Origin of the sequence: Niastella populi, assembly GCF_002078015.1 — a bacterium.
Lineage (GTDB): Bacteria > Bacteroidota > Bacteroidia > Chitinophagales > Chitinophagaceae > Niastella > Niastella populi.
In genome coordinates this window covers 57,672-115,342 of record NZ_LWBP01000167.1, presented here as the reverse complement: position 1 = coordinate 115,342, position 57,671 = coordinate 57,672, and the positions used below count along the sequence as shown (strand labels likewise).

Below are 57,671 nucleotides of genomic sequence, written 5' to 3'. Positions count from 1 at the left end.
GATCTGGAAGACAAAGACGTCAGGCAGATCCGTGACTATTTCAATCTGTAGCAAAACAAAATAATGCTTTCCCTTATTACAAAGTTACCCGCCGGCATACGTCTGACAGTGCTTTTAATATATCCGTTGGTCTTCCAGTTTTGTACCGGTGGAGGCGGGGCCACGTCCGCTGAAAGCCCCCCGTTCACTGACAGTGCCTTTGCCGGCAAGTTGAACGATACTATCCGTGTCACAACCAGATATTGTGTTCCGGAAGATTTTATCTATGTGGTTGAGGCATATGGAAAACTGCGGAGATCGGGTGGCCAATTGCAGGCATTTACGGGCATTCTGGAATCAGACTTCAGGTATATTAAGTCAGGCCAGAAGGTGACAGTGAAGATATTGGGTTCGGCTGACGAAGTGCAGGGACAGGTAGCGGATATTGGTAAGTACGTGGACGATAACGGGATAATTAATGTGAGGATAACGCTAAGCAGTCAGCGTGATCTATTGGCCGGAATGAACATCGTGGCCTCGATCAGGAATTCGATACCCGGCCGGCTTATAGTTCCAAGGGAAGCTGTTATTGTTCATGGCGACAGCACGGTAGTCTTTACGATCAGAGAGGGAAAAAGTGTTTGGAATTATGTTGCCCTGGGAAAAGACAATGGCCGCGAGGTTGAAGTACTCAGGGGACTAAAGCCGGGCGACAAGGTAATCATCAGCAATAATATTGAATTGACACAGGATTCACCGGTAAAAGAATGATAAGATACCTCATCCATCGCCCTATAGCTGTGCTGTTAAGCTTCTTTTCGCTGATCCTGGCTGGTCTGTTTCTTGCCGGAAGGGTCCCTGTGTCTTTGTTGCCGGAAATGGAGGTGCCAAAGATCATCGTAAAGGTACATTATCCGGGCAACTCAGCAGGCTTCATAGAGCAGCGTGCGGGCAGCATCATAAGAGAAGGCCTTGTGAGCGTAAAAGGGCTAAGCAACCTGGAATCTTGTAGCAGTGACGGATATGCGGTAATTGAACTTTCTTTTGAATTCGGCACAAAGATGGCGGAGGCTTATATGGAAGTTAATGAAAAGATCGACCGCCTTCTGCCCAACCTGCCGTCCGGTATGCCTCGCCCTGACGTTATCAGGGTAAACCCTACTGACATCCCCGTCGTCCGCATCCAGGTTACCCCCGTCAGGGAAGCAGATTTCAAAGAAGTTTCCGATCTGTCTGAAAAGGTAATAAAGGGCCGCCTGGCCAGGCTGCCCGGGGTTGCCACAGTAGACATAAATGGTTCGATCTCAGGTTTCGTAGCAGTAGAGGTGCATGAACAGGCACTTAACGCGTTGAAACTACAAAGGAAGGACATAGAGCAGGCGATCAAAGATGCCGTGCCTGCAATAGGGGAGTTGCGCGTTACCGAAGGTCAATATTCCTACTTCGTGCGGCTTGGCCAGCCTTCCACTGGAAGTGAAGACATTTCCCGGTTGCCCGTGAAGGTTGGAAATGGCGGTGTCATCCGGCTGGAGGATGTTGCTACCATCAAAACTGAACTTGCAACGGACGAAGGTTACCATCTTTATAATGGAAACAGATCAGTTGTCCTTACCGTTCAAAAACAACCGGATGCCAAAATGAACGAGCTTATACGCTCGATAAAGGGATTGATGGAAGATTGCACTAAGGAATATCCAAAAGCCCGTTTCGCATTAAGCCGCGACCAGTCGTACCTGATAGAAGCAGGTATCAGCAATCTTTATCAGGATGTGATCATCGGCGGCATGTTCACGATCGCCATCCTGTTCCTTTTCCTGGGAAATTTTATACCCCCGTTTTTGATGGCCATAAACATTCCTATCTCTCTTGCCATAACATTCATCTTTTTCCATCTGTTCGATATTTCGTTCAATATCATTTCTTTGTCGGGCCTGGCGCTTGGAGTGGGAATGCTGATTGATAACAGCATCGTCGTAATTGACAGCATTTCAAGAAAAAGGAGCGCAGCAATTAATATAATGGATGCCGCGGTAGAAGGCACAAATACAGTAGTGGTGCCGGTAACGAGCCAGGTGCTCACCACTGTTGCCGTGTATGCCCCGCTGATATTGATGGATGGGATGGCCTCAAAACTGATCTTCGATCAAAGTCTTGCATTAACCATTTCCCTTGGGGTATCGCTTGCTGTTGCTTTTATTTTAACGCCTTTGTTATACCGGTTGCTCTCTGTTGTAGAAAAAAAGCAACGGAAAAATGATACGTTCGTGTTTAGCTGGATAGCTCAGGGGTACCACCGGATGATCGACCGGGTGCTGAAGAAGAAAAGATTGTACATGATCGTTACCATGGCCTTTATGCCAATAGGATTTATACTGGTAAGGTTTATCCCTGTCAGAACATTGCCTCGCATCGAAGAAACGAAGGGCCTGGCAACATTCGACTGGAATGGCCCTGTCGGTGTAAACGAAAACCTGAAACGGATCAAAACTATTCTGCAGTTGATAAAGCAGCAAACAATGCTCACGGAATCAGACATAGGTATTAGTAAATATGGGTCTCAACCGGAAAATGGAAACGTCCAATATGCCAGTATATATTTTGAGTGCAGGTCGGAAAATGAAAAGATGGCCGTCAATGAAATGATTGCCCAATGGATGAAAGCCAATCACCCCAAATCCTTTTTCGCTACTGAAGACGCGCCTAATGGCTTTACGCAGGTGTTTGCCAGCTCCGTTCCTTACTTTGAGGTCAGAATCCGCTCTGGAGACCATAACATCGGGGAAGGAAATGTGGCGGGCTTTGTAAGGCGTCTTAAAGCGTTGGGTTTCATTCCTGGCAAAGGCTTGCTGGAGGAAAAAAAGCTGGTGGCTGCCCTCGACTACGAAAAAATGGCCGTATATGGCGTTGATGTTGAAACCGTGGAACATGCGCTTTCGACCCTCTATGGCCATTATGCAATTCCGGGAACTACAGCAGGCCCGATGGCCGAAGCGATTCATTTGACAGGCGATCAAAAAGTTTTGTCGTCTACAGTTCGTGGGAACTCCGGCACGATCTATCCTATCAGGGAATTTTTTAATTTTCGGTATGAGGTCGATTCAAAATTCATTACGGCCGACAGGAACGGGCGATACGTGTCGCTTCAATACGACCGCGTTACTGATGCCGCCTCTATGAAACATAAATTGGAATCATTGGCTTCCCGTAGTAAGATACAAATCGACTTTAATGGGCAGTTCGTTGAAAGCTCTTCGCGCATATGGAGTATGGTGAAAATATTCTGCATTGTTCTGTTCCTCCTTTATATTATTTTGGCTTATGAATATGAAGACCTGCTGCAGCCATTGATCGTAATGATGACCATACCCCTGGGTGTTTCCGGAGCGTTGTTATTGCTGTATGTGTCCGGTGCCTCACTGGATGTTATGGCCCTTATCGGGCTCATCGTGGTCCTTGGTCTCATTGTAGACGATCCAATACTGAAAGTTGAAACTTTAAACAGTTTGAGGAGCAAGTATATGGCGCAGGGGGCCCGTTTTGACGAGCAGCTCCTGAAAAAGATCATATACGAAGCGGGCGATATCTGCCTGAAGCCTTTGTTAATGGTTTCGCTTACCACGTCCGTCGCCCTAATCCCTGTGTTTTTTGTCAGGGGTATCGGCAACGACCTTCAGAAGCCGTTGGCCCTTGTTATCATCGGCGGCCTCACTATCGGTACCTTTTTTACGACGTGGTTCGTACCACTGTCTTATTGGTATCTCATTAAAATACGTAAGTTTAAGAAATGACTATGATAAAACACTATATCCTTATCGCCCGCCGACATTTAGTAAAGAACAGGCTTCTTAGTTTTATCAATATTTCCGGGCTTTCATTGGGCATCACCGCATGCCTGTTGATGGTATCCTATGTGACGCATGAAATGACCTTCGACAAATTTATTACGCATGCCGATCGGGTCTTTCTTATGTGCGTGCGGGCTAAAGTGGGGGTCGACTCGCTTGATATTCCTTATATGAATTATTCTTCCGGGCCTGTTATAACGCAGGCTGACCCAAGAGTGGAATCATTTCAGCGCACTTTTACTCCGTATTCGGCAGTTACGATAGCAGATCCGCTAAGGGTAGAAATGAAATTCAGGGAAAAGAACGTTTTATTCGCCGACAGCAGCTTCTTTCGTTTTTTCCCCTTTAAATTAAGATCAGGCAATGTAAGCACCGCATTATCAGAGCCGCTTACTATGGTCATCTCTCGCAAGGCTGCTTATAAATATTTTGGCGACGCAGATCCCATAGGAAAGACGCTGCAATATGACAATAAATATTTGTTTCAGATCACGGGCGTCGCGGAAGAGCCTCCCTCCAATTCAAGTATCCGGTTCGATTTCGTAGCATCTATGGAATCCCTGAGAACAATGAAGGCTACGCATAGCATGAACGCTCCTTCCCGGCAGATCGGGTACGGGGAATTTGCGACTTGGCTGCTTTTAAGGAACGGGCAGGATAAGCAGGCTGTGCAGACAGTCATCCAGCAGGTTTATGAACAGGACAGGGAGCCTTCTTCACCGGTGGATCGATATTATCTTACCGGGTTGAAAGACTATCACTTTAACAACAAGTTTCACGACACCTCGAATTCTCAGTACCTCATGGTTTTTTCGCTGGTGGCTATTTTAGTATTGCTGCTGGCGCTGGTGAATTACATGAGCCTGGCTACAGCCGATTCCTCGATCCGCAGCAAGGAAATAGGTGTCAGGAAAATAGCGGGGGCCAGCGCTCCGGCGATCAGGGTTCAATTTTATGTGGAGTCTGCCTTGTATTCGCTCATCGCTTTTTCAACGGCCCTTTTGATCGTGCTGATATTCGGCGGGAAGATCTTCAGCATGATGGGTTTGACTATCGACTTTGAATTTTTATTGAGCCCATTTCTCCTTTCCCTTTTCGTGCTGTTATTCATCTTTACTACTTTGATAGCGGGCTTTTATCCTTCTCTGGTGTTATCGAAACTTAATCCGCAGGCCATTCTTGGCGGCAGCGGAGTGTTCAGGAACAACAGTGCACTGGTACGGGAGTTCTTTACGGTTTTCCAGTTCAGCCTGGCGGTGGCCCTGATCATCTTTTGCTTAACGGTGAATTCGCAGGTCCACTTTTTCCGGCACATGTCTACGGGCGTCGCCAGGCAGAATGTTATTATGATACCGATGGACGACTCGAGTGTCAACCATTTTGGGGCGTTCAGCCGCGAAATATCAGCCATTCCGGGTGTAAAACATACGGCTATAGCCAGATATCCGCTGTACGGGGGGATAGACCGTTTTCCTGCATCGGCTATCAATTCCGAACCAATTCAGTTGTCTGTTATTTTAGTAGATCAGCATTTTATCCCATTGCTCGAACTTCAGTGGAAACAACGGCCTGCCGATCCGTTTTATTACAGACAGGCGAAAAGGATCCTTCTAAACGAGGCGGCCGCAAAAAGATTCAAATTCCAACAAGATGCCATTGGCCAGAATTTACAGGTATTCGGTGACACCTATTTGAAAGTTTCAGGGGTACTTAACGATTTTGTTTTTACCAACCTGAAATCGGCCATTGAACCCCTTGGATTGATCGTAAAGGGTGATTCTTCGTTTTCCTGGGCTAAAGGCGGCGATGCGTGTCTCTTTATAAAAGCCGAGAAGGGTACCAATTTGCCTAAATTATTGTCGGCTGTTAAAACAACTTATGCAAAATACAACAATACCACTCCTTTTAGTTTTGAGTTTCTTGACGATGTGTTCGATTCACAATACAAAGCCGAACAGCGACTGGAGAAAGTGCTGAATATTTGTACCATCCTAATTATTTTTATTGCCTCCATGGGCCTTTTCGGGTTAATGTATTTCAATGTAAATCGAAAACTTAAAGAGATCAGCGTTCGGAAAGTGCTGGGAGCGAACCGGGTAACCATAGTGGTGCTTATGTGCAGGAAATTGTTTGCTATAATAGGCTTGTCCATTTTAATAGGAAGTCCCATAGCATGGTATATTGCAGATAGCTGGCTGCAGGATTTCCCATACCACGTTCAGGTAGGGTGGGAAATTTTTATGGTCACTATCCTCGGCACGCTGCTCATTTCATTCATTACAATTCTAATGCAGGTAATGCGGGCTGTGAATGCCAGTCCTGTCAAAAACCTTAAGAATTGAACGATCTGACTGTGCAGGGTTGTAAGTATTCACCCGTGTACTTAAATGATATTAAAGTCTAATCTATATTTCAAGCTAATGAAGCGTCTTATCCTGTTTGTTTTTTATAGCAGCATGCTGCTGATTTCCTGTAAATCCAAAGATTACAGATCCGTAATAGCGCAATACAATGGAAATGCTTCGGATAGCCTCAAACTACAGGCGGCCAGGTTCCTTGTTGAAAATGCAAGCGGGCAGGAATCGCTCGATACTGCTTCGATGGTTAAAAACGATAAGGTTTTTTACTTTCTTGATTCCATTGTTCAAAAAAACGCAACGGAGGAGCGGGATGAAAAGGGCGAGCTGAGAAATGGAAAGATCAAAATACCCGATGATTACAGAGGTATATTAGATGGGTTTGTCAATAGTCATCCAGATCTGCTACTACCCGTAACGCCAAAATACATTTCCGACACGGCTACCCTCACGCGCAGCTTCTTAAATAATAACATCGATGAGGCATTTTGGGCCTGGCAAAATTTACCGTGGTCAAAAGAAGTTCCTTTTGATATTTTTAAAGAATATATACTGCCCTACAAAGTTATAAATACATATTGGGAAGGCACCAGGCAATACTTTATGGAAAAGTATAAGCACATAATAGATTCTTCGGAAAAGAAGAGTTTATATGAAGTAAGCGAAATAATAAGAAAGGATATTCATTTGTGGTTTAAGGAAGATGGCGAAGCGTCGAGGATCTGGCCTTTTCTTATGCCTATGTCTTTCAGGAATATAGTAAGGGGTAAACTTGGTAACTGTTTTGAGGCTACGGCTATACGCACATCTGCTATGCGGGCCATGGGTATTCCGGTAGCATTTGAATCAGTGCCGCAATGGGGAAATGTTAGCAGCGGTACCCATTATTTCTATACCGTTCTTGATCCTAAAAGCGACACGATTACAAAATTGATCGATAATGCCAATATTTACCGGGATACACGGTATATCGTGGAAGGGTCGAGCTATGTGGCAAAACTGGAATGGGTGCCAAAAGATATGCCTGTACTTTATAATAAAACAATTCCCAAAATTTATAGAAAATGTTTTAGCAGGCAGGCCAATAGTTTGGCCGCAATAAAAGCGCCTGACGATCAGGTGCCCGAGTTTTTTAATGACAACCATCTGATGGACGTTACCAGGAAATACGTTGAAGCCGCAGATGTGAAACTTACTTTACTGAATGCCCAAAAACACAAGTATGCCTACCTGTGTATTTTCAATCCTAAAGGGTGGGAACCCGTACAATGGACAAAAGTGGAAGGAGACAGTGTGATCTTTAAAGATATGGGTAAAAATATCGTTTATCTGCCTGCATACTTTAAAAATGATCTGCTTATACCCGCTGGTCCTGCATTTTTATTGCAAATGAATGGCTTACCTAAATTTTTGGTTCCAACAATAAATAAAAGTGATCTCAAACTTACCAGGAAATTCAGATTCTCTTCTCATAATGCAATGAATGCCATGGAGTGTTTTGCCGGACGATTTCAGGGCTGCAATGATCTCGGGCTGATGGACACCGTGAATTTGTATACCAATAATACTTTCAAACATAAAATGACTGAAGTATTGCTAAATAACACCGGGAAATTTAGATACCTGTTATTCCAGTTTTCCGGCATTGGAAATGCCTCAATTGCTGAAATAGAGTTTTGGGGTATTGTTGATGGAAAGGAACAAAAGTTAACAGGAACGATCTTCGGTAATAAAGGAAAGTACAGTAAAGAAACAGAAAAAGCCTTTGATGGCAATAGAGACTCCTATTTTTTTAAAGATGCAGGCGGACCGACATATATCGGAATCGATTTAGGACAAAATAAAAGGGCGCAGATCACAAGAATACGGTACTGTCCGCGTAACGATACAAATGATGTTTTACCTGGTGATACCTATGAATTATTTATCTGGAACAATGAATGGGTCTCTTTAGGAACAAAGACAGGTGTAGATTTTCAACCATTAACGTTCAATGCTCCTCAGGGAGGAATATACTGGTTGAGAGACAGGACAAAAGGTAAAGAAGAAAGAATCTTTACTTATGAAAATGGTAAACAGTTTTTTTGGTAAAAACGACTCCTTATCAATATGGAAATAAAGAAATTGTCAATTGCTGCAGTATTGCTACTATTTTCAATCACCTTATCTGCCCAAACCGGCCTTATCGGATGGGCCACCTACAACGACCTTGATCAAAACGGAACAACAGGTGGGGGCAAAGGGGCAATCGTACGAATAAGTACAAAAGAAGAACTTGAAAAATATACAAAGGCTACAGAACCTTATACCATTCTGGTAGACGGATCGCTTTCCGGTTCCGGTTTTGTAGTTGTTGCAAGTGATAAATCTATTATTGGCACCGATAGCGGAGCTGTATTTGACGGATTCGGAATCGATATCAGGAACAGCAGGAATATCGTTATCCGTAACCTGACAATAAAAAATGCAAAGCCCGATGCAATTGCTATGAGAAATACGCACCACGTTTGGGTAGATCACTGCGATCTGTCGAAGTCGTCGGATGGCCTGCTCGATTTTACGCATGGGTCAGATTACCTTACCGTTTCCTGGACTATATTTCATGACCACGATAAAGTTGCTCTGGCGAATGGAGGGTCACAGGAGTTTAGCGATGTGGGCAAAAACAAAGTTACGTACCACCATAACTGGTTTTATAATACGGTTCAGCGTAACCCGCGTATAGGCTACGGGCTGGGGCATGTATTTAACAATTATTATGAAAATCTATCTTCCTATTGTATAGGATACCATACCGGTGCCAGTGTGCTCGTGGAGAATAACTACTTTTATCGAACGGGCAAGCCTTTGCAACAAATGTACACCTCGGTGCCTACAGCAGCCAATTATGCCGACGCAAAAGAAGTTGGAAATATTTTTGACAGTACCTCAGGAAATACGAAGGGTACAGGAATATCATTCAATCCTGAACTATATTACAATTATAGATTTGCGTTGGAAAATGCCAGGGCCGTTCCCCTGGTTGTAAAGAAATATGCCGGGCCAAAACCCGGTATTGAAAACGAGCTTATGCCCTTGCCGTCAAATGGATCAATAAATATTTGTAGTACAACTTATAAAATGTGTTGGTCGAACCTGGATAGCGTAACATCATGGGAAGTATATTTCGGCAAGAGTGCGGCATCGCTTACAAAAACAGTCACCCATGAACGGTTTTTCATGCCGGGTAAATTAAAACCCAATACGGAATATTTCTGGAAGGTAGTTGCCATCAGGCCTCACGGAAAGTTGGAAGGTCAACTGTGGAAATTCAAAACTGCTATGACGAAGGTTTCAAATCCTTTTCCTGCGAATGGTGAGTTACATGTTAAATTACGTCAGGTAAAAACCGAGTCGACCTGTATTCCGTTGGAATTAAAGTGGGTTCCCGGCATAGCGGTAAAAAAATACAAAGTTTATTTGGGAAAAACGCCACGGCTTACAGAGACAGATTACAAAGGTGAGGCAACAGCCCCTGTTTTTGCTCCAGGCCCGCTTCAATATGGGGTAAAATATTATTGGCGTGTTAACACTGTTTTAGAAAATGGTGCGGTGATAAAGGGCGATATATGGAATTTCAGTTCTGATATTGCATATGCAAAGGAGGGTGTTACGGAAGCTGAAAATATGATTTTAAATGGTAGAGCTTTTGTTGAAACACAGGATGGCGCCTGGTTTACCGCTTCCAATAAAAAGGTTGTATCGGGAGAAGCCGGGCCGGGTACGATGAGCAGCATTTGGGCCGGGCCGGATGCTGTATGTACTATTTCAATTTCTTACTATGATGAAAGCGATGGTAAGGGGTGGTATGGCTTTTTTGTAAATGAAAAAAAGATAGATGAATGGTTTGCTGCTGATAACACCAATGCGATAATTGAACATACTATCAAAAATGTTCAACTGCACAAAGGGGATGAGCTAAGAATAGAATTTTATACAAATAAGGGGGAGCTTAATCGTACCGACCTGATAAAAATAATTCCGGTAAAATAGATATTTTGAAAATGTCTTTATGACAATTTTCTTTAATTATTGCACACCTTTTGAAGCGAAATTCCGTCTGATAGCTGGTATTTTGGTCCATGAGTTATAATTGCTTCAGGGATCATCGACCTGCCGGAAGGTAGGTAGGGAAACGGTAACTATTTCCCGTATATCCCGAAAACTATACCTTTATCATTATATTTATGCACGTGAATAATCGCTTTCAATTCATATTGTTGGTAACGGTTGTGAGCCTGTTTTCATCATTGTATGCACAGGCACAGCCATTTTCCCTATGGTATAAACATCCTGCAGATGCCTGGACCGACGCCCTGCCGCTCGGCAATGGCCGCCTTGGCGCCATGGTATTCGGCGGTGTGAAAGATGAGCATTTGCAATTGAATGAGACTACCCTATGGAGCGGCGGTCCCAGGGAATATGCCCGCACCGGTGCTGTGAAATACCTGCAACCTATTCGCCAGTTGCTGGCCGAAGGCAAACAAAAAGAAGCGGAGGAAATGGGTGAGAAGTATTTCATGGGACTGAAAGACCCCGACGACAGTTCCTACAATATTCAAAAACAGCACTGGTTTACATCGGTAAGGGCCAACGAAAAACCGGCGGCTGCCGATTTCGATGACAACAACTGGCCCACCTTGCTACTGCCTACACCGGAAGGGTGGGAACGTGCCGGACTAATGGGTATCGATGGCGCCTTATGGTTCCGCACCAGTTTTAACGTGCCGGCAAAATGGCTGGGGAAGAACCTTGTACTTGATATAGGCAAGATCCGAGATATCGATTTCACTTACGTGAACGGTAGGCTCGTCGGTTCCGATGATGATATAAATAAAAGAAGAAAATACATTATTCCAGCTTCGCTTTTAAAAGAGGGAAAGAATTCAGTGGCAATACAAGTCATAAATTTTTATGATAAAGGCGGGTTGGTAGGGGTAAAAAGTGGCGCCCGTATTTTCACAGTATACCCGGAAGGAGGTGACGTAGATTCCGTAGCGCTTGATAAAATCTGGAAATATTATATCCAGGACGACAACCCGCCGGCTATGCCCCGTTACCAGGCCGATTACCAGCCCTTCGCTGACCTGTATTTTCGTTTCGGGCATGGGAATGATGTTACCAATTATCATCGTTCATTGAACCTCGATAGCGCCCTGGCAAAAGTTTCCTATACAGCAGAAGGCATTAACTATAACCGCGAATACTTTATCAGCGCGCCCCATCAAAGCGTTGTGGCGCATTTTACTGCCGGTAAACGCGGCGCTTTGTCGTTACAGGCTGTTCTGGGTACTGCGCATAAAAAATATGTCGTAAAGAAGATCGATGACAGAACGCTTTCCATTTCATTACAGGTAGGAAATGGCGTATTGAAAGGGGTGGGTTACCTGTATGCAATGGCAACAGATGGCAAACTAGCGGTCAATGACACATCTATTACCCTGAAAAATGCCACAGCGGCCAGTTTTGTTTTTGTAGCTGCTACCAGTTTTAAAAGTTATAAAGATGTGTCCGCCGATCCTGTAGCGGCATGTAAAGCGGCGTTGGCGCGCAATAAGAATATTTCATACAACACGCTGAAAGCGGCGCATGTGAAAGATTACCGCCGGTTGTTCAGTACATTTAGTTTTACCGTTCCTGCCGGAAAAAATACGGAGCTGCCGACGAATGAACGCATCCGCCATTTCAATATGCAGGACGATCCTGCGCTGGTATCCCTGTTTGTAATGTACAGCCGGTACCTGCTGATCGCTTCTTCCCGACCGGGCGGTCAACCTGCCAACCTGCAGGGCATCTGGAACGACCTGCTTACGCCGCCATGGGGCAGTAAGTATACGACCAATATCAATCTCGAAATGAATTACTGGCCGGCGGAAGTACTGAACCTGTCTTCGTGTACGCAGCCTTTGTTTCAAATGATAAATGAACTGGCTGTTGCCGGAAAGAAAACCGCGCAACAGCATTATGGCGCACCGGGCTGGGTATTGCACCACAATACCGATCTGTGGCGGGGCACCGCGCCCATCAATGCCAGTAACCATGGCATTTGGGTTACCGGCGGCGCCTGGTTGTGCCTGCATATTTGGGAGCATTTCCTGTTTACGCAGGATACGGCTTTCCTGCGCTCGCAATATCCTAACATGCTGGCCGCAGCGCAGTTCTTCGAAAAGTTCCTGGTAAAAGACCCCCAAACCGGTTATCTTATCAGCACGCCTTCCAATTCACCCGAGCAGGGCGGGTTAGTGGCCGGCCCTACCATGGACCACCAGATCATTCGTGAGCTGTTCAGGAATACGATCGCAGCGGCTGTGGTGTTGAAAAAAGATGCGGCCTTTATGCAAAAGCTGCATACGCTTATTCCGCAAATTGCGCCAAACAAAATTGGCAAACACAACCAGTTGCAGGAGTGGATGGAAGACGTTGATGATGTAAGGAACCAGCACCGGCACATTTCTCATTTGTGGGGTGTGTTCCCCGGTGCCGATATTACCTGGAAAGATTCGGCCCTGATGAAAGCGGCGCGTCAGTCGCTCATCTATCGCGGCGATGGCGGTACCGGCTGGAGCCTCGCCTGGAAAGTGAACGTATGGGCCCGGTTTAAAGATGGCGATCATTCGCTGCTGATGATAAAGAACCTGTTCACCCCGGCCATCGATGACCGCGGGCGTGAACATGGCGGTGTTTATAATAACCTGTTCGATGCGCATCCGCCTTTCCAGATCGATGGCAATTTTGGCGGCGCCTCAGGTATTGCCGAATGGCTGGTGCAAAGCCATGACGGGGTTATTGAACTGTTGCCTGCATTGCCTTCCGAATTACCCGATGGGGAAGTAAAAGGCATTTGCGCCCGCGGCGGTTTTGTGCTCGATCTGAAATGGCAGCAGGGAAAATTACAAACTGTTAAAATATTTTCTAAATCAGGCAACACCTGTAAGCTGAAATACGGATCGAACGTATCTACGTTGCCAACTGCGAAGAATGCCACCTACTCATGTGAGGTGCGTGATGGAAAATTGAACAGTTGGACTGCTTCTTTTCCGGCGCAGATGCTGAAAGGCCGTGGTAAGAAGTAAGTGAGTATTACCCGTAGTAATTAAAATAAAAATAATGGTTCGAAACGCTATAAAAAATATTCTTTTTTTCTCTACCGTATTGTGTACCCTGCATGCATCCGCGCAGCGGTCTTCACTCCCCCCTTCAGGGGGGCAGGAGGGGCGTGGTGGCGCCGTGGTGCCGGCTGTTCGGGTGAACCTTTCTCTCAACGATAATTGGCATAGCATCGCCAACGATACCAATCAACAGGCATACGAAGGGTTCGAGAACCCTTCATTCAACACAACCGGCTGGCAGGCCGTAAACGTTCCCCACAACTGGGATGCGTATGAAGGCTACCGGCGCCTGCATCATGGCAACCGCCATGGCTATGCCTGGTACCGCAGAACATTTACGGTAGCAAAAAAAGAAAAAGACAAACGCTATTTCCTGTGGTTTGAAGGCGTGGGTTCTTTTGCCACCGTTTGGGTAAATGGTAAAAAAGCAGGTGCGCATGCCGGTGGCAGAACCACGTTTACGCTCGATGTTACCGATCTCATCGTCGATAATAATAAGCCCAACCTGTTGGCCGTTCGCGCCGATCATCCCGCCAATATCAACACCCTGCCCTGGGTTTGCGGCGGCTGTTCCGATGAACGCGGTTTTAGCGAAGGTTCCCAACCAATGGGTATCTTCCGCCCGGTGCATTTGATCACTACCAATGCCATCCGGGTAGAACCGTTTGGCGTACATATCTGGAATGACCCGGCGGTGTCGGAAAAAGCTGCGTTGCTGCACCTGGCAACAACGGTGAAAAACTATAGCGACAAACCCGTCAATATTACCATCAGGCAACGGCTGCTGAATAAGGCGAAGAAACCGGTTGTACAGGCCATTGCTAACAATACCCTGCAACCGGGTATTGCCGTTGAAACAAAACAACAGTTGCCGGAAATAAAAACACCGCATTTGTGGTCGTTGGAAGATCCCTATTGTTACACCCTGGTAACCGAGGTAGTGCAGAACGGAAAAGTGGTTGATGTTACGGAGACGCCTTATGGCATTCGCTGGATAAGCTGGCCGGTAGGCAAACCGGGTGGACGGTTTTACCTGAACGGAAAACCGGTCTTCATCAATGGTGTTGCCGAGTATGAACACCTGATGGGCGCCAGTCACGCATTCAGCGATGAGGCCGTTCGCGCCCGGGTACAACAAATAAAAGCGGTTGGTTTCAATGCCTTCCGCGATGCGCACCAGCCGCATAACCTGCGCTATCAATACCTGCTCGATAGTTTGGGCCTGCTTTGGTGGACCCAGCTCTCCGCCCACGTATGGTACAATACGCCGGAGTTTAAAAGCAACTTTAAAACATTACTGAAAGAATGGGTGATAGAACGCCGGAACAGTCCCTCCCTCGTATTATGGGGTTTGCAGAATGAAAGCAAGATCCCCGAAGATTTTGCAAGGGAATGCACTGAGCTTATCCGTGAGCTCGATCCCACCACTTCGGCTCAGCGCAAAGTAACCACCTGTAATGGCGGCGAAGGTACCGACTGGGACGTTCCGCAAAACTGGACCGGCACCTATGGCGGCAACCCTGCCACCTATGCCAGCGATGTTATTCGTCAGCAATTGATTGGTGAATACGGCGCCTGGCGTACGCTCGATCTGCATACCGAAGGCGGTTTTGTGCAGAACGGCATATTGAGCGAAGACCGCATGACGCAACTGATGGAAATGAAAGTGCGGCTGGCCGAATCGGTGCGTGACAGCACGTGCGGGCATTTCTTCTGGTTATATACTTCGCACGATAACCCCGGCCGCGTGCAGAGTGGGGAAGGATACCGCGAGCTCGACCGCATAGGGCCCGTTAACTATAAAGGATTATTGACGCCCTGGGAGGAACCGCTCGATGTGTTTTACATGTTCCGCGCCAACTATGCGCCAAAGGAAACGGAACCCATGGTGTATATTGTTTCGCACACCTGGCCCAACCGCTGGACTTCCCCCGGTAAAAAAGACGGCATTGTCGTTTACTCCAATTGCGATGAAGTGGAATTGTTCAATGACCTGAACGGCGCCTCTCTCGGAAGACGCAAACGCAGCGGCGTGGGCACCCATTTTCAATGGGATGGGGTAGATATTAAATACAACGTACTATACGCAACCGGATATGTAAAAGGAAAAAGAGTGGCTTCGGATATTATCGTGTTGAACCACTTGCCAAAGTCCCCGAACTTCTCCAGAATACCGGTTACACTTCCTTCCGCCGAAGGCATGCTGCCTGTATTGGTAGCACCGGCTAAAGACTACAAATACCTGTACCGCGTAAACTGCGGCGGTGCCGGTTATACCGACAGCAAAGGCAATACCTGGCTGGCCGACCGGGAGAAGAAAACACAGGACACCTGGGGCTCCGTTTCCTGGACAAAACAATTTCCCGGTATGCCGGCTTTTTTTGCCAGTCAGCGCTACCGCAACGAACCGGTGCTGCACACCAGCGACTGGCCGTTGTTTCAGCATTTCCGTTATGGACTGCAACAATTACGGTATGAATTTCCCGTGCCTGACGGCGATTACCGGGTGGAGTTATATTTCAGGGAACCCTGGTGGGGTATAGGTGGTTTGAATGCGAAAGGCTGGCGGTTGTTCGATGTGGCCATCAATAATAAAACGGTAATAAAAGATCTCGATATCTGGTCAAAAGCCGGTAACCGGGCATTGAAACAGGTGGTTGATGTGCATGTTACGGGCGGACAACTTACCATTTCCTTCCCGAACACCAAAGTAGGGCAGGCGGTAATTGCGGCCATTGCCATAGCAACAAAAGATAATAAGGTAACCGCTGCGGCGCCTTCACCGGCATTGATCGGGAACCTTTTTTCGTTAGCGGCCAATATGAATGGTAATATAAGAACCTGGCTGAACACGGGTGACCAACCCTATACCACAGATAGTAATAGTGCTTTCACCGCATTGCCACCAACATTATATGGCGCAGAATGGATACAGATGCCCGAAGTTAATAAGGATAACAAAGTAAATGATCATGATTGGGCCTCTATTGTTGTTACTGCAGATGCTGATGTTTTTTTTGCGGTGGATAGCAGTGAACAACTTCCTGTATGGCTGAAAGAGTATGAGGATACAAAGATGACGCTGCAGGTATTGAAAAATGGAAATACCGGTACGTTTAAACTGTATCGTAAACGTTATACGGCAAATTCAAAAATTAAATTAAGCCAGGACGGCGGCAACGGAATGATGTATTCTGTGATTGCGATGCCCGTAACCACCTTACAACCCCCATTCGATCAAAAGCCCACGACCTCAATTAAAATGCCACAGGCCACAACGAATGGCGAAGGAAGCGAACGCCGTTCGTTAAACAAACGCGAAGCGGTCGTATTCACCCAACCCGCCGGTGCGCAGATCGATTTCACCATTACGCCTGGCGTGGCCGATGTATATTCAATTACTTTCCGGTATTCGTATTCGGGCACAGATACCCGTAAAGGAAGCTGGCAGCTGATCGCCGCCGATGGTACGGTAATGAAAACCGAAGCCATGGAATTTACCAATACCCGCGAAGGGAAATGGAATTATTTCACCACCACCACCGGCTCCATGATCAATGCCGGTAAATATACCGTACGCATAACTGCTGTAGATGCGGAAGGTGTTGCGGTGGGCGGGTTGGATGTACAGTAGTCAGCAAATGTTACATAAAAGTCATCCGCTAAGTTTGTGGGGCTGACCATTAAGGGCTCCTGTTCGGTAAGTGTTGGCGCCAGAAGGTCGTTAAACGATTTTCAGCGCTTACGAACCTTTTGGTACGCATATATTTGCATATTGGAAATATTTAGTACACGGCTAGCAGATTATATTCTCCGGTAAAAATTATTTTTATATTAAAGTCCTTTTTAATTGAATAAAAGGTATATTCTTCATTTCGATGATCAATATCTGTAGAAAAATTCTCGTCGATTTTTAAATCATAGATAATTTTTTCAATAGAGTCTTTAAAACTGCTGTTTTTACTCTTTATTACGATATAATCTTGTTTAAGTTCGGTTATGCTTTTGGGTAGAAGATGGTTGTCTGTTGTAGCTGAAAGATATATCGATGATTTGGTAGCATCATTAAAAAAATAGCTTTTTTCGGTGTTCCCATTTTTTTCGTAACCTTGCCTTTTCAGGTAATCTTCTATTGAAAAGTAATGACCTTTTATATAATCAACCATTTCGATCAATGGTATTCCATCCAGATCTAGTGAATCTGTAATTTTTGAAACGGTCTGCGCCTTATTTGAATGGGGATAAGCAAGAAAAAAAAGTAACAGAATGAAGTAAATACCCTGGACAGGTTTCATAATGATAAAGTTTAGTGGTGTGATGCGAAAAATATTCCTCTGGAAATAGAAGCAATTGATTTGATAATCTTTTTCAAAAATCTGTATTTGAAATCAATCTGACAAGTAAAATCTGATAACTGTGAAGAATTAGCTGAAAAGCGTGTCGTTTCGGCAAATAAGTGTGCATTAAGAGGCCGGTAAAATAGAGGCTAACGGCGGTGTATGTACTATAGTGTTAAATAGAAATTACTCATATTAGCTATTTCTATTATAGTTTCCAGGGTGTGCCACACTTTTTCCGGTGACGTAAAATAATTGTGGCACAACGGTGGCGGGCAACCCGGTGCCTGTGTATCCCCGGCAACGGGTAACGGTAACCTGCAACCTGCCGGCAATTAATCGGCCGTCCCGGAACTGTGAACTATGAACTATGAACTATGAACTGTAAACAGCTACTTTTTATTCACAGTCAAACTATTCAGATAGATCTCCAAATTAGTATACCCGCTAGCTGTTACCCCATTCCTGTCCCCCGCAATGGTAGGGCTTAACCTGTTGTTCTTTTCATATTCATCGGGCATGCCGTCTTCATCTGTATCGGCGGGTACGGTACCCTGTTTGTATTCGGCCCAGCCATCTACAGCGGCCGGACTGTCAATAATACCCGCCTTGCCGTAAACGCCTTTGCCGCTGGCAATTTTATGTTGCACCTCGTATATGATCCGCGCATCGGTAGCATCGCGTTTAGGCAGCGTTGCGCCGGCCCCGGCCAGTACCGATTTATAGGCTTCTTTTGCTATCTGGTTGTTACGGATCCGCATCACCGCAAATACCGTATCGGACTTCGCCTCACTGCGGCTTGCTTCCGGTAGTCTGGAAAGATCTACGCCCAGCCAGTTGTCTTTTGTAAGATCCCTGTTGCCCGCCATGTAGTTGCCGGCAATAAACCATTGTCCAACCCGGTTGTCGGGGTTCTTCGCAAACCAGGCCTGAAGAAATTTAAGCGTATCGGCAGTAGCCGGACCGGGCTGGTAATAATTGTTCACGATGTTTACATGCGAAACACCGCCGGGAATTTTAATATCGCCGCCATAACAGGCATTGGTGCTGCCCCAGTTGTAAACGACGTTATTGCGGTAATCGACAATGGCAACGGTGTCGTGCGCCCTGGCGCCGTTGAACCGCACTACCCGGTTGTTCAAATGCGCAAACAGGTTGTGATGGAAAGATGCGTATTGTCCACCCCAAACGCCGCCGTATGACCGATGGCCTTTATGATGGCCGGCTTCGTACAACCCTTCACTGATAATACACCATTGAATGGTTATGTTCTTTACATCATAAGCCGCTACACATTCTTCATTGGCCCAGCTGAATGAACAATGGTCAATAATGATATCGTGGCAGTTTTCGATGTCGAGCCCATATACGCCCTTGTTATAATTGCTGCCTGGCCGCGACCTGATGTACCGGATAATGATATTTCCATGGTTGCCGCCCTTGTTGGCGCCATTGATGATGAATGAATGACCTTTCAGGCAAATGCCATCACCCGGCGCCGTTTGTCCGGCAATGGTCACGTTCGATCTTTTCAGGATCAGCGGTGAGCTGAGCTCTATGATACCCGAAACCTGGAACACAACGGTAAGCGGTTTTCCGGGGTAAGCGGCCAGCGCCTGGCGTAAACTGCCGGCTCCGTCATTTTGCAAATTGGTCACAATGGCCACTTTGCCGCCGCGGCCACCGGTTGCGTATTTGCCATATCCTTCGGCCCCGGGAAACGCAACCTGCGTTTCCCGGGGAATTGCCAGTTGCCGGGCTTTTGTATTTTTAGCCGCTATTAATATGATCAGCGTAAGAAATATTAACTTAATTGTAGGGTTTGGGAAGCAATTTCTCATGACGGCTTGTTTATTGAGCGCTATTAGGGCAATAAAATTAGTAAATAACTGTCAGACGGTTTAAAAGCCCCGATGGTTGTATAAACGGCATAAAACGTATAAAACCCTGTCAATTGCTTAAATGTATTATTTACGCTTATATCTTTGCTATTCCAATAGGCAATAGACAATAGGCAATAAGCAAGGGAAATTCGCGATTAATAGCGAACCCCGGGAATCGGCAAGCTTGCCAATTGCCAATTGCAGATTGCCAATTGATTTATTTACGCTTATATCTTTGCAAAAATTGACGGGCTATGCCACTTTTTTATGGCCCGCCACATCTTCTCAGGTGTGCCACGTTTACTTTCGAAGCAGCAGAAAAACGTGGCACACCTTTACTGATAAAAACAATGATTTTGAAAAAGATTCCGGCTATTATTTTACTGCAGCTCTGTATAATGACTGCCTCGGCGCAAACTACGCCAAAAGCAGTGCCCGATTCAGTAATGCAACGTGTTTATGAGCAGGTAAAAACTCCCTATAAATATGGTTTGGTGATGGTACCGGCCGATAATGGTAAAAAACTCGATTGCCCCACTGTATTTCGTAAAGGCAACACCTGGTACATGACCTATGTGATCTTCGATGGCCGTGGTTATGAAACCTGGTTGTCTGAAAGCAACGACCTGCTTCACTGGTCAACAAAAGGTAAATTGATGTCTTTGACACATGATTCCACCGCGTGGGATGCACACCAGCGCGCCGGTTATATTGCTTTACAGGATCTGCAATGGGGTGGCAGCTACGCATGGCAGCCTTACAAAAAAAAATACTGGATGTCGTACTTCGGCGGCAACGCCCGTGGTTATGAGGCCGGGTTGTTATCGATAGGTATGGCTTACACTAAAAAAGACCCTTCAAAGCCACATGAGTTTCAGCGTTTGCCTGAACCGGTGCTTACTTCGAAAGACGCCGATGTACGCTGGTGGGAAAATAAAAAACAATTCAAAAGTTCGGTGATCCGGGATGAAAAAAAGCTTACCGGTTATCCCTTCGTGATGTATTATAATGCCAATGGCGACACGGCTGTCGATAACAAGAAAACCCGTTGGTTCGAACGCATTGGCATGGCGGTTTCGAACGATATGGTGAACTGGAAGCGTTTTCAAACAGAACCGGTGATGCATCATCCCGTGGGTATTACCGGCGATGCGGTGATACAGCAAATGGGCGATCTGTACGTGATGTTTTATTTCGGCGCTTTCTGGCACGATCGTAAAGGCGCGTTCAACCGGTTTGCCTGTTCATACGATCTCGTAAACTGGACCGACTGGAAAGGCGATAACCTCATTGAGTCATCAACTCCTTATGATGAGCGGTACGCCCATAAATCATTTGTGGTAAAACACAATGGCGTGGTATATCATTTTTACTGCGGTGTGAATAATAAGGAGCAACGTGGAATTGCGGTAGCTACCTCGAAGGATCTTGGTGTCAGTGAATTGGAATTTGTTAAATGAATGTCGGATATTGAATATCGAATTTCGAATGTTGAATGTCGAATGTTAAAGTGGAATACAGGGAAATGACGGGTTGACGGGTTAACTAGTTGACAGGGGTGATAAAGTTGATAAAGGAAAGGCAAAACCGATGATGTAGAATTTGAGCTGTATTTGTATTTGCTTGCAGCCTAAAGCTTATGGCTTGCAGCGGTTTTCACGTTTCACGATTAAAGTAAGTTAGAATGAAAAAGGTACTCTATATATTATTGGCATTGTTGAGTGGAACTGTAGCTGCACAGCAAGGTTCCCGTACAATCATCGATTTCAACAACGACTGGAAGTTCTGGTTAGGCGATACCGCCATTGCCAAAGAAGAAAGTTATAACGATGGGAACTGGCGGGCGCTGAACCTGCCGCACGACTGGAGCATAGAAGGCGAATTCAGCGAAAAACATCCCGGCACGCCCAACCAGGCCGCATTGCCAACAGGCATTGGCTGGTACCGCAAAACATTTACATTGCCTGCCAACGCAAATGATAAGAAAGTTTATATAGAGTTCGATGGCGTGCATCGCAACAGCGAAGTATGGGTGAATGGCAATTATATAGGCCAACGCGCCAATGGCTATATTTCATTCAGGTATGATATTACACAATACTGCAAACCGGGTACGGCCCAACAGGTAATTGCCGTAAAGGTCGATAATTCAGCGCAGCCCAGTTCACGCTGGTATACCGGTTCGGGCATTTACCGTAATGTGAGGCTGGTGATCACCAATAAAGTGGCTATCGATGAATGGGGAACGTTTATTACCACACCAAATATCAGTGCGCATACCGCAATGGTGCAGATAAAAACAACATTGAATAACGCAACAGCCGATGTGGCAGGAGGGGGCCTGTTTACCGATATTTATGACGCATCGGGAAAACTGGTAAGCAAAGGGTACACCACATTGAATGGGGCGCCGGGCTGGCCCGCAGGTACTTCAACCTATACCTGTTCCGCTGCCATCAATTCGCCTAAGTTGTGGTCTGTTGAAAGTCCTTATTTATATAAAGCGGTAACGAGGGTAGTGGTGAACGGAAAAACTGTCGACGAATATGTAACCCCCTTCGGTATCCGCCATTTTAATTTTGATGTAGATAAAGGCTTTTCATTGAACGGAAAACCAATGAAGATCCTCGGTGTTTGTATGCACCACGATCTGGGTGCGCTCGGCGCTGCCATCAACGTACGCGCCATGGAGCGGCAGTTGCAGCTCCTGAAAGAAATGGGCTGCAATGCCATTCGTACCGCGCATAATCCGCCGGCACCCGAATTCCTCGACCTTTGCGATAAAATGGGTTTTCTGGTAATGGACGAGGCCTTCGATATGTGGAAGAAGAAAAAGAATAAGCACGACTATCATGTCGATTGGGACAAATGGCACAAACAGGATCTCGAAGACATGGTGAAGCGCGACCGCAACCATCCTTCGGTGATCATCTGGAGCATTGGCAACGAGATCCGCGAGCAGTTCGACAGTTCCGGTATTGCCATTACAAAAGAACTGGTGGGCATTGTAAAACAACTCGATACAACAAGGCCGGTAACATCGGCCCTTACAGAAACCGACACAACTAAAAACTTTATTTACCAGGCGAATGCACTCGACATTATGGGCATGAACTATAACCAGCAGATCTATGCCGGTTTCCGCACAAGGTACCCCGGTAAAAAGTTCCTGGCCGCTGAAACCATGTCGGCACTGGCCAGCCGCGGACATTACGATATGCCGTCAGATAGCGTCCGTTTCTGGCCTGTGAAAGGGCAAAAATTTGTGCAGAATGGTAATCCCGATTATACCGTTTCTGCATATGACCATGTAGCCGCGTATTGGGGTTCAACCCATGAACAAACCTGGAAGATCATTAAACAGCATGAGTTTATGTCGGGACTGTTCGTGTGGTCGGGTTTCGATTTTCTTGGCGAGCCTGTGCCCTATCCCTGGCCGGCGCGCAGTTCTTATTATGGTATTATCGACCTGGCCGGTTTTCCAAAGGACGCCTATTATATGTACCAGAGCGAGTGGACCAATAAAACCATGCTGCATGTATTCCCGCACTGGAACTGGACGGCAGGTAAAGAAGTGGATGTATGGGCATATTATAACAATGCCGATGAAGTGGAGTTGTTTCTGAATAACAGATCGTTGGGAGTTAGAAAAAAGCAACCACTTGATCTTCATGTGCAATGGCGGGTAAAATATGAGCCCGGAACATTGAAGGCCATATCGCGCAAAAATGGTAAAATAGTATTGACAAAAGTCATCAATACTGCCGGTGAACCAGCCCGTCTCGAAATAGTGCCAGATAAAAAAATCCTCCATGCCGACGGAAAAGACCTTTCTTTTGTCACCGTTCGGATTGTAGATAAAAACGGGAATTTGGTGCCCGATGCCGACAATAAAATTGAGGTTGAGATCGTTGGCGAAGGTGTTCTGGCCGGCATGGATAATGGGTATCCGGCCAGCATGGAATCGTTTAAAGCTGTATCCCACAAGGCTTACAACGGGTTATGCCTCGCTATCATTCAGGCAAAACCCAAAGCCGGAAATATTAAAGTAATCATAAAATCGCCCGGATTGCCATCTGCTAATATTGTTCTTCAAACACATTAAATGTTTCTATTTACCGGGTAGGGGTGACTAACAAAAAATAGTAAAATATTCCATCAATTTAGTGAAACCTTACATTGTTTACAGGTAGGGTCGCCTGTACCTTTATTACGGTAAATGAATAACAAACAGATAACAATGATTCCGATAAAACTGGTTAAGTGATCCCTGATGATATCCATTGTTTCTGAAGGAATTTTAAACGATTGAGCATATGAAGCGTTTTTGCTTGCCCGGTCTTCCTTATTCGCAATGTATGATATGGCCTTCTTCCCGGCAAAAATTATCACCAGCGCAATATCCGGACAATCAAAAAAACACTCCAGGCGCAATCTACACTAATCAACATGACAGGCTTAGTCCCCACGCTATGAATTTTACTGGTTTGTAAACCGATCCATTGAACTTAAAATTACTGTTTACACGAACGAGGTCTGTTGAATACCGCATTAAACTTAAACGGCTGAATTAATAACGAACGTAATAATAAATGACTTCCGGGCATTGACCGTAAGTTCATCCTTTCAATTTTGCCAAATGAAAAGAACAGGTAGTTTATATGTAATGCTGATGGCGCTAACGGTTTTAATGATGTTGTTATCAGTTACTTTGGTGTTTGCACAGGCGCCTGCCGCGCAAACGCAGGAAGACTATAAAGAGGTAATAAATAAAAGAGCGGCCAAGATCGTTGCAGCGTTACATAGTACTGATAGTGTCTTTAATAAAAAAGTAACTGCAGTGGTAGCCGGTCAGTATCTTTCGCTGGGCCGCATACACGATGAGCGCAATGCAGCAGTAAAAGAAATAAAGTCAAAAGGTGCTGAGTTGACCGCTGATGACAAAGCCGGCATTCAAAAGCTGGAAGCAAAAGCCGACAGGAAACTGGAAAAACTGCACAAGACCTACCTGAAAAAATTATCAGCTCACTGCACTCCACAACAAATTGACGAAATTAAGAATGGGATGACCTATAACGTCCTGAACGTAACTTATACGGCGTATCAGGATATGATCCCCACGTTGACCGAAGAACAAAAAAAGCAGATACTCACCTGGTTAACCGAAGCGCGCGAAAAGGCAATGGATGCCGAATCGTCCGATAAGAAACACGCCTGGTTCGGTAAATACAAGGGCCGCATCAATAATTATTTATCAGCCGCCGGTATAGACATGAAAAAAGAAGAAGCTGCATGGCAACAGCGGATAAAAGAGAGAAAGGCAGCAGCAAAACAAAGTAAATAAGTATCGAACACTAAGTATTTCCCAATAGGCAATACGTATAGTGTTCGACAAACACTTTGTCGGATTGCTTTACACTTATATTGTATGTTATACTCTCAAGACTTAAAAAACACAAAAACATTGCTAAAAAGTTTTCTCAGTCCTAAAAACTAATGCTGTATGAATCTGCAACAAACAAAAAAGATTTCCGTCTCATTTATCCTGCTGTTGCTATTGGCAGTGGGCGCCTTTGCCCAGGTGCGATCAGTGACCGGTCAGGTCAACGACATCGATGGTAAGCCGGTGCCAGGTGTAACTGTAGTGGTTAAAGGCACCGCCGGTAACGTAGTTACCGATGCAAATGGCAGGTACAAGGTGATGGCTACACCCGAACAAACGATTATTTTCACGCACATTTCCTTCGGTATTCAGGAAGCAAAAGTTGGAACGCGTGAATCTATAGATGTAACGTTGTTGAAAGCCGATAACCAGTTGGATGATGTGATTGTAATCGGTTATGGAACCCAAAGGCAAAGGAATGTTACCGGGTCTGTGGTAAACGTTAACCTAAGCAAGCTAACCGATCAGCCCGTGGCCACAATTACAGAAGCTTTGAGAGGCCAGGTGCCGGGCCTGAACGTACAGGGCGGTAGTCAACGTCCCGGCGTTATGCCTTCCCTGAGCATCCGCCAGCAGTTCAATTGGGGTAAAGACGGCGGTGTTACGAATCCGTTGATCATTATAGATGATGTAATACAGGTGGATCCGCAGAATGGTTTGTCATCGATGGACCGTTTTAACCTGCTTGATCTGTCTGAGGTGGAAAGCATTACCGTGCTGCGTGATGCAAGTGCCGCCATTTATGGTTCCCGCGCTTCACAGGGAGCTATTATTGTAAAAACAAAGAGGGGAAAGATCGGTGCGCCGAAGATCAGTTACGGGGGTAAATTCGAAACCATGGATGCTGTCAGCCACGGTAAGGTGATGAATGCTTATGAGTACGGCATTTTTGCCAATCGTTTTGGCCGGGCGCTTGGGTGGAATAATAACTCTTTTTACAGCGATGCTGAACTGGAACGCATGAAATCGTTGAACTATGACTGGCTGGAGAATGACTGGAAAGCGTCTAACGCTATGCAACATTCCCTGACTGTTAGCGGAGGTTCAGAAAGAGCTACCTATTTTATGGGTGGGTCTTATTATTCGCAGGGAGCTAATTTGGGATCGCAGGATTTCAACAGGTATACATTCAGGGCTGGTTCAGAGGTAACCGTTACAAGCGGTCTGAAGTTGTCGGCTACCCTTGGCGCAAACAATTCTGACCTTGAGAAATCTTTTACAAAGATAAATGTCAACGACGGTAGTTATGGAGTAGGGGGAGAGCAAATGGATTATAGCATCTTGCTCCATATGCCCAAATACATTCCGTGGATCTATAACGTTAACGGGGTTGACAGGTATGTGTCTCCTGCCCTGGGCCCTAACAGAACAGGTAATATAAGTGGTAATAATTCTATTTCTAATTCGAACTATTATGCACTGCTGAACAACGGATCAAAAACAACTACAAATAATTTTGGTTATAATGCTAATTTTTCGCTGCAATATGAAATGCCTTTTATTAAAGGTCTGAGTGTGAAAGCGAATTATGCTATCCAATCAAACTCTTCCAAAACAGAGCAGGCGATGATGCCGGTTACATTAGTACAGAACAGAGGTGCAGCTACGCTTGACAGGAAATTATATGATAGCGCAGACTGGTCTGCCCCTACGCTCAATAAGTCCAGTTCCCGGGTTTCTTATGAGACTACTGTTGGAACCACAGAGCAAATTAACTTCTTTGTAAATTATGACCGCTCTTTCGGCGACCATAACGTTTCTGCCGTTTTCTCTGGTGAGCGGTCGAAAAATACATGGGAGCAACAGCGGATGCTTTATGATCAGCCTACTGCCGGTGTGTATAACGGTACTTCTGTTACCGCCGGAACAATAAATCCAGATAATTCCATAACCTATAAACAAGAAAATGGTACCCTTTCATATTTGGGGCGGGTTAGCTACAATTATAAGAGTAAATATCTTTTCCAGTTTGTTTTCCGTCAGGATGCATCATCCCGTTTCGCTCCTGAAAATTATTGGGGTTTCTTCCCAACTGTTTCAGCGGGCTGGGTTATATCAGACGAAAACTGGTTTAGAGACAATGTAAGCTTTGTGAACTTCCTGAAGTTGCGTGGTTCTCTTGGTAAAACAGGTAACGATAACGTAAAGCCCTGGAAATGGATGCAGTTGTATAAAATTGAATCCAGTAGAGGATTGGGTTTTGGCGGCACTACTACCGGCGGTTACTTCGTACCTGGCATTACCCCGGAAGTTGCGCCAAACAGGAATGTTAAATGGGACCGTACCATTCAACGTAACTTAGGTATCGACTTTAGCATTCTGCAAAACCGTCTGTCCGTAAGTGTTGACAAATACCTTAATTCATATAATGACGTGCTTACTGAAATGACCGGAGCGATCGGCGTACCATATACAGTGGGCGGTGGATTTGCAGAACAGAACTATTCAAGTATAAGATCATGGGGTACTGAGATTTCAGTTACCTGGAAAGATAAAATTGCAAATAAGGTCGACTACTCGATCGGCATGAACTTCGGTACCGGCGATAATAAAACTACCAAATACTTCGATCTGCCATTCAAATATCCGGCCGAGATGGAAACGAGGAAAGCAGTTGGTAATTCCGGTTATCCCGGTATCTGGGGTTTTCAAACCTGGAAAAACACCTCAGGCGGCGACGGTATATTGCGTACTGACGAAGATATCGATGCATACTGGGCTTACCTCACTGATAACGCAGCCAAATCTGGTGTGGCCGGTGCTGCACCGAAATACGGCGAAATCTCAACGAAGGCGGGCATGAAAAAAGGTATGATTGCCTACGAAGATGTACGCGGTGCACTTAATTCAACCGATGGTACCTATGCAGGGCCGAACGGGGCCATAGGAATGGGGGATGATAAAGCTCAGGATTGGGTTAGGCTGAAAAAGAACAGCAGGACTTATGCGATCAACACAAATCTGAGTTTTTCCTATAAAGGAATCAGCTTATCAGCCCAAATCGTTACTTCGTGGGGTGGATGGAACCAGATAGATTTCTTAAGAAATAATACCAACAGTACTGCTATGCTGTGGGCGCAGCCAATTATAATGAACGATATATACGATCCGGTAGATAATCCAAATGGTAAATATCCGAATCTTGCATATTATTCAGATTTCGGCGGACTCGATTCAGATGCTGAGTTCTGGAAAGTATCATCTTTCCGTGCATATGTACGTACCCTGAGCATTGGCTATACGCTGCCAAAAAATTGGGTAAGAATGGCACGTCTGGATAATGCCAGATTATACCTCTCTGGTAACAATTTGTGGGATTTCTATAACCCTTATCCCAATAAATACCGCAATATGTATGATGCGCCAAACGTAATTTATCCAACTCTTAGAACATGGGCGCTGGGCGTAAACTTAGGGTTCTAACAAATTTGTTAACTGATTAATTGTTGATATGAAAAAGAAAGTAGCATATTTCCTGTTCTTCGTCGTTGTTGCGGCGACGGCAGGTTGTAATAAAAAGTTTTTGGAAGACATGCAGAGCTATGATAAGTTCGATGAAAGCATGTTTGCCAGCGAAGTGCTGACCGGTTCATATATAGATAGGATGTACCATTTTTATTTTGCATCCTATCGGAATCCAACGCAAACGCTGGTAGGTACTTATGAAAGTAACAGAACCAATAGTACCGATGAGATGGGAGGGAATATGACCAATTTCATTCATCCAAACAGGCAGTTGTTACAAGCTTCACAAGGCGATACCTATTTTGGCGACGCCCTTAGAAGCGCTGTAGATAACAAACCTTATACACGGATACGGTTTGCGAACTTTTTGATCGAGAAAATAGACGAGGGCGTTGGCCAGGCGCTTCCTGAAGAATTCCGAAAAACGTCTAAAGGACAAATGTATTTCTTCCGGGCTCTTCAGTATTATGATCTTGTTCGCGTGTATGGCGGTGTTCCAATTGTATTGGACGTGAATAACGCCAGTGCCGATGATGAGAGCATTAAAATACCACGCGCTAAAACATCTGAGGTTTTCGATCAGATCATAAAGGATCTCGATTCTGCCGTTGCGTTATTACCCATGAGATGGTCGAACGAAAGTGTAAATTATGGCAGATTCAACGGCGCTGCGGCCATGGCAATGAAAAGCCGCGTGCTATTGACCGCCGCAAGCCCCCTGTTCAATCCCAACTGGGATAATCCCGGCGATCAACGCTGGCAAAAAGCGCTCGATGCAGGTCTCGCAGCTGAAACTGCACTGAAAGCCGCCGGTTATGGAAATGCTATCAATTCTGCAAAAGACTGGGCGGAAGTAACTTTTAAGAATGACAATGCATTTAATGGTGAGGGCATCTTTGTTATTCTTAATTCCAACACTGTCACATCATCAACTGGTTTAAGCAATGGCTGGGAAAATACGATCAGGCCTAAAGATCACAATGGCTCCGGAGGTATCTCTGCTCCAAAAGGTATGCTCGACATGTTTCCGCTGGCAGATGGAAGCCGCCCAGTTATAGGAACAAATTATAATGACACGTTCTTTTTTGAAAACAGGGACCCACGTTTCTACCGTACGTTTGCTTTCTCTGGAGCTAAGTGGGGTGTAAAAGGTAATACTAATAAAACCACCTGGCTGTACAGATGGAGAGAAAATGCCACCAAGGCTGCCAGTTATTACGGAAATAACAACACAAATAGTCCGGCCGTTGTTCGTAAAATGTCGAATCCCGCTGCAGACAGCACGAACTTTCCGTTTTCGGGCACAGACATATTCGATTATCGCTATGGTGAGTTATTGTTGAACATTGCAGAGTGTTATGCAGCCAAAGGCGATATTGGTAATTGTCTTACTTATTTAGGCAAAATTCGTAGCCGTGTTGGTATTTCTTCTGCAAACAACTATGGTATAGGAACACCTGCAGACAAGTATGCTGCTTTGGAAGCCTGCCTGTACGAGCGCCGCGTAGAGCTTGCCTATGAAGGCAAACGCTTCTGGGATCTTCAACGCTGGATGTTATATGCCGATGAAGCATCTATTGGCGATAATACAAATCAAAAGCTTGGAATACCCGACCTCAACGGTACCAGCCGTCAGGGTTATTACTGGCAACTGAACACCTTTTCTAAAAACGATCTGTTATCCCCGGCTGACAGAAATATTGCAATAGATCCAGATGCAAGCTCATTCGCTACTGAAATTGCCAAGCTGAAGGCCTTATATCAAAGCAAATTTGTAATGACACCGCTCGACCAAGCTTGGGACAGAGATGGCTCAACACCAGTGACGATTCTGTTCAGACCGAACTATTATGTTTCAGGGTTACATTCGTCGCTTTTATCCAATAACCCATGGATGGTTCAAACCATCGGCTGGCAGGATTATAACGGCGCAATGGGAACTTTCGATTACAAACAATAAGCAGTCAGTAGAAAATAAAAATCATCAGAGGGCATTTCAAAATGCCCTCTGATATTAATAACCGTTAATTTGTACCCTATAAAACTTTTACCATCGATAAAACTGTACTTACAACTTATAACTTACAACTTACAACTCTCTAAGAGTTCTTTAACATACCAGTTCTTACGATCAATTAAATGAAACGTACAACCGGAACAGGCAGTGATATCCGTAACCCATAGTACCAAACTGTAACATTTGATGAAATAATAATAATGGATCTTGTATGCCAACGCCTGGTTGTAAAATGATTGAAATTATACGGTCGTTCAATCGCGTTGCAGTAGTTGATAGCCCCGGCCAAATCAGGAGTGGCTGATGTTAACAAAACGATACAATGCAGATGAATCGTGATAAACGTATAAATGACATGTAAATTATATCTGTCTATTGAGCATTGAGCAGAGCGGGATATTTTATTCCCCGGGGTGCAACCCTGAAATACTAAATATCCGTCTTGTGTTTACATCTTCTCTGCTCAAAATTGCCGGTCCCGTTTAATTGATCTGGAACTATCCATGAAAAACCAACGGAGCAACAATCAGGATCGGCAAAAAAAATTATCACAGCAGGGAGGATATTTTATCCTCCCTGTGTTTTTAAGCAGATACAGGAACGATAAAAAAATATAACGACCTTCCACCTTGTAAAATATTAACGAAACATGAGTGGAAGCGCCCGAAAGAAGACCCGGCCTTACCGTCTTTTTTACACCATGATTTGAAAAAAAAGTAATTGTTGATTATGAAAATGTTTCGCAACCTTCTTTTAGTTTCTGCAGTAGGATTGGCTACACCTGCCATGGCGCAATACCCGAAGATCCCGCAGGATGTTCAGAAATGGGCCGATTCGCTGATGACCGCAGAACGCGCACAATCCGATGCCGCCTGGGCAAAAGCGTTACCCATCATTACACAGGAAGCAAAACAGGGCAAACCCTATATTCCCTGGGCAGCGCGTCCATACGATCTGCCGCAGGCCGGTATCGTGGCTTTCCCCGGTGCAGAGGGTGGCGGCGCCTATAGCTTTGGCGGCCGCGGCGGTAAAGTGCTTGTAGTTACCAGCCTCGACGACAGGGGCCCCGGTACATTCCGCGAAGCATGTGAAACCGGCGGCGCCCGTACTATCGTTTTCAACGTAGCCGGTATCATTCGCCTTAAAACGCCAGTGATCATCCGCGCTCCCTATATTACCATTGCCGGCCAAACGGCGCCCGGCGATGGCGTTTGTATCGCCGGTGAATCGGTTTGGATCAATACCCACGATGTGGTTATCCGTTATATGCGTTTCCGCCGCGGTGAAACCAATGTGGGCCGTCGCGATGACGCCATCGGCGGCAACCCCATCGGTAATATCATGATCGACCACGTTTCTGCCAGCTGGGGGCTCGACGAGAACATGAGTATGTACCGTCATATGTATAACGACAGCACCGGTACGCAGGAACAAAAACTGGGTACGGTGAACATCACCATCCAGAACTCGATCTTCGCTGAAGCGCTCGATACCTATAACCATTCTTTCGGCAGTACCCTCGGCGGCGAAAACTGTACGTTTATGCGCAATATGTGGGCTAACAATACCGGCCGCAATCCTTCCGTAGGCTGGAACGGTACCTTCAACTTCGTGAACAACGTTGTATTCAACTGGATGCACCGTTCGAGCGATGGCGGCGACTACCGCGCTATGTACAACTTCATCAACAACTATTTCAAACCCGGTCCCGTAACGCCAAAGGATAAACCAGTAGGGCACCGCTTCCTGAAACCCGAGAGCGGCCGCAGTAAACTGAAATATAAAGTGTACGGCCGCGCTTATGTGAATGGCAACATCATGGAAGGGTACGATGCCATCACTAAGAACAACTGGGCCGGCGGTGTTCAGGTTGAAGATGAGAAAGATGCCGGTGAATACACCGATTTCATCAAATGGAATGAACCCCTGCCCATGCCCAAAATGACCATCGTATCGGCCAACGAAGCCTTTGCGTATGTTATAAAAAATGCCGGCGCCGCACTGCCTAAACGCGATGCAGTCGATATTCGCATTTCGGAGCAGGTAAGAACAGGAAAGATCGCTTACAAAGAAGGCGTTCCTTTGCCTGAGAAACAATTTGAACATCGTAAATTACCTATCGATTCTTACAAAATGGGTATCATTACCGATCCCGCACAGGTAGGTGGTTATCCTGAATATAAAGGCACACCGTACAAAGACAGCGATAACGACGGTATGCCCGATGATTGGGAAATTAAACATGGGTTGAACCCAAAAAATGCAGCCGACGCTTCGCAGGACAGGAACAAAGACGGGTATACGAACATCGAAGATTTCCTGAACAGTGTTGTGCCAGTGAGCAATGTGAAACCCGGGGTAACCAAAACGGCTAAGAAGTAGAAAGTTTTAAGTAAAAAGTTTTAAGTAATAAGTTTTAAGTTTTAAGCAATAGTTCAGTAGAGTGCAGTCATGAAATCGTTGAGCCAGGTGTGCCACGTCTTCAAGACGTGGCACACCTCTTAGAAAAATAATCATCCGGCAACCATGTATTTTATAAGAAAAAATGCTTTAATAAAACTTTCTTTCATCAGCAGCCTGTTGCTGGTTGTGTGTGCTGTAAACGCACAGAAGGATAAAAAAACGCCTCCGCCGCCTTTATCGTTTGCAAAAGGCCGGCTGAACTATGTGCCTGATTCCCTCGGCAACCGCATTCCCGATTTCTCTTTTTGTGGATACAGCGCAGGTGATGAAGCCATTCCCGATGCGCCCGTTCGGGTAGTGGTTCCGGTAAAAGCCGGCGACGCCACTGTGCGTATTCAGGCTGCATTGGATTATGTTGCCTCGTTGCCCCTGGATAAAGACAACCTGCGTGGAGCAGTGTTACTACAACCCGGCCGGTACGATGTAGCCGGCCAGCTGATCATTCGCGCCTCCGGCGTGGTATTGCGTGGCAGCGGCTATGGTAACGGCGGTACTATTTTAACGGGTACCGGCACAGACCGCCAGACCCTCATTGCCATCGCCGGTAAGAACGACCGGCAACCGGTAATAGCTGAAATCAAACTCACCGATAATTATATCCCTGTAAGTAGTGTTACGTTCAACGTTAGCACCCCAAATAATTTTAAAGCCGGCGATAAGGTGATCGTTCATCGCCCTTCCACCGCCAGCTGGATAGATGAACTGCATACCGCCCATTTTGGCGGTGGTATAACGGCGTTAGGCTGGAAACCCGGCCAGCGCGATATCTATTGGGACAGAACCATCGTTGCCGTTGACGGCAACAGCATCCGGATCGACGCACCCATAACAACAGCCCTCGATGAACAATATGGCGGTGGTTTCATCGCTTCCTACAACTGGCCCGGCCGCATACAAAATGTTGGTGTCGAAAACATCCGTTGCATTTCTGAATACGATGTAAACAATCCGAAAGACGAAGCCCATCGCTGGATGGCTGTCACTATAGAAAATGCCGCCGACGCCTGGGTACGCCAGGTGGTATTTCAGCATTTCGCCGGTTCTGCCGTATATGTAGCGGAAACCAGTAAACGAATAACGGTAGAAGATTGTAAATCGCTGGCGCCCGTTTCGGAGATCGCCGGCTTCCGCCGTAATACATTTTTCACCGCCGGGCAGCAAACCCTGTTCCAGCGCCTGTATACCGAATACGGCATGCATGATTTTGCAACCGGGTTTTGTGCGCCCGGTCCCAACGCATTTGTACAATGCGAATCGCACCGCGCGTATAGCTTTAGCGGTGGGGTCGATAGCTGGGCCTCCGGCGTGTTGTTCGATATGGTAACTATGGACGGACAGGCGATCAGTTTCATGAACCGCGGCCAGGATGGGAATGGCGCCGGGTGGAACGTGGCCAACAGCGTTTTCTGGAACTGCTCCGCAGCGCGCATCGATTGTTATCAGCCGCCCACCGCGCAGAACTGGTCGTTCGGCAGCTGGGCGCAATTCAGCGGCGACGGCTATTGGGGCGAATCGAACAATACCATCGATCCCCGCAGTTTGTATTATGCGCAATTACAGGAACGTTTAAAAGAAGATCTCAAAAGCAGGGTACAGTTGCTGCTGATAGAGACTAACGCAACGAGCAGTCCCACCGTAGCACAGGCCGCAGAGTTAACCGCCATATCGGCCAACCCGCAGCCCACTGTACAGGCATATATCGACGAAGCCGCTAAACGGCAGCCCATCCCAGTTACTGCAACAGGTATTAAAACTATCGACGAAATTGGGTTTAAACAACCGGCAGTAGTTCAACCTGGGGCAGCTATGCAGGTTCAAAACAGCTGGCTAGTTCGCGGCAACAGCGTATTGACCGGTACCCGGGTTGAATCGCCCTGGTGGAGCGGCAGCGCAAGAATTTATGCGTTGGATAAAGCAAAACCTGCCATTACGCGTTTCCTTCCCGGCCAAACCGGCAACGGCCTCACCGATGACCTTGGCGTACTTACCGATAACATGAAGGCAAAACACCAGGTGGCGTTTGAACAGAATTATGCCCTGTGGTATGAGCGTCGCCGTGACGATCATGAGCGCGTACGCCGCATCGATGGCGATGTATGGGCGCCCTTCTATGAGCTCCCTTTTGCCCGCAGTGGTAAAGACACCGCCTGGGATGGTTTAAGCAAATATGATCTTACAAAATACAATCACTGGTACTGGAACCGCCTGAAACAATTTGCCGGCCTGGCCGATGAAAAGGGACTGGTACTGGTTCACCAGAATTATTTTCAGCATAACATTATTGAAGCCGGCGCCCACTATGCCGATTTTCCCTGGCGCCCGGTCAACAACATCAACAATACCGGTTTTCCCGAGCCCGTACCATATGCAGGCGATAAACGCGTGTTTATGGCCGAACAATTTTATGACGTAAAACATCCCGTTCGCCGCGAATTGCACCGGGCTTATATTCGTCAATGCCTCAATAATTTCGACGGTAACAGTGGCGTCATCCAGCTCACCAGTGCAGAGTATACCGGCCCATTGCATTTTGTACAGTTCTGGGTCGACGTTATAAAAGAATGGGAAAAAGAAACCGGCAAAAAAGCATTGATCGGGTTAAGCGCTACCAAAGACGTACAGGACGCTATCCTCGCCGATGAAGCGCGTGCGCCTTATATCGATATCATCGATATCCGCTACTGGCATTATCAGGCAGATGGCAGTGCCTATGCGCCATTGGGCGGACAGCATCTTGCTCCCCGCCAGCAGGCCCGCCAGTTCAAACCTAAAAAGACCTCGTTCGAACAGGTATACAGGGCCGTTAGAGAATACCGCGACCGGTTTGCCGGTAAGGCGGTGATGTATTCAGGTGATAACTATGACAACTTTGGCTGGGCCGTATTCATGGCCGGTGGTTCGCTGGCCAACATCCCGGTAATGGGCGATGCCGCATTTGTATCGGCTGCCGCCGGTATGAAACCCGTTGACGGCCCTTCCAAAGAACAATATACATTGGCCAATGCCGGCAACGGTTACATCGTTTACGGCAACGGCGATCTGCAGCTTGACCTTACCGGCGCCGCCGGATCATTTAAAGTGAAATGGTTCGATGCCGGCAACGGACAGGTGATCGGTAAAGAGGAAAAGATCAAAGGCGGAAAGGTAGTTACCTTAAAGAATACGAAGGGTGGGAGTGTGGTTGCCTGGATCAGAAAAGCATAAGTTAACAGCAGGTGTGCAAGTTTACAATACGTGGCACACCTTGAGCATAATAATTAAGAATTACTATAGAACTGGTATGTATAAATTTTTCTCAATAGTATTGATAGCAGCGTTGGCGGCTGGTTTTCGTAAGAAGGATGAGGCATCGGCAATGGTTGCGAACCTGCAACCGGTACAGCCTTTGAAGATTGCGCCCAATGGCCGCTATTTTATGACGGCTGATGGCAAGCCATTCTTTTGGCTGGGCGATACCGGCTGGTTATTGTTTTCGAAACTCAAACGCGAAGAGGTGATCAAATTTCTCGATGATCGCCAGGCAAAAGGATTCAATGTAATACAGGTAATGGTGCTGCATACCACCAAAGTGGTGAATGCCTATGGCGATACTGCTTTAAAAGGCGGCAATGTGGCCATGCCTGTTACTACACCGGGAAATAATCCTGATAATGCTGCTGAGTATGACTATTGGGACCATGTGGATTTCGTAGTCAAAGCCGCTGCCGAAAGAGGTATTTATATAGCGATGGTGCCTGTATGGGGTAGTGAAGTAAAAGCAGGAAAGGTAAATGTGGCCCAGGTAAAACAATATGCAAATTTTTTAACCAGCAGGTATAAGTCGCACATCAATATCATATGGCTGAATGGCGGCGATATCAAAGGCACTGAAGGCATAGCGGTATGGCAGGCCCTGGGTAAAACCTTACATAAAAAGGACCCCGGTCATTTATTGACCTTCCACCCGCGCGGCCGTCACACGTCATCCATCTGGTTTCACAACGAACCATGGCTGCAGTTCAATATGTTTCAGAGTGGCCACCGCCGTTATAACCAGGATACCAGCAAAGGCGACCTGCATTTTGGCGAAGACAACTGGAAATATGTGGAAATGGATTATGCCCGGAAGCCTGCAAAACCCACTTTCGACGGTGAGCCTTCGTATGAAGAGATCCCGCAGGGTTTGCACGATTCGCTGGAAGTACGCTGGAACGACAATGACGTACGCCGCTATGCTTACTGGTCGGTATTTGCCGGTGGCTGCGGTTATACGTATGGAAATAATGCGGTAATGCAAATGCACCGCCCCCATGATACCGATGGCAATTACGGTGTAACGAATTACTGGTACGATGCCATCGATGCGCCGGGCGCTTCACAGATGGTGCATCTCAAAGACCTGATGCTGTCAAAGTCGTATTTCGACCGCGTGCCCGATCAGTCGCTGATTGCCGGAAATGTGGGTGAAAAGTATGATCGGCTGTTTGCTACCCGCGGAAAGAACTATGCGCTGATCTATACTTATACCGGCCGCACTATTTCAGTGAAAATGGACAAACTGTCTGGCAAAAGCATAAAAGCATCATGGTTCAATCCACGCGACGGAAAATATACATCGATCGGAGATTTTGAGAATAAAGGAACAAGGGAGTTTGATGCTCCCGGTGATGTGAAACCTGGGAATGACTGGGTTTTAGTTCTCAGTTCTTAGTTATCAGTTCTTAGTTCTTAGTTTTTAGTTTTTAGTTCTTGTATTTGTATTTGGCTTGCAGCTTGCAGCTTGCAGCGTGTAGCTTGCAGCTGTATTCATAATCAAACATGCGACACTTAATATACATAACATTCCTTTTTCTGCTGTCATGCACGGCCCAAAAACCCGTGTACATGTTCACGTCGTTCAACGAGCCCGCTACCGACGGGTTGCGTTTTTTGTACAGCTATGATGGCTACAAATGGACCGATGTGGGCCGCACTTTTGTAAAACCCGAAGTGGGCAGCAAAGTATTGCGCGACCCTTCCATTGCCAAAGGCGTCGATGGTACCTACCATCTTGTTTGGACGAGCGGCTGGAACAAGGACAAAGGTTTTGGTCATGCCCGGTCAAAAGATCTCGTGAACTGGTCGGCACCCGAATTTATTCCCGTAATGGAAAGCGATTCGAATGTGGTAAATGTATGGGCGCCCGAGTTGTTTTATGACGATGAGAATAACCAGTACGTGATCGTGTGGGCTTCCACCATTCCGTTCAAATTCCCGAAAGGGCAGGAGGATGAGAACAATAACCACCGCCTGTACTATACGGTGACGAAGGATTTCAAAACCTTTTCGCCCTCAAAATTATACCTTGATCCCGGCTTCAGCGTAATAGATGCGGTGATCGTAAAAAGAGCCGCAAAAGATTATGTGCTGGTGCATAAAGACAATACCCGCCCTAACCGCAATATAAAAGTAGCATTTGGAAAAAGTCCGCTTGGTCCCTGGACCAATATATCCGCTCCCTTCACCGATAATTTTACCGAAGGCCCTTCTGTAGCAAAAGTAGGTAAGGAGTGGTTGATCTATTTCGACTCCTATCGCAACAAAACCTACGACGCCGTAAAGACATCCGATTTTATCCATTTCGATTCAGCGGCCGTATCGGTTCCGCATGGACATAAACATGGGACGATCTTTATGGCAACGAGGAAGGAGTTGAAAGGGGTGTTGAATACAGAAAACAGATGAATATCGAATGTTGAATATTGAACGTCGAAGTGGAAAACAGGGAAATAAGAAATGACGAATGAGAAATTAAAAAGGGAATACAGAATACAAAATGTCGGCTTCGGCGACATGTATTTGCCTGCAGCGTGCAGCTTGCAGCTTGCAGCGTGCAGCTTGCGGCTTGAAGCTTGCAGCGGTTTTCCCGATAGCCGATTCACGATTGACCATTGACCATTCACCATTGACGAAAAAGTATTTAAATGATGATTCGTATTAATAAGATATCAGTTGCAGCATTGTTGGCCATGAGCAGCATTAAGGCATCCGCTCAGGACACCGTACGGTACGTAGGAACCACCCTGTCGAATGTCGACTATCACCATGGGCAGTTGTCGCCGGCAGTAGGCGTGCATAACATTCAGACAATGCGTGCCAACCGGGATATAAAAGACTCCACTACCGGTTTTGGGTGGACGTACAATCACGCCCCCATGCTTACCTATTGGAACAATACATTTTTCCTGGAATATTTAAGCAATCCCGTAGGTGAACATATACCACCGGGGCAATCGTTCTTACAAACCTCGAAAGACGGTTATAAATGGTCGGCCCCGGCAGTAGCGTTCCCGCCATATAAAATTCCCGATGGTACCAAAAAGGAAGGTTACAACGGCGTGGCAAAAGACCTCACCGCCGTAATGCACCAGCGCATGGGTTTTTATATTTCTAATAAGAACCGGTTGCTGATGTTTGCCTATTATGGGTTGGTGTTAGGTCCGAAAGACGATCCCAATGATGGCAACGGTGTTGGCCGGGTGGTGCGTGAAATTTATAAAGACGGCAGCTTTGGGCCGGTCTATTTCATCCGTTACAATCATGCCTTCAACGAAAAAAATACCTCGTATCCCTTCTTTGAACGCAGTAAGGACAAAGGTTTTGTAGAAGCCTGTAAAGAGGCGCTGGGGAATACGCTGCTGATACAGCAATGGGCCGAAGAAGCAGATCGTAACGATCCGCTCGTGGCATTGCATAACGAGAATTACAAAGCATTCAACTATTACCAGCTGCCCGATGGCAGAACGGTAGGTTTCTGGAAAGTGGCCCTCACCTCCATCAGTGCCGACAAAGGCAAAACCTGGTTGTACAATCCCGTTCGCGCGCCCCGCTTCGTTAACAGCAATGCCAAAATCTGGGGACAACGTACAGCAGACGGTAAATATGTTACTGTTTATAACCCCTCGGAGTTCCGCTGGCCGCTGGCGCTTTCTGTAAGCGACGATGGCCTTAACTATAAAAACCTGTTGCTGGTGAATGGTGAAATAACGTCCATGCGGTATGGCGGTAATTACAAAAGTTACGGGCCGCAGTATGTGCGCGGACTGGAAGCCGGCGCCCAATCGCCCGATGGCAATTGCTGGGTTACATACAGCATGAATAAAGAAGATATCTGGGTGTCGAACATACCTGTGCCTGTAAGGGATAAAGTTGACCGTGATGTGAATGACGATTTCGCTCAGCTGCCCCCGGCAAATGCGCTGAAGGAGTGGAATATCTTCAGTCCGTTATGGGCGCCTGTTGCCGTGGAAAAAGCACCTGACGGAACGCAGGCATTGGCATTGAAAGACAAAGATCCGTTCGATTATGCAAAAGCTGAACATGTGCTGCCCGCTGCCAGAAAAATGACGGCCACATTTACCGTGGTACCGCAACAGGCCGATCATGGCAATCTGCACATCGAATTCCAGGATGCCAAAGGCATTCCGGGCATCAGGCTGGTATTCGATTCAACAGGTTCATTGACCGTAAAGCCCGGATACAGGAATAAGAACCTTACCACCTATAAGGCAGGAGAAAAATATGAGATCACCGTTTCTTTGAATACAGAGGCCCGTTTTTATACCGTAGCCGTAAATGGAAAACAGCAGGGCGGAAACCAGATCTTTTTTGCCCCGCTGGAGAACGTACAACGCATTGTGTTCAGAACAGGCGATGTGCGCCGTTTCCCCAATGCCGATACCCCTACCGACCAGATGTACGACCTGCCCAACGCCGGCGCACAGGCCAGGGAGGCGGTTTATTATATCAAGTCAATGAAAACGAAAAAGGAACTGTAAAGCCTGTAATGTTCAGGTGTGCCACGTCTCAAAGACGTGGCACACTTTGACGGAAGAATTGAAATAAAAAATAATGATCAAAGCATCAGTAATACTAACATTTTTCATCTCATTAACAACAAACATCACCCTTGCGCAAAAGAGCAAAGGCGGTGGTGTGCTCAAAGTTGGTAATTTCCGTCACTATGTTGACTACTTCAACAAGATGGAAGATGAAAATATTGCCCAGGCCATTCCCAACGCACAATCGTGGGATTGGATGAAAGCGAATATTCCCCTGTTTGAATGCCCGCAGCAGAACTTTGAAGAAATGTGGTACTACCGCTGGTGGACGCTGCGTAAACACCTGAAGCAAACCGATCAGGGCTACGTTTTCACCGAATTCCTGGTGAAGCGTAATTATGCCGATAAATACAACCTCATTGCCAGCGCACTGGGGCATCATATTTATGAGGCACGCTGGTTGCACGATAACAAATACCTCACCGATTACCTGAACGTATGGTACCGCGGGAATGAAGGTAAACCCATGAAAAAATTACGCGGTTTCAGCAGCTGGAATATCTATGCCATGTACAACCGCTACCTGGTAAATAGCGACAGCGCCTGGTTAATGAACATGCTGCCCGATCTGGAAGCGGATTACGCCGCCTGGGAGAATGAAAAACGGCTGCGCAACGGGCTTTTCTGGAACACCGATGTAAAGGATGCCATGGAAGAAACCATCAGCGGTGGCCGCAGGGAACAAAACGCCCGTCCCACTATCAATAGCTACATGTATGGCAACGCCATGGCATTGGCCAGAATGGAAACGATGGCCGGTAACAAAGCGAAAACGCAGCTGTATTCGTTGAAAGCAGACACCATAAAGCAATTATTCCAACAGTACCTGTGGAATGCAAAGGATACGTTTTTCGAAACGCGCAAAACGGCTGGCGATACGATGGCCAACGTTCGCGAAGAAATAGGTTTTATTCCCTGGTATTTTAACCTGCCCGATGCAGGTTATGAAGCGGCCTGGAAAAAGATCACCGATGAGAGTGGGTTCTTTGCACCATTCGGGTTAACCACCGCAGAAAGGAACCATCCGCAGTTCCGCACGCATGGCTGCTGTAAATGCGAATGGGATGGCGCCGTATGGCCTTATGCCACGGCGCAAACCATGACCGCCATGGCCAATTTAATGAACAACTATCAACAGAACGTGGTCAACGATTCTGTTTACTTCCGGTTGATGGAACTGTATGTGGAATCGCAATACTATCGCGGCCGCCCCTATATAGGAGAGTACCTCGATGAAAAAACGGGTTACTGGTTAAAAGGCGACCAGGAACGCAGCCGCTATTACAACCACTCAACGTACAACGACCTCATCATAACAGGGCTGGTTGGACTGCGTCCGCGCGCAGATAATATCATTGAAGTGAATCCGCTGATACCCGCAAATGAATGGAACTGGTTCTGCCTCGACAATGTATTGTACCATGGCAAAAAGGTTACCATCATCTGGGACAAGGACGGAACAAAATATAAAAAAGGAAAAGGATTCAGTGTGTGGGTGAATGGAAAAAAAGTGGCGTCGGCAGCAACGCTGCAAAAAGTGACCGGAAATTTATAACAAACAGGTGTGCCACACCTCGAAGGTGTGGCACACCTAAAGCAAAATATCCGAAGGTGTGGCACACCTAAGGCATAATAGTCAAGCATATAAAATGTCAATGAAAACTAATATAAAAGGTAATGTATTGAGCGCGCTGGGTTTCGCTTTAGGCTTTCAGCTTTTGGCTTTCAGCTCAGCGATTGCTCAAAATACGGAGATCCAATATTTGTCAGGCACCGGCAGCGACAAAACCGTTAACTGGCAGTTTTTTTGTACCGCAGGCCGTAATTCGGGTAAATGGACAACCATTCCCGTTCCCTCCAACTGGGAGCAGCAGGGTTTTGGAAAATACAACTACGGTCACGATAAAGATTCAGTTCGCGGTAAAGAAAAGGGTTTATACAAATACAATTTCAATGTGCCTGCCAACTGGAAGGGCAAAACCATCAATATAGTTTTTGAAGGGTCCATGACCGATACCGAAGTTAAGATCAACGGGCAATCGGCCGGGGCAACCCACCAGGGTTCATTCTACAGTTTCTCGTATAACATTACAAAACTGTTGAAGTATGGTAAAAAGAACCTGTTGGAGGTTACTGTAAGCAAACACTCGGCTAATGAATCGGTGAACGGCGCTGAACGGCGCGGTGATTACTGGATCTTCGGCGGCATTTTCCGGCCCGTATTCTTACAGGCGCTTCCCGCGGAACATATAGCGCATGTGGCGGTTGATGGAAAAGCAACCGGCGCATTCACCGCCAGGGTAAAACTGGCGGCCGTAGCACAGGCCGATGAAGTGACCGCGCAAGTATATACGATAACAGGGAACACAAAGGTGGGGAACGCTTTTGCTGCGAAAGTAAACGCAGGCGATTCGGTGGCCACCTTACAAACTACCGTGGCTTCACCCGCACTGTGGACACCCGAAACGCCTAACCGCTACCGGGTTGAATTTACCTTGCTGGCGAAAGGCAAACCCGTGCATACCGTTCAGGAGAAATTCGGTTTCCGTACCGTTGAAGTGCGTGAGCGCGATGGCATTTACCTCAATGGCGTAAAAATAAAATTCAAAGGGGTGAACCGTCACTCGTTCTGGCCAACAACCGGCAGAACGATGAATGAAAGCATGAGCATTGCAGATGTGCAGATGATAAAGGATATGAACATGAATGCAGTGCGTATGTCGCACTACCCGCCCGATGCGCATTTCCTGAATGCAACCGATTCCCTCGGTTTAATGGTGCTCGATGAACTGAGCGGCTGGCACAAAGCATACGATACACAGGTCGGTTCTATCCTGGCAAAGGAAATGATCGCGCATGACTGCAATCATCCTTCTATTGTTCTTTGGGACAATGGTAACGAAGGCGGTCACAACTTCGAGCTCGATCATTGGTTCGATGAACTGGATCTTCAAAAACGTCCGTTGATCCATCCCTGGCAGGTGTTCCGCGAGTTCGATACCCAACATTACATTAACTGGGATTATGGAAACGATACCCACCTGCATGGTCACAAGATCGTTTTTCCTACCGAGTTCCTGCATGGATTATATGATGGCGGCCTCGGCGCCGGGCTCGAAGATTACTGGGAACTGATGTGGCGTCATCCAAGGTCGGCCGGCGGCTTCCTGTGGGTGTTTGCCGATGAAGGCATTGCCCGCAAAGACAAAAACGACAGCATCGATAACGATGGCAACCATGCGCCCGATGGTATCGTTGGTCCCTTTCATGAAAAAGAAGGCAGCTATTATGCTATAAAAGAAATATGGGCGCCGGTGCATTTCGAAAAAAAGGATCTTACCCCGGCCTTTAACGGGCAGTTCAGTGTAGAGAACCGGTACCATTTCACCAACCTCGATCAATGCAAATTCACGTTTAAGTTATCTTCCCTGCAGAAAGGCGGCGATGTAACCGGAACCGTGAATGTGCCGGATATCGCTCCCGGCAAAACAGGTATCATTACCTGTAACCTGCCAGCCAACTGGCAACAGTACAGCGTGCTGTATGTAACCGCGCTCGATGCACAGCAACATGAAATATTTACCTGGAGCTGGCCTATAAAACTGCCAACCGCCATTGCGCATATGCTGGTGAAACAGGAGGGGGGCGCTGCGGTTTCCGTATCGGAAAAAGATTCCCTTATCGTTGCCACCGCAGGTGATGTAACGCTTTCTTTCCATAAAAATAACGGCTTGCTGCAAACCGTACAGAACGGAAAAGGCATTATTCCCCTGAGCAACGGACCGGTCTTATGCGAAGGCGAAACGGGTTTTGTAAAATGGAATACCCGCAAAGACGGTAATAACGTGGTGGTTGCCGGTGAGTTTCAGAAGAAAAGCCTGGTGCAGTTACTGGAATGGACCATTTTCCCTTCCGGCTGGGTGAAAATGCAGATCAAATACTATCCTAAAGATTATGAAACCTCACTGATAGGCGTAAACTTCTCGTTCCCCGAAAGCATAGTGAAATCGGCCCAGTGGATGGGAACTGGTCCGTACCGTGTTTGGAAGAACCGCATGAAAGGCGGTACGCTGAACGTGTGGAATAAAGAATACAACAATACGTCAACTGGGGAAGGCAAACTGATCTATCCTGAATTTAAAGGATACTACCCCAACCTGTATTGGGTGAAGTTGAATACAACCGGTCAGCCATTGACTGTTGTATGTGCCAACGAAGATGTTTTCCTTCGTCTGTTCACGCCGAAATTTTCTGTAACGCCGTTCAACACGGCGCCTGTGTTTCCCGATGGCGACCTGTCGTTCATGCATGGCATTTCACCAATCGGCACTAAATCGCAGAAAGCAGATAAAATGGGTCCCATGGGTCAGAAGCATATGTATTTTGACTACTGGAAAGATCCGATGCATACGAAGGACATAACGTTGTTCTTTAATTTTTCAGGGAAAGAGTAGTTGACAGGTTGATAGAGTTGATACAGTTGATAAAAATGAATATTTTGAATAGATACAGGAACATATTGTTAACCGCCATGCTGCTGATGTTATCGGCAGCTGCCGCCGTTAATGCCCAGATCACAGTGCAAACACTCCGTTGCGAAATGCTGAACAACCCATTGGGTATCGATGTGCAGCAACCGCGACTGAGCTGGCAACTGGCAGGTAAGGAACGTAACATTCAGCAGGTGGCCTACCAGGTGCTGGTGGCATCTACACCTGAGAAACTGGAAAAAGGAGAGGGGGATCTGTGGAACTCGGGTAAGGTAACTTCCGGTCAGTCGATCCATATCGATTATAAAGGCAAACCGCTTACCAGTCGCACTACCGGTTACTGGAAAGTGAAATCGTGGACGAACAGGGGCGAAACCAGCTGGAGCGAAACGGCTCACTGGAGCATGGGTTTATCTTCCAGGGACTGGAAAGCAAAATGGATCGGCCTGGAAAAAGGAATGCCCTGGGATAGCATTACCCAGTGGTCGCGCCTGAGCGCCCGCTATTTCCGCAAAACATTTACACAGTCCCGCGCGGGAGCGGTGAAAAAAGCTACGGTATACGTTTCCGGTTTGGGATTATACCACCTTTACATCAATGGTAAAAAAGTGGGTGATCACGAACTGGCGCCTGCTGCAACCGATTATACCAAATCTATCCTGTACAATACATTCGATGTAACCGGTTTGTTGCAGCAAGGGAATAACGTAGTGGCTGCTGTTTTGGGTAATGGCCGCTATTTCACCATGCGCCAGAATTACAAACCGAAAAAGATCAAAGCTTTCGGTTATCCCAAACTGCTGTTACAGCTCGAAATAGAATATACCAACGGAACAAAGAAAAGCATAGTAACAGACGCCACCTGGAAAATGACGGCCGATGGCCCCATTCGTACCAACAACGAATACGATGGCGAAGAATACGATGCCAATAAGGAACTGACCGGTTGGAACAATACCGGTTATGATGATAAAGGCTGGATGCAGCCACAGGTGCTGCCCGCAACCGGTGTGAAACTGGCGGCGCAAATGAATGAGCCCATCAAAGTAATGCAAACCATTAAACCGGTGCGCATCTCGCAATTGAAACCGGGTGTTTTCATTATGGATATGGGACAGAATATGGTGGGCAACCTCGAGATGCGGTTAAAAGCAATAAAGGGACAGCAGGTGCAACTGCGTTTTGCAGAAAGCCTGCAGCCCAATGGGGAACTATATGTGGCCAACCTGCGCGATGCTAAAGTGACCGACAGGTATACCGCCAAAGGGAATGGTATAGAAACCTGGCGGCCGGCTTTTGTATTTCATGGCTTCCGGTATGTAGAGATCACCGGTTATGCCGGTACGCCAACCGTAAATGATTTTGAAGGCAGGGTGATCTATGATGATCTCGCAACTACCGGCACGTTTGAAACTTCGAACGAAATTGTGAACCAGATCCATAAGAACGCCTGGTGGGGCATCAGCGGTAATTACAAAGGCATGCCGCTCGATTGTCCGCAACGGAACGAGCGTATGCCCTGGCTGGCCGACCATGCCATTGGTTCTTTGGGCGAAAGTTTCCTGTTTGCCAACGGTAACCTGTATGCCAAATGGTTGCAGGATATAGAAGAAGCGCAAACCACGGAAGGTTCCATTCCCGATGTGGCGCCTGCTTACTGGAATTACTACAGCGATAACATGACCTGGCCCGGTACATACCTGATCATTGCCGACATGTTATACAACCAGTATGGCGATAAACGTGCCATCGAAAAGCATTATGCCTCCATGAAAAAATGGCTGGCATATATGCAGGGTAAATACATGAAGGATTACCTGATTGCCAAAGATAAATATGGCGACTGGTGTGTGCCGCCTGAATCGCCCGAGCTCATTCATTCAAAAGACAGCCTGCGCAAAACAGATGGCACGTTGATAGCCTCCGCTTATTTTTACCGCATGTTGTGGTATATGCAAAAGTTTGCCGGTCTTATCAATAAACCGGAAGATGCCAAAGCATTTGCCGGGTTGGGCAGGAACATTCAGGAAGCATTCAACAAGCGTTTTTACAATAAACAAAAGAAGTGTTACGATAATAATACCGTTACGGCCAACCTGCTGCCGGTATATTTTGGCATAACGCCCGATAGCGCAAAACAGGTAGTGTTCGATAAAATAGCCCATAAGATCTGGGTCGAAAACCATGGCCATATCAGCACCGGCGTTATAGGCACCCAATGGCTGATGCGATGTTTGAGCGACTACCAACTGCCCGATCTGGCATATACGCTCATTTCCGATACCACCTATCCTTCATGGGGGTATATGGTTAAGAACGGCGCTACCACCATTTGGGAATTATGGAATGGCAATACCGCCAAACCCAGTATGAATTCTCAGAACCACGTGATGCTGCTGGGCGATCTGCTGGTGTGGATGTATGAAAATGCGGCCGGTATAAAGTCCGACGATAAGGCCGCCGCGTTTAAAAAGATCATCATGCAGCCCACGCCGTTAGATGGGCTGGATTTTGTAAATGCCTCCTATAACTCAGTACATGGTGTTATAAAAAGTTCATGGAAAAGTTCGATCGGCCGCTTTACCTGGAATGTGACCATTCCCGCCAATACAACCGCGTTGTTGTACATTCCCGCCGATGATGTACAGTATATTACAGAAAGCGGCAAGCCGGTATCTGCTGTTGATGGACTGCGGTTTATAAAAATGGAAGGGAAAAAGGCGGTGTTCGAAGCGGGGTCTGGTGAGTATTCCTTTGTTTCAACGTACAAATTCAAAGACGGTATTGTTACCGATGAATTTATTTTCAATAAAACTTCTTTCCCCGAAAGCCATGCGGCTACCATTGCAGAAACGCCGAAAGGCCTTGTGACTGCCTGGTTTGGCGGAACGAAAGAAAGAAATCCCGATGTGGGCATTTGGATAAGCCGCCAGGTAAATAACGAATGGACGGCACCGGTAGAGGTGGCCAACGGCAAACTAAACGATACGCTGCGTTATGCCTGCTGGAACCCCGTATTGTTCCAGATCCCCAATGGCGACCTGTTGTTGTTCTATAAAGTGGGTCCAAACGTAGCGGGCTGGAAAGCTTTCCTGACGCGTTCAACTGACAATGGTGTTACCTGGGGCAAACCGCAGGCGATGCCCGATGGTTTCCTCGGCCCGGTAAAGAACAAACCGGTGATGTTGGGCAATGGTGATATCATTTGCCCGTCGAGTAAGGAAGGCAATGGGTGGACGGTGCATTTTGAAGTGTCGTCAGATCAGGGTAGAACCTGGCGCATGGTGGGGCCCATCAATCCCGATAGAAAGATCTTTGCTATTCAGCCCGGCATACTGGTGCATAAAGATGGAAAGCTGCAGATCCTTTGCCGTAGTAAAAGTGCAGCCGTGGTTGAATCGTGGTCGGCCGATAACGGTAAAACCTGGTCGCCGCTGACACCCTCTTCATTGCCTAATAACAATTCAGGCACCGATGCGGTAACCCTGCACGACGGCCGCCACCTGATCGTGTACAATCACGTGGCTACACCGAAAGGGGCAAAAAAGGGCGCCCGTACACCGTTGAATGTTGCGGTTTCAAAAGATGGGAAGGAATGGAATGCGGCGCTGGTGCTGGAAGATTCACCGGTTAGCCAGTATTCATACCCCTCGGTGATACAATCGGCCGATGGCATGATCCATATCGTATATACCTGGCGCCGCCAGCGCGTGAAGTACGTGAAAGTTGATCCGGCGAAGCTGAAACTGGTACCGATAGAAGAATTTAAATCTGGTGTTAAGGAAGGAGATAGTGAATTATAAAGCAGTTTATAGTTTATTGTTTATAGTTAGCCCTAATTAAAGGCTGTCCGACTGTTACTCGCGCATCACGAATAAAACAACCATAAACTATAAACCAAAAACCATAAACTGATAAATAAGATCGAAAAGAAACATTTTTAACGATATGCAGGATATATTGAAAATAAATTTCCCAGGTAAGTTAGTCTTCGGTAAAAACACCCTGGAACAACTACCCGAAGAAATATCGGCTTTGTCGGCCAACAGGGTGCTAATCGTTACCATTTCACCATTGCTGAACCGGTTAAGTACATTGATCGCAAAACTGGAAGCAGGTGGTATTAAGGTAACGGTGAATACCGGCATCAACAATGAACCTTCCTTTGCCGACGTACAACGGATGTTGGATGAAGTAAAGGGGTTCAATCCTGATGTGGTGGTGGGAATTGGCGGCGGCAGTGTGCTGGATGTGGCCAAACTGATCGCTGCATTGCTCGATAACGAACAGGAACTGAAAGATATCGTCGGTATCGGCTTCCTGAAACGCCGGCCGAAAAAACTGATCTGTATGCCGGCTACTTCCGGCACCGGCAGTGAAGTATCGCCCAATTCAATTTTGGTTGATGAAAAAGATAACCAGAAGAAAGGATTTATCAGTCCGTTCCTGGTGCCCGATATAGTATATGTAGATCCGTTGCTCACCATGAGCGTACCGCCGGCCATCACGGCCGCTACCGGCATCGATGCGTTGACGCATTGCCTCGAAGCATATACCAACCTGTTTGCGCATCCGTTGATCGATGTGTATGCATTTGAAGGAATGCGGCTGATCGCGGCGCATATTGTCACCGCCGTAAAAAATGGCAGTGATGAAGAGGCCCGCACCCAGGTAGCCATGGGCAGTTTGTTAGGGGGCTTTTGTTTAGGCCCGGTAAATACGGCCGGTGTGCATGCCCTGTCGTACCCGTTGGGCAGCACCTTCCATTTGGCACATGGGTTATCGAATGCGCTGTTATTGCCCTACGTAATGGAATTTAATTATGTGGCGGCTCCCAAACGTTATGCCGATGTGGCCGTAGCATTGGGATGTGAGCGCGGGGCCGATGATCTGAAAACAGCACGGAAAGGAATTGAAAAAATAAAGGAACTGATCAGCGCCTGTGGTATTCCGGCACGATTGCGGGATGTGAATATTCCCAAAGAGGCCATTCCGCAAATGGCGGTGGATGCCATGAAGATCACCCGGTTGCTGAAGAACAATCCAAGGCCCATTACGGAGGCCGATGCAATTGAAATTTTTAATGCAGCTTATTAAACGATGCAAAACCATAAGAAATTCAAAGGTGTAGTGGTGCCTGCGGTTACGCCGCTCACTGCTCAGCTTACTTTAGACCTTGGAGCGGTGGAAAAGATGATGGTGAATTTTCGCCAACATCAGGTGATCCCGTTTATCCTGGGAACTACCGGTGAAGCAGTGTCGCTTCCTCAATCTGTAAAACTGAATTACCTGCAGGCAGCAGCCCACTCAAAACATACCTGGGATGAGGATGAATTGTATGTAGGAATTTCTTCCAATGTGTTGGAAGAATCGGTTGCATTTGCACACCAGTGTTTTGAAGCGGGTGTGGATGTAGTAGTGGCAACATTGCCCAATTATTATCCGCTGACGCCCGGTCAGATGAAAGCTTATTTTGAACAACTGGCCAATAGTGTACCCGGGCCATTAATGATCTATAACATTCCGTCTACGGTTCACATGTCAGTTCCGTTAGATGTTGTGGAGGAATTGAGTCATCATCCCAATATCGTTGGGTTAAAAGATTCGGAACGCAATGAAGAACGGTTGCAAACTGCTTTAAAGTTATGGGCAAACCGGTCCGACTTCAGTTATTTCGCAGGTTGGGCCGCACAGTCGGCTCAAACCCTGTTGAAAGGCGGCGATGGCATTATTCCAAGCACCGGCAACTTCGCACCCGGTTTATATAATGAATTGTATAATGCTGCCGTACAGGGCGATGCCGAAAAAGCATACGCACTGCAAAAACAGTCTGATGTGCTCGGGAACGTATACCAGGGCGGAAAAACCCTGGGTGAGTCGTTGTGGGCGTTAAAAGTGCTGATGAAGAAAGAAGGGCTGTGCGACACCTATATGATGCCGCCCTTACATCAGTTGCCGGCCGAAGAAGAACAAAAAGTAATTAATAACCTCCCTCTTTTATAATATGCAAAAACCGATCATAGGTATTACCATGGGCGACCCGGCCAGTATCGGGCCCGAAATAGCCATTAAGGCATTGTTGAACGACAGTATCCATGCCATCTGCCGCCCCCTGCTGGTGGGCGATGCCGGTGTGTTCAACGATATCGTTCAACGGCTGAAACTACCTGCAACCGTTAACGCCATTTCAAAAGTGCAGGACGCTGCGTTCAAAAAAGGTACGGTTGATGTTTTCGACCTGAAAAATGTAGATATGGGCAAACTGGTGTTTGGCGAGATTTCCGCCATGGCCGGTAATGCTTCATTTGAAGCCGTTAAAAAAGTAATCGACCTGGCAATGGCCGGCGACATAGACGCTACCGTTACCGGGCCCATCAATAAAAAATCTATCAACGAGGCCGGTCATCACTTTGCCGGTCACACGGAGATCTATGCACACTATACCGGCACAAAGAAATACGCTATGCTGCTGGTGGAGGAGAATATGCGCGTGATCCATGTATCAACACACGTATCGCTGCGCGAAGCCTGCGACCTGGTTAAAAAAGACCGCATCATTCAGGTGATCGAATTGCTGCACAACGGTATTCTTTCACTGGGCGCCACCAATACGAAGATCGGTGTGGCCGGTTTAAATCCGCATGCAGGCGATTCAGGCTTGTTTGGGACCGAAGATGATGGTGAAATAAAACCTGCGGTGGAAGAAGCCCGTAAAATGGGATATGATGTAGACGGGCCTGTGCCGGCCGATACGCTGTTCTCAAAAGCGGCTACCGGTACCTATGGCGGCATCGTGGCCATGTATCACGATCAGGGTCATATTCCTTTCAAACTTACCGGCTTTAAATGGAATGCCGAGAAAAAACAAATGGACAGCGTGAAAGGCGTGAACATTACCATGGGCCTGCCGATCATTCGTACTTCGGTTGACCACGGTACGGCCTTTGAAATTGCAGGGAAGGGTATAGCCAGTGCCGATGCCATGGTACTGGCCATAGAAGCGGCTGTGCAATTAAGTAAACACAGGGTAAAACAACAAAAACCAGCATAATGATAGCGGTGATAGCAGACGATTTTACAGGGGCGGCTGAGTTGGCGGGCATTGGCTTGCGCTATCACCTGAAAGTGGAGCTGGGCGCTCAGGTAAATAAAGATACCGATGCCGACCTGTTTGTAGTGGCCACCGATACCCGGTCGATGGCGGAAGCGGAAGCGGTTCGCGAAATCGAAAAACATACCCGTGCGCTGCTGGCGCTGAAACCGGAAATGATCTTTAAGAAAACCGATTCGGTCTTACGCGGGCATGTACTGGCAGAACTGAAGGCGCAGTTATCGCTCACCGGTTTTGATAAAGCTGTGCTGGTATCGGCAAACCCCGCATTGGGCAGAACTATTAAGGACGGCCGTTACTATTTACATGGTAAACCGGTGCATGAATCGAGTTTTTCACACGATCCCGATTTTGCCATTACCAGTTCAGTGATCGAAGACATGCTGCGTTGTAATGGGTATCCGGTGCATGTAAAAAAAGTGGCTGCAACGTTGCCCGCTGCGGGAATAATTGTAGGCGAGGCTACACAAACCGCCGATCTGCAGGCCTGGGCCGAACGGGTTGACAATAAAACGCTGATCGCCGGGGCTGCCGGCTTTTTCACCGCTATGCTCGATAAACTGCTGGCGGGAACAAAAACCGAAGGCGCCAACGGCATACAGTTCGAACGGCTGCCGCTCAGTTTATTTGTATGCGGAACAACGTTTGCCAATAGCCGTAATGCTATCAAAACCATAAAGGCTGCCGGTGGCCCGGTATGTTATATGCCCGATGAAACCATCAGGTCGGTGCATACCGGTACGTACAGCTATGTAAAATGGGCGAATGAAGTAGTGGCCCTGGTAAAAAAACATGGGAAAGCCATTGTGGCCATTCATGAAGATTCAACCCGCGATATGGCGCTTCAGCAGGGCCAGTTGAAGGCGAAAATGGCCGGACTGGTTCATGAAGTGTTACAGCGCAGCATGGTGCAGGAACTGATCGTGGAAGGCGGCGCCACAGCCTGGGCATTGATCAGCCAGTCGGGGCTCACGCGTTTTTTCCCTGTGGAAGAAATGGCGCCCGGTGTGGTGCGTATGCGAACAAATGATCCCGGTTTATTTATAACGGTAAAACCCGGCAGTTATCAATGGCCGGAAGGCCTCTGGAATTTCTAACAGATTGTATCAACTTATAATTGCCATATGTTCAAGATCTCTTTGCATTTAATTGACTATATCATCATTGTGGCCTTCCTGTTGGTGACCCTGGTGGTTGGTTTTATGTTTGCCCGCAGGCAAAACTCCCTGAAGTCATTTTTCCTGGCGCAGGGCAGGGTGCCGGCCTGGGCCATCGGCATGTCGCTCCTGGCTACGCTGATCAGTAGCGTAACCTTTCTGGCATATCCGGCCGAAGGGTTTACCAATAACTGGATCCTGCTGGTGCAGGGTTTAATGGTGCCGGTTGTTTTACTAGGCACCATCTGGTTCATAGTACCGCTGTACCGCAAAGTGATCGGGTTAAGCACATATGAATATTTCGAAAAACGTTTCGGGGTTTTCGCCCGCTATTACAGCTCTTTGGCATTTGTGTTACGGCAGTTTTCCGGCATGGGCACGGTGCTGTTCTTACTGGCGATGGCCCTCGATACCATGATCGGTGGTAATACCATGGTCATGATCGTTATAGTAGGCCTCATCATCATTGCAGTGAACCTGATGGGTGGTATCGAGGCGGTGATCTGGCTCGATGTATTCCAGGGTTTCATGTTGTTTGCTACCGGTATCGTTTGTTTATCGGTGATCCTGTTCTCAGCTGATGGCGGTCCGGCCGCTGTATGGCAGATAGCAAAAGCAAACGGCCGCACCGGTTTTGGCCCGTATAATGCCGATCTTACCAAACTCACCTTCCTGGTAATGGCTATCAATGGCGCATTCTATGCCATTCAGAAATACGGTACCGATCAAACGGTAGTACAACGGTATTTAACGGCAAAGACCGATAAAGGCGCCATCCGCGCTTCTCTGATGGGTATTTTGTTAACGGTACCGGTATGGATGCTGTTCATGTTTATCGGAACCGCATTGTTTGCGTATTACCAGCAGCACAATTTACCTGCAGGCATCCAGGCGCCGCAGGTGTTCCCGTATTTTATTGCTACGAAATTACCTGTTGGGGTAACCGGTTTGATCTTATCGGCCATGATCTCGGCTGCCATTTGCAGTCTGAGCGCCGATCTGAACAGCCTGGCTGCGGTAGGGGTAGAGGACTATTATAAAAAAATGCGCCGTAACCGCACAGATAGAGAATACCTGAAGGCAGGTAAATGGACGGTGGTGATCTCCGGTTTGATCGCCATCGGCATTGGCAGTTTATATATTAAGGCAGGAAGTGAAGGGGTGCTGGGCATCGTATTCACTTTGTATGCGATCTTTTCCGGTGGTATCGTAGGCATTTTCATGCTGGGTATTTTCAGCGCCCGCGCCAACAGGCAGGGTGTTACTATTGGTATCATCACCTGTATAGTTTTTACGGCATATGCGTTTTTGACGTCAACCAAAATTGGTACAGGAGCCGAAAAACACCTGTTGCTCGATCTGGGCCGGTATAATTTCGGTCACGATAAACTGATGCTGGGTGTGTATAGCCACCTCGTGGTGATTGTTGTAGGTTATATAGCCAGCCTGTTCTTCCCCAAACCGGTACTTGATAAAAACCTGTTGTATACGGGTTGGAAGGAAGCGAGGAAGAATGAAAGGAAAGAGGCAAAGGTGACGTTGAGAGCGGTGTAAGCTAATTTGATAATGTGATAATTTGATAATGAAATACAAACGTGAAACCCCGGCTACATCGGGGCAGGCTGTGAAACGGCAAACCTCAGCGCGGCGTACGGCGGCAGAAAGCAATCGGATTTTGACGCCGGAATTTAGTTAGGTATTTACGAGGCTCGTGAGTCATTTCACGTTTGCCGATTCACGATTAATTGAAAGAGAATAATTATGGTACGAAAATTAATTTATAGTGTCTGTAGCCTGTTCATCTGGCTCGATTGTATCAGCCAGACCTCGGATGACGCCTACCGCGAGCCGTTGAAACAGGTGTTGACCGAAATAGAGGCGCAATACGGCATTAAGATCAGGTACAGCGATAAAATGGTGAGCGACCGGTTCGTGACCTATGCCCGCTGGCGGTTCCGGCCCGATGTGGAGAAAACCCTGTCGAACGTGCTGGCCTCGCAAGACCTTTCATTCAGCAAAACAGGCGATAAAAGTTATAAGATCAGCGCCTTTCAGTATCACTTAAAAACAGTGGAGGAAGGCAAAGCGCAGTTGGAATATTTATCTTCCCTGTATAACGACGTAGCCAGCTGGGAGAAGCGGAAAAATGAAATGCGCGCCTGTATGTATTCGGCATTGCAGTTATCGCCCGTTCCGGCGGCGCCGGCTTCCAAACCCATCATTACGCCGGTGCGTAAAATGGATGGTTATACGGTGGAGAATATCGCATTTGAAGTGTTGCCCGGCGTGTACACTTCCGGGTCATTATATCGCCCGGCAAAAGTAAAAGGCAAGGTGCCGGTGGTGCTGTGTCCCGACGGGCATTGGGATAAACACCGTTACCGCGCCGATTGCCAGTATCGTTGCGCTACGCTGGCCCGTATGGGTTGCATCGCCATCAGTTACGACATCTTTGCCTGGGGCGAATCGCTGCTGCAGTTCAAACCAGAAGATCACCGGCGCAGTCTGGCCATGACGGTGCAAACGCTAGGTGCATTCCGCATCCTCGATTATTTATTGAAATTGAAAGAGGCGGATACCAGCCGCGTTGCCATCAGCGGCGGTTCGGGCGGCGGCAGTCATACCATGCTGGTAACGGCGCTGGATGAACGTATAAAATTGAGTGCGCCCGTGGTAATGGTATCGTCGTACCATAGCGGCGGCTGCCCCTGCGAAAGCGGCATGCCCGTTCATTTGTGCGGCGGTGGTACCAACAATGCCGAAATAGCGGCCATGGCAGCCCCGCGTCCACAACTGGTTATTTCAGATGGGAAGGACTGGACGGCCCATGTGCCCGAGAATGAATTTCCCTATCTGAAAAAGATGTACAGCTATTATGGCAAGCCCGAACTGGTAGAAAATGTGCATTTGCCGGCGGAAGGACATGATTATGGGATCAATAAACGGATTGCGTTGTATGAATTTATCGGCAAACATTTCCGTTGCGATCTGGGCGCCATAAAAGATAAAACGGGGAAAATAGATGAAAGCAGGGTGACCATAGAACCGCAAACGGCATTGTATGTCTTCGGTGAAAAAGGGGAGAAACTGCCGGCGAACGCGATACATGGGTATGAAGAGTTGAAGAAGATGTTTGAGGGGAAGAAGTGAGTTGACTGGTTAACGGATTGACGAGTTAACAAGTTGATAAAGTTGATAAAGGTGATAAAGTTGATAAAGGTGATAGCGTTGATAAAGGGTTTCTGTTCGGCAGACTGATAAATAGTTGACAGACTGGCTAACGAAAATCATGCTATAACAAGTCCCCTCCCCATTCCGGGGGAGGAGTCAGGGGAGGGGGCCTTTCACAGCCTGCCCCGATGGAGTCGGGGTTTGCCGTTTCACGATTTGACACATTATATGAAAAAACAACAAATATTCACGATTGTACTGTTGATTACGCTAATAGCAGGTTGTTCTTCTTCAAAACAACAAACAAAAAGTGCTGAACGATCAACGAGTGAAGCTCGATCAAAGAACGATGCACCCGCGTATAAAATTGCGGTTGTTGACCTCATGATACTGAAAAGACAAAAGCTGGGTGCTTTTCAATTAACAAAGGAAATTGGCGCCGATGGCGTGGAGGTAGATATGGGTGGCCTTGGCCAGCGCGAAACCTTCAATAACCAGTTGGCAAATGACTCCATCCGCCAGGTGTTCCTTAATAAGGCCAAAGAACTGGACCTCGAAATTCCTTCGCTGGCAATGACTGGTTTTTACGCGCAGTCATTTCCCGAAAGGCCAACAGCCGTTAAAGCGGTACAGGACTGCATCAACACCATGAAGCAGATGAATGTAAAAGTGGCTTTTCTGCCATTGGGAATAAAAGGCGACCTGGTTAAATACCCTGAGTTACGCCCCGCCGTTGTGGAGCGCCTGAAAGCCGTTGGTAAAATGGCCGAAGAAGCCGGTGTAGTTATTGGTATTGAAACTGCGCTCAGCGCTACCGAAGAAGTAAAGCTGTTGAACGATATCGGTTCTCCCGCCATTCAGATCTATTTCAACTTCGCTAATCCTTTGCAGGGCGGAAGGGATCTGTATAAGGAAATGGCTATCCTCGGTAAAGACCGTATCATTC

General features: G+C 47.0%; 30 protein-coding genes (2 of these 30 cut by a window edge). 28 read left to right on the top strand and 2 right to left on the bottom strand.

Translation table 11 applies throughout. The features are described 5' to 3' along the window. The 8 genes from A4R26_RS14710 to A4R26_RS14675 all read left to right on the top strand — a co-directional run. On the top strand, positions 1-51 hold the final stretch of the coding sequence (locus A4R26_RS14710) for a hypothetical protein (RefSeq protein WP_081164511.1). Its footprint begins 420 nt before the window's first position; only the last 51 of its 471 coding nucleotides appear in the window; its start codon lies off the left edge, out of view; its stop codon occupies positions 49-51. A 12-nt stretch (positions 52-63) separates the two neighbouring features. After that, complete coding sequence (locus A4R26_RS14705) at positions 64-750, top strand: efflux RND transporter periplasmic adaptor subunit (protein WP_081164510.1); 687 nt, start codon at positions 64-66, stop codon at positions 748-750. Further along, entirely contained in the window at positions 747-3,767 is a 3,021-nt protein-coding gene (locus tag A4R26_RS14700) for an efflux RND transporter permease subunit (RefSeq protein ID WP_081164509.1), read from the top strand. The genes A4R26_RS14705 and A4R26_RS14700 overlap by 4 nt, the downstream gene beginning before the upstream one ends. Then, entirely contained in the window at positions 3,764-6,166 is a 2,403-nt protein-coding gene (locus tag A4R26_RS14695; RefSeq protein WP_081164508.1) for an ABC transporter permease, read from the top strand. The genes A4R26_RS14700 and A4R26_RS14695 overlap by 4 nt, the downstream gene beginning before the upstream one ends. A 78-nt stretch (positions 6,167-6,244) precedes the next feature. Beyond that, complete coding sequence (locus A4R26_RS14690; protein WP_081164507.1) at positions 6,245-8,272, top strand: discoidin domain-containing protein; 2,028 nt, start codon at positions 6,245-6,247, stop codon at positions 8,270-8,272. An 18-nt stretch (positions 8,273-8,290) separates the two neighbouring features. Next, a complete protein-coding gene (locus tag A4R26_RS14685; RefSeq protein WP_081164506.1) occupies positions 8,291-10,213 on the top strand; it encodes a pectate lyase family protein in 1,923 nt (640 codons plus the stop codon). 194 nt (positions 10,214-10,407) lie between these two features. Next, positions 10,408-13,293: a glycoside hydrolase family 95 protein gene (locus tag A4R26_RS14680; protein ID WP_081164505.1), complete on the top strand. Its 2,886-nt coding sequence runs from the start codon at positions 10,408-10,410 to the stop codon at positions 13,291-13,293. 34 nt (positions 13,294-13,327) lie between these two features. Then, a complete protein-coding gene (locus A4R26_RS14675; RefSeq protein WP_081164504.1) occupies positions 13,328-16,963 on the top strand; it encodes a malectin domain-containing carbohydrate-binding protein in 3,636 nt (1,211 codons plus the stop codon). Between the two features lie 151 nt (positions 16,964-17,114). Here the strand turns inward: A4R26_RS14675 and A4R26_RS14670 are convergent, their stop codons facing one another. Further along, positions 17,115-17,624, bottom strand: coding sequence for a hypothetical protein (locus A4R26_RS14670; protein ID WP_081164503.1), 510 nt, complete (start codon positions 17,622-17,624; stop codon positions 17,115-17,117). 434 nt (positions 17,625-18,058) lie between these two features. Next, complete coding sequence (locus tag A4R26_RS14665) at positions 18,059-19,507, bottom strand: pectate lyase family protein (protein ID WP_081164502.1); 1,449 nt, start codon at positions 19,505-19,507, stop codon at positions 18,059-18,061. A 398-nt stretch (positions 19,508-19,905) separates the two neighbouring features. On the opposite strand from A4R26_RS14665, the gene A4R26_RS14660 reads away from it, so the two are divergent. The 20 genes from A4R26_RS14660 to A4R26_RS14560 all read left to right on the top strand — a co-directional run. Continuing rightward, positions 19,906-21,009 (top strand): glycoside hydrolase family protein, encoded by a 1,104-nt coding sequence (locus A4R26_RS14660; protein WP_107685842.1) that lies wholly within the window; start codon positions 19,906-19,908, stop codon positions 21,007-21,009. A gap of 224 nt (positions 21,010-21,233) precedes the next feature. Beyond that, positions 21,234-23,654, top strand: a complete 2,421-nt coding sequence (gene galB, locus A4R26_RS14655) for a beta-galactosidase GalB (protein ID WP_081164501.1) — start codon at positions 21,234-21,236, stop codon at positions 23,652-23,654. A 534-nt stretch (positions 23,655-24,188) separates the two neighbouring features. Continuing rightward, on the top strand, positions 24,189-24,893 hold the full coding sequence (locus A4R26_RS14645) for a DUF3826 domain-containing protein (protein ID WP_207625751.1): 705 nt from the start codon (positions 24,189-24,191) through the stop codon (positions 24,891-24,893). Between the two features lie 159 nt (positions 24,894-25,052). After that, positions 25,053-28,415 (top strand): SusC/RagA family TonB-linked outer membrane protein, encoded by a 3,363-nt coding sequence (locus A4R26_RS14640; protein WP_081164498.1) that lies wholly within the window; start codon positions 25,053-25,055, stop codon positions 28,413-28,415. Positions 28,416-28,443: 28 nt separating this feature from the next. Continuing rightward, positions 28,444-30,417 (top strand): RagB/SusD family nutrient uptake outer membrane protein, encoded by a 1,974-nt coding sequence (locus A4R26_RS14635; RefSeq protein ID WP_081164497.1) that lies wholly within the window; start codon positions 28,444-28,446, stop codon positions 30,415-30,417. Positions 30,418-31,203: 786 nt separating this feature from the next. Beyond that, positions 31,204-32,856, top strand: coding sequence for a polysaccharide lyase (locus tag A4R26_RS14630; protein ID WP_081164496.1), 1,653 nt, complete (start codon positions 31,204-31,206; stop codon positions 32,854-32,856). A 144-nt stretch (positions 32,857-33,000) separates the two neighbouring features. Further along, complete coding sequence (locus A4R26_RS14625; protein ID WP_081164495.1) at positions 33,001-36,141, top strand: DUF6298 domain-containing protein; 3,141 nt, start codon at positions 33,001-33,003, stop codon at positions 36,139-36,141. Positions 36,142-36,217: 76 nt separating this feature from the next. After that, positions 36,218-37,627 carry a glycoside hydrolase family 140 protein gene (locus A4R26_RS14620; RefSeq protein ID WP_081164494.1) on the top strand — a complete coding sequence of 470 codons (1,410 nt, stop codon included), beginning with the start codon at positions 36,218-36,220 and terminating at the stop codon, positions 37,625-37,627. A 173-nt stretch (positions 37,628-37,800) separates the two neighbouring features. Next, positions 37,801-38,640, top strand: coding sequence for a glycoside hydrolase family 43 protein (locus tag A4R26_RS14615; protein ID WP_242674914.1), 840 nt, complete (start codon positions 37,801-37,803; stop codon positions 38,638-38,640). Positions 38,641-38,879: 239 nt separating this feature from the next. After that, entirely contained in the window at positions 38,880-40,733 is a 1,854-nt protein-coding gene (locus A4R26_RS14610; RefSeq protein WP_081164492.1) for an exo-alpha-sialidase, read from the top strand. Between the two features lie 73 nt (positions 40,734-40,806). Continuing rightward, positions 40,807-42,351 carry an MGH1-like glycoside hydrolase domain-containing protein gene (locus A4R26_RS14605; protein WP_081164491.1) on the top strand — a complete coding sequence of 515 codons (1,545 nt, stop codon included), beginning with the start codon at positions 40,807-40,809 and terminating at the stop codon, positions 42,349-42,351. A gap of 100 nt (positions 42,352-42,451) precedes the next feature. After that, positions 42,452-45,250 (top strand): glycoside hydrolase family 2 protein, encoded by a 2,799-nt coding sequence (locus A4R26_RS14600; RefSeq protein ID WP_242674913.1) that lies wholly within the window; start codon positions 42,452-42,454, stop codon positions 45,248-45,250. 44 nt (positions 45,251-45,294) lie between these two features. After that, entirely contained in the window at positions 45,295-49,089 is a 3,795-nt protein-coding gene (locus tag A4R26_RS14595; RefSeq protein WP_081164535.1) for a family 78 glycoside hydrolase catalytic domain, read from the top strand. Positions 49,090-49,234: 145 nt separating this feature from the next. Continuing rightward, positions 49,235-50,383 (top strand): iron-containing alcohol dehydrogenase, encoded by a 1,149-nt coding sequence (locus A4R26_RS14590; protein ID WP_081164489.1) that lies wholly within the window; start codon positions 49,235-49,237, stop codon positions 50,381-50,383. A gap of 3 nt (positions 50,384-50,386) precedes the next feature. Then, a complete protein-coding gene (locus A4R26_RS14585) occupies positions 50,387-51,289 on the top strand; it encodes a dihydrodipicolinate synthase family protein (RefSeq protein ID WP_081164488.1) in 903 nt (300 codons plus the stop codon). 1 nt (position 51,290) lies between these two features. After that, on the top strand, positions 51,291-52,337 hold the full coding sequence (gene pdxA, locus A4R26_RS14580) for a 4-hydroxythreonine-4-phosphate dehydrogenase PdxA (RefSeq protein ID WP_081164487.1): 1,047 nt from the start codon (positions 51,291-51,293) through the stop codon (positions 52,335-52,337). Beyond that, complete coding sequence (locus A4R26_RS14575) at positions 52,337-53,494, top strand: four-carbon acid sugar kinase family protein (RefSeq protein WP_081164486.1); 1,158 nt, start codon at positions 52,337-52,339, stop codon at positions 53,492-53,494. Before pdxA ends, A4R26_RS14575 begins: the two co-directional genes overlap by 1 nt. Before the next feature lie 27 nt (positions 53,495-53,521). Further along, positions 53,522-55,108 carry a sodium:solute symporter family protein gene (locus A4R26_RS14570; RefSeq protein ID WP_081164485.1) on the top strand — a complete coding sequence of 529 codons (1,587 nt, stop codon included), beginning with the start codon at positions 53,522-53,524 and terminating at the stop codon, positions 55,106-55,108. 207 nt (positions 55,109-55,315) lie between these two features. Further along, positions 55,316-56,704 (top strand): DUF4974 domain-containing protein, encoded by a 1,389-nt coding sequence (locus tag A4R26_RS14565; RefSeq protein ID WP_081164484.1) that lies wholly within the window; start codon positions 55,316-55,318, stop codon positions 56,702-56,704. Positions 56,705-56,953: 249 nt separating this feature from the next. Beyond that, positions 56,954-57,671: the 5' portion of a sugar phosphate isomerase/epimerase family protein gene (locus A4R26_RS14560; protein ID WP_081164483.1), read on the top strand. It continues 203 nt past the right edge of the window; only the first 718 of its 921 coding nucleotides appear in the window; the start codon lies at positions 56,954-56,956; its stop codon lies off the right edge, out of view.

Coding starts and splice junctions, on each gene's coding strand:
- A4R26_RS14705 (WP_081164510.1), top strand. CDS start 64: ATGCTTTCCCTTATTACAAAGTTACCCGCCGGCATACGTCTGACAGTG.
- A4R26_RS14700 (WP_081164509.1), top strand. CDS start 747: ATGATAAGATACCTCATCCATCGCCCTATAGCTGTGCTGTTAAGCTTC.
- A4R26_RS14695 (WP_081164508.1), top strand. CDS start 3,764: ATGACTATGATAAAACACTATATCCTTATCGCCCGCCGACATTTAGTA.
- A4R26_RS14690 (WP_081164507.1), top strand. CDS start 6,245: ATGAAGCGTCTTATCCTGTTTGTTTTTTATAGCAGCATGCTGCTGATT.
- A4R26_RS14685 (WP_081164506.1), top strand. CDS start 8,291: ATGGAAATAAAGAAATTGTCAATTGCTGCAGTATTGCTACTATTTTCA.
- A4R26_RS14680 (WP_081164505.1), top strand. CDS start 10,408: ATGCACGTGAATAATCGCTTTCAATTCATATTGTTGGTAACGGTTGTG.
- A4R26_RS14675 (WP_081164504.1), top strand. CDS start 13,328: ATGGTTCGAAACGCTATAAAAAATATTCTTTTTTTCTCTACCGTATTG.
- A4R26_RS14670 (WP_081164503.1), bottom strand. CDS start 17,624: ATGAAACCTGTCCAGGGTATTTACTTCATTCTGTTACTTTTTTTTCTT.
- A4R26_RS14665 (WP_081164502.1), bottom strand. CDS start 19,507: ATGAGAAATTGCTTCCCAAACCCTACAATTAAGTTAATATTTCTTACG.
- galB (WP_081164501.1), top strand. CDS start 21,234: ATGAAAAAGGTACTCTATATATTATTGGCATTGTTGAGTGGAACTGTA.
- A4R26_RS14645 (WP_207625751.1), top strand. CDS start 24,189: ATGAAAAGAACAGGTAGTTTATATGTAATGCTGATGGCGCTAACGGTT.
- A4R26_RS14640 (WP_081164498.1), top strand. CDS start 25,053: ATGAATCTGCAACAAACAAAAAAGATTTCCGTCTCATTTATCCTGCTG.
- A4R26_RS14635 (WP_081164497.1), top strand. CDS start 28,444: ATGAAAAAGAAAGTAGCATATTTCCTGTTCTTCGTCGTTGTTGCGGCG.
- A4R26_RS14630 (WP_081164496.1), top strand. CDS start 31,204: ATGAAAATGTTTCGCAACCTTCTTTTAGTTTCTGCAGTAGGATTGGCT.
- A4R26_RS14625 (WP_081164495.1), top strand. CDS start 33,001: ATGTATTTTATAAGAAAAAATGCTTTAATAAAACTTTCTTTCATCAGC.
- A4R26_RS14620 (WP_081164494.1), top strand. CDS start 36,218: ATGTATAAATTTTTCTCAATAGTATTGATAGCAGCGTTGGCGGCTGGT.
- A4R26_RS14615 (WP_242674914.1), top strand. CDS start 37,801: ATGTTCACGTCGTTCAACGAGCCCGCTACCGACGGGTTGCGTTTTTTG.
- A4R26_RS14610 (WP_081164492.1), top strand. CDS start 38,880: ATGATGATTCGTATTAATAAGATATCAGTTGCAGCATTGTTGGCCATG.
- A4R26_RS14605 (WP_081164491.1), top strand. CDS start 40,807: ATGATCAAAGCATCAGTAATACTAACATTTTTCATCTCATTAACAACA.
- A4R26_RS14600 (WP_242674913.1), top strand. CDS start 42,452: ATGAAAACTAATATAAAAGGTAATGTATTGAGCGCGCTGGGTTTCGCT.
- A4R26_RS14590 (WP_081164489.1), top strand. CDS start 49,235: ATGCAGGATATATTGAAAATAAATTTCCCAGGTAAGTTAGTCTTCGGT.
- A4R26_RS14585 (WP_081164488.1), top strand. CDS start 50,387: ATGCAAAACCATAAGAAATTCAAAGGTGTAGTGGTGCCTGCGGTTACG.
- pdxA (WP_081164487.1), top strand. CDS start 51,291: ATGCAAAAACCGATCATAGGTATTACCATGGGCGACCCGGCCAGTATC.
- A4R26_RS14575 (WP_081164486.1), top strand. CDS start 52,337: ATGATAGCGGTGATAGCAGACGATTTTACAGGGGCGGCTGAGTTGGCG.
- A4R26_RS14570 (WP_081164485.1), top strand. CDS start 53,522: ATGTTCAAGATCTCTTTGCATTTAATTGACTATATCATCATTGTGGCC.
- A4R26_RS14565 (WP_081164484.1), top strand. CDS start 55,316: ATGGTACGAAAATTAATTTATAGTGTCTGTAGCCTGTTCATCTGGCTC.